The organism is Mycobacterium sp. NGS50, assembly GCF_059812545.1.
This window is the reverse complement of the sequence record NZ_JCALCW010000027.1, coordinates 1-55,969: the sequence shown is the minus strand read 5'-3', so window position 1 is coordinate 55,969 and position 55,969 is coordinate 1. Positions and strand designations below refer to the sequence as shown.

The window sequence follows — 55,969 nt, the reverse complement described above, 5'->3', positions numbered from 1 at the left end:
AAATTCTCGAACAGGGTCCCGACCTGCTACGAAGCTTAACTCGTGCCGGCCCAGGTGGCGGATATTTCCCACGACGCCCTCAGCGATGCTCTGCGCCCGGTTTGAGGTAGGTGACCAGGCTGACGTCGAGCATCTCGTCGCTGAAGTAGTAATGGCAGCCGCGCAGGTACTTCATGTAACGCTGATAGACCTCTTCGGACTGGATCGCCAGTGCCCGTTCCCGATTGGCCTCCAACGCATCACCCCAGATCTGTAGCGTCTTGATGTAGTGCGGTCTCAGCGAAAGCGCTTCGGGCACGGCGAAACCGGCCTTTTCGCCGTGCGCCACCATCATGTCGGTGGATGGCAGCCGGCCGCCGGGGAAGATTTCGGTCAGCATGAACTTGATGAACCGCGCTGTCTCGAAGGTCAGCTTCTTGCCGCGCGCGTTCAGGTCGTAGGGGTGATAGGCGACACTGCTTTGAATGGTCATCCGCCCGTCGCGGGGCAGGATGTGGAAGCATCGGGCGAAGAAGTCGTCGTAGCGGTCGAAGCCGAAATGCTCGAAAGCTTCGATGGACACGATCCTGTCGACGGGTTCGGCGAACTCTTCCCAACCGTGCAGCAGCACCCGATACGACCGGGTGGTGTCGACGCCGGCCAACAAGGCTTCGCTATAGGCGCGCTGATTTTTCGACAGGGTCAGTCCGATGACGTTGACGTCATACTTCTGCAAGGCGCGCTTCATGGTGGCGCCCCACCCGCAGCCGATGTCCAGCACGGTCATACCGGGATGCAGGTCCAGCTTGTCCAGGTTCAGGTCGATTTTGGCGATCTGGGCCTGTTCCAGGGTCAGATCCGGCGGTTCGAAGTACGCGCAACTGTAGGTTCGGCTGGAATCCTGGAACAGCCCGAAGAAATCGTCGGACAGGTCGTAGTGAGCCTGCACCTCTTCGAAATGGGGTCTCATCTGTGCGGTGTCGGGACTTTGCTCAGCCATAGGGGGGTTGCCTTTCGGATCAGCGAAGTGGCGGGGCGGGATGAATGGTCATTTCTGTAAGGTGAACTGGCAGACGTCGGTGTTGCCATTGCGGAACAGTTCGGCGCAGCCGGTCAGGTATCGCATGTAGCGCTCGTAGACCTCTTCGGACTGAATCGCGACGGCCTCGTCTTTGCGGGCCTGCAGCGCGGCCGCCCAGGTTTCCAACGTCCGGGCATAATGCAACCGCAGCGGTTGCACGCGGCTGACGGTGAAGCCGGCTTTTGTTGCGTGCTCCTCCACTTGGGCCACCTTGGGCAGCCGGCCGCCGGGGAAAATTTCGTTCATGATGAACTTGACGAACCGCAGCAGCTGCATGTTCAGTTGCAGTCCGCGTTGGTGGAACTCCTCGTCGCTGACCATCACGATGGTGTGCAGCAGCATCGCCCCGTCGGCGGGCAGCGCGGCGTAGGCGAACTTAAAGAAGTCGTCGTAGCGGTCGTAGCCGAAGTGTTCGAACGCGCCGATCGACACGATCCGGTCGACGGGCTCGTCGAACTGTTCCCAGCCCTCGAGCAGTACCCGCCTGGTGCGAGGGCTGTCCATCGCATCGAAGGTTTTCTGCACATAGGCGGCCTGGTTTCTGCTCAGGGTCAAGCCGACGACGTTGACGTCGTAGCGTTCGACGGCCCGGCGCATGGTGGCGCCCCACCCGCAGCCCACGTCGAGCAGTGTCATGCCGGGTTGCAGCCCCAGCTTGCCCAGCGCCAGGTCGATCTTGGCCAGCTGGGCCTGCTCCAGCGTCATATCGTCACGCTCGAAATATGCGCAGCTGTAGGTCCGGGTCGGATCCAGAAACAGCTGATAGAAGTCGTCGGACAGGTCGTAGTGTGCCTGCACGTCTTCAAAGTGTGGCCTCAGCGCTTCCGCCATGTTGGTGTTTCCCCCTAAATGCTCGAGCGGTACGACGGTAGAGAAGTAGAAATAACCCCCTGTGAGCTACGTCACAGTAGGCCGGGTTGCTGTGCGTTGCCTGTCAACCGCCCAGCGGTGCCGAGCGGTCGGTGGTGGTCGGACATCACGGCAGGTATTCGGAGCTGACACCACCGAGGATGGGTCTGGATACTGCCGTCGAATCCCGCCGTCGTGGGGGCGAGATCACCGCACTACCCGTAGATGAAGGCGAACGCCTGCAAGCCCCGGGTCAGGCGCACCTGGATGCGGTCGCGCTCGACCTTGTCGCCGGCGACGATCTGGTGCCATGTCGGCGGCCCGCTGATCGGCAACGCGTCTGTCCGGCCGTGCTGGACGACGGTGACGGTTCCGGTGCCGCCGACCACCAGATAGACATTTCTGGCGAAATAGTCCAGCTCAATGCTGGAGGCGTCGCTGTCGGCGGTTGCGCACTGGTCGTCCAGTGTCCACGGACCCCGCAGCGCGAACGTATTGGGTGATAGGACCGGCGGCTCGTCGAAGGACGCCGAACCGACGTCGTACACGCCGGTGCCGCCGTAGTTGGCGACCTTGTCCACCCCCAGGTACGTGTCGGGGGCGAGCCCGATCGGCCCGGCGGCGTCGGCGACGGGCGGCGCGTCGAAGTCGACGGTGGCGGCGGGCAAGGTGGTGCCGGGGTGGGCGCTTTCCAGCAACTGCCGGATCAGGCTCTCGGTGGCGGAGTAGCCGCCCTCGCCGAGTTGGATGTGACGGATCGTTCCGGTCGCGTCGATCAGGTATTCGGCGGGCCAGTAGTGGTTGCGGTAGTTGGTCCAGGTGGCGTAGCTGTTGTCCAGCGCCACCGGATAGGGGATGCCCAGGGCCGCCGCGCCGCTGGCGACGTTGGCGCGGACACGCTCGAAGGCGAATTCGGGGGTGTGTACGCCGATGACCGCCAAACCGGAGTCCCGATAGGTCTGGTACCAAGCCACCACGTGCGGGACGGCCCGTTGGCAGTTGATGCAGGAGTAGGCCCAGAAGTCGACCAGGACCACCTTTCCGCGCAGGGATTGCAGGCTGACCGGAGCCCCGCCGGGGGTGTTCAGCCACCCGTCGATGCCGCGGATATCGGGGGCCGGCCCACAGTTCGCTAGTAGTACGGCCCCATTGGCGCAGTTCGCCAGTTGTGCGTCCGGTCCGCTGACGGGATCGCCGCCGAGGTTGAGCCGGTCGGGCCCGAGGCCGTCACCGCCCACCAGATGCTGCAATGTGAAGCTGTGGTGGGGGATCGCGCGTTGCAGCGCCGACGGGACATCGTAGACCAGGGCCAGCGCCAGCAGGATCACCACGACACCGGCCGTGGCCCGGATCTTCCCTTGGTGACGGCGGAACCCGCCCGCCCGTCCCGTGAAGCGGGCGGCCAGGACGCCGGCGATGCCGATCCATGCAAGGCTGGATATGGCCATCCGACTCCCCTGCCGCGGACGGCCCGGACCGGCCGCCTTCCGGTTGGATACGCAGGTATTCGGAATCACCGCGATCACGGATGGGTGGCGGCTGACACCTTCCCCGACGGGACCTGAGTTCGCCGCCGCCCCGCCCAGCTAGGGTGAACCGGTGACCCACTTTGACGTCGTCGTTCTCGGAGCCGGCCCCGGCGGGTACGTCGCGGCCATTCGTGCCGCCCAGCTGGGCCTGCGCACCGCCATCGTCGAGCCCAAGTACTGGGGCGGAGTCTGCCTCAACGTGGGCTGTATCCCGTCCAAGGCGCTGCTGCGCAACGCCGAACTCGCCCACATCTTCAGCAAGGAAGCCAACGTCTTCGGGATCAGCGGGCAGGCCACCTTCGACTACGGGGCGGCGTTCGACCGCAGCCGCAAGGTGGCCGAGGGCCGGGTGGCCGGCGTGCACTTCCTGATGAAGAAGAACAAGATCACCGAGATCCACGGCTACGGCACCTTCACCGACGCCCACACCCTGTCGGTTGCGCTCAACGAGGGCGGTACCGACACGGTGACGTTCGATCACGCCATCATCGCCACCGGCTCCAGCACCCGGCTGGTGCCGGGCACGTCGCTGTCCGACAATGTCGTCACCTACGAAGAGCTGATCTTGAGCCGGGAGCTGCCGTCCTCGATCATCATCGCCGGGGCCGGCGCGATCGGCATGGAGTTCGGCTACGTGCTGGCCAACTACGGCGTCGATGTGACCATCGTGGAGTTCCTGCCGCGGGCGCTGCCCAACGAGGACGCCGAGGTGTCCAAGGAGATCGAGAAGCAGTTCAAGAAGCTCGGCGTCACGATCCGCACCGGCACCAAGGTGGAACGCATCGACGACGATGGGTCGACGGTGTCGGTCACCGTCAGCAAGGACGGCAACGCCGAGACGCTGAAAGCCGACAAAGTGTTGCAGGCCATCGGGTTTGCGCCCAACGTCGAAGGCTACGGCCTGGAGGCGGCCGGGGTGGCGCTGACCGATCGGGGGGCCATCGGCGTCGAGGAGTACCTGCGGACCTCGGTGCCGCACATCTACGCGATCGGCGACGTTACCGGTCTGCTGCAGCTGGCGCATGTCGCCGAGGCGCAGGCGGTGGTGGCCGCCGAAACAATCGCCGGCGCGGAGACCATGCCGCTCGGCGACTACCGGATGATGCCGCGGGCGACGTTCTGCCAGCCGCAGGTGGCCAGCTTCGGGCTCACCGAGCAGCAGGCCCGCGACGAGGGCTACGACGTCAAGGTCGCCAAGTTCCCGTTCACCGCCAACGGCAAGGCGCACGGCGTCGGCGACCCCAGCGGATTCGTCAAGCTGATCGCCGACGCCCGCTACGGCGAACTACTGGGCGGGCACCTGATCGGCCACGACGTCTCCGAGTTGCTGCCCGAGCTGACGCTGGCGCAGAAGTGGGACCTGACCGCAAACGAGTTGGCCCGCAACGTGCACACCCACCCGACCATGTCCGAGGCGCTGCAGGAATGTTTCCACGGCCTGACCGGGCACATGATCAACTTCTGAGGCGCCGACGTCGGTGCGATCGCTGCCGGCCAGCCTCTACTCGAGGCTGATCGCGCGCACGATGCGACTGTGGCTGGCTGAGCGGGTGGCCACGCGGGAACGTGTCCGGCGCCGATGAGCATCACCCCTTGGCGAGGGTGAACTGACCGACGTAGCTGACGTTGCGACCGAAGAAATCAGAACAGCCGCGCAGGTAGCGCATGTAGCGGTCATAAACCTCCTCGGAGGTCACCGCGATCGCCCGGTCGCGAGCGGCTTCCAGCCCGGCGGCCCAGGTGTCGAGGGTCCGGACGTAGTCCGGTGTCAGGTCTTGGCGGCTCGCCACCGTGAATCCTGCGGCCGTGGAGTAGTCGATGACGTCCTCGTCGCACGGCACCGAGCCGCCTGGGAAGATCTCTTTGGCGATGAACCGCATGAACCGCAGGTCGGTCATGGTGATCGGAATGCCCATCTCCGGCCAGCGTTTCAGGGGATGGCCCATGATGGTCTGCAGGACCATCCTGCCGTCGTCGGGCATCAGCCGGTGGCACAGCTCGAAGAAGGCGCCGTATCGTTCCTTGGGAAAGGCTTCGAACGCCTCGATGCTCACGATGCGGTCGACCGGCTCGTCGAACTCCTCCCAGCCGCGCAGCAGAATCCGCCGCGATCGGTCGGTGTCGAGCCCGTCCAGCAGCTGCTGGCCCAGGCTGCGTTGATTTCTGCTCAGCGTCAGCCCCACCACGTTGACGTCATAGGTTTGGATCGCGCGCGACATCGCCGAGCCCCAACCGCAGCCCACGTCGAGCAGCGTCATTCCCGGCGAGAGATTCAGCTTGCCCAGGGCAAGATCGATCTTGGCGATCTGGGCCTCCTGCAGCGACATGTCGTCGCGCGCGAAGTACGCGCAACTGTAGGTGCGCGTCGGATCCTGGAACAATCCGAAGAACTCGTTGGAGATGTCGTAGTGGGCCTGCACATCCTCATACGCCACCGCCATCTTCGGTGAACCGTCGGCGTGGTTCGCCATGCCTCGACCTCCTGTGGTCTGTTAGGAGCGTGCGGCGGGAGCCTTCTCGCAGGTGAACTGTGCGACATCGGTGTAGCCGCCACGGAACAGGTCAGCGCAGCCGGTCAGGTATTTGTGGAACCGCTCATAGACCTGTTCGGAGGTGATCGTGATGGCCTGATCCTTGTTGGCCTCGAGGTTGGCTGCCCAGGTGTCCAGAGTGCGGACGTAGTGCGGTTGCAGGTGCTGCTCTCGGGTCACCGTGTAGCCGGCTCTGGCGGCGTGTTCGGTGATCTGGGCGGCCAGCGGAAGGCGTCCGCCGGGGTAGATCTCGTCGAGGATGAACTTGATGAACCGCACCGTCGACATCTTCAGCGGCAGCTGACGCTCTTTGACCTCTGCGTCGCTGGGGATGATGATGCTGTGTAACAGCATGACGCCGTCCTCGGGCATCCAGCTGAACGTCTTCTTGAAGTAGTCGTCGTACTTGCCGAAGCCGAAGTGTTCGAACGCGCCGATCGACACGATCCGGTCGACGTGTCCGTCGAACTCCTCCCAGGGTTGCAGCCGCACTTCCATTCGGCGTTTGCTCGTCGAGTTGGCGAACAAGTTGTCCTCGATGTGCTGCTTCTGGTTCTCCGAGAGCGTCAGGCCTATGACATTGACGTCGTACCTCGTCACCGCTCGCATGATCGTCGAACCCCACCCGCAGCCGATGTCGAGCAACGTCATTCCGGGTCGCAGACCCAGCTTGCCCAGCGAGAGGTCGACTTTGGCCCGCTGCGCTTGTTCGAGCGTCATGTCGTCGCGCTCGAAGTAGGCGCAACTGTAGGTCTGGGTCGGGTCCTGCCACAGCCTGAAGAAGTCGTTGGAGATGTCGTAGTGGAACTGGACTTCGTCTTTGTCCGATCCACCGATCGTCGCAGCTGACTTCGACAGCCACTTGGATTCGGCCTTGGGCGCTAGCCCTGGTGCATCTGCCACTGCTGGTCCTATCGGTTGGAATGCGCCATTGGAACGACGTGCTGGTGGCTCAACACTGAGTCGACACTACGCTCCTACGCGGGCGGCCGACTGTTGTGACATGAACAAGTTTGAGTTCTGACCAACCCGTCCGCCCGCCCGATGGTTCCGAATGCCTGGGTGTGTCCATCACGGCGCTCACTGACGCCGGACTCAAGGTGCTGGACATAGTCCATGCCGGTTTCCGGGCGCGGCTGCTGTTCTGGGAGAGCACGTTATCGGGTCGGTAGCGAATGAAGCTGGCCCGCCATACCCTACCGCGCCGGGGGCAAGAGCACCGTGTCGATCATGTACACCTGCGCGTTGGCGGTGGGCACGCCGCCGCAGACCAAGCCGGCGTCGTTGAACTTCAGGTCGTTGCCTCGGCCGGTGACGTTCACGGTGGCGCCCTGCAGCGTCTTCTGCGCTCCGACGACCCTCGCTGGGCTCAACTGGCCCGGTACGACGTGATAGGTCAGAATCTTCTTCAACATGTCCGAGTTGGTCTTGAGCTCGTCGATGGTCGACGCCGGAAGTTTGTTGAAGGCGGCGTCGGTCGGCGCGAATACGGTGTACTGACCGTTGTTGAGGGTGTCGACGAGGTTCACTCCCGGGTTGAGTTGGCCGGATACGGCTGCGGTCAGCGTGGTGAGTTCCGGGTTGTTCGACGCGGCCGTCGCCACCGGATCCTGCGACATTCCCTGCACCGATGACGGACCGTCGGGATGTAGCGCCGCATAGTCCGCGCAGCCGGGGCCGACCAGATCGGCCGCTGCCGCGGCGGGGGCGGTGAACACCCCGAGGCCTATCACGGCCGCCGCCGTGAAACCGGTTGCGGCAACGTTCTTGCTGGATAGCTTCATGACCTTCGGCTCCTTCGTTCGGTTCGGTACGGGTTATTCGGAGCCGACGCCGGCCCGGATTGAGTCAGCCGTAGGTGAACGAGTAGACGGTCAGGGTCGGGCTGAGCCGCACCTGGAGTGTTTCGCGCGCCAGTTCATCGCCGGCGACGATCTGGTGCGAGGTCGGTGGACCGCTGACGGCCAGCATGGTGGTCTTTCCGCCGCGTGTCACGGACAGGCTCCCGGTGCCGCCGACCACGATGTAGACGCTTTTGGCGTGGTAGTTCAACTCGATGCAGGACGACGAGTCGTCCGCCGTCGCGCCCTGGTAATCCAGGGTCCACCGGCCCCGCAGCGCAAAAGTGTCGTGCGGTAGCGATGGCGGGAAGCTGAAGCTGGCCGAACCCTCGTCGTAGACGCCGTTTCCGGCGTAGTTGACCATCTTGCCGACCCCGAGATACGTCTCGGGAGTGGCGTCGAGCCGCGGCGTGGTGTCGGGCGTGTCCGCCGGCCGCGGAAGCTTGACCCCGGGTTGGGCGTTGGTGAGCAGTTGCCGGATCAAGCCCTCCGTCGTGTTGTAGTCGCCCTCACCGAACTTGATGTGCCGTACGGTGCCGTCGGCGTCGATCAAGTATTCCGCGGGCCAGTACCGGTTGCGGTAGTTCGTCCACGTGGCGTAGCCGTTGTCCAGCGCGATCGGATAGGTGATGCCCAGGTCGGCCGCGCCCTTCTTGACGTTGGCGGTGACCTTCTCGAATGCGTACTCGGGTGTGTGTACGCCGATGACCTCGAAACCACTGTCGTGGTAGGCCTTATACCAGCCCTCGACGTGGCCGATGGCGCGTTGACAGTTGATGCAGGAATAGGCCCAGAAGTCGACCAGCACCACCTTGCCGTGCAATGCGGAAAGGTCGATGGGCCCGTCATCCGGTGTGTTCAGCCACCCGGTGATGCCCTTGAGATCAGGTGCGGGGCCGCAATCCTGCAAACGAGAAGCACCGTTGGTGCAGTTGGACAACTGCCTGTTCTGGTCGTTGACGAGGCCACCGAGGTGGAGCTGATGCTGGATCTCCTCGTCGCCGCCCAACTTGTTTTGCAGCGATCCGGTGTAGTCCGGGATGGCCCGCTGCAGCGTCGCAGGAAGGTTGAACATCAGCGCCACAGCCAACAGAATCGTCACCAGACCTGCCGTTACTCTGATTTCGCGCTGGCGGCGCCGAAAAGCGCTCACCCGCTCGCTGACTCGGCGGCCGGCCAGCGCGAAGAACAACAGCGGCACCGCCGTGCCGACCGCGAAGGCGATGGTGAGCACAAGGACGGGCAGACCGATGTCCGCGGTGGCTCCGGCTACCACGATCGCGGCGAGCACGGGTCCCGCGCAGGGCACGTAGAGCACGCCCAATGCGAGGCCGAAGCCGAAACCGTCGCGCTGGGACGCCGGGTGCCTTTGCGGGATGCGGGAGAACGGACGCTCCAGCAGTTGCTCGAGACGCGGAAAGATCAGGCCCGCACCGATTGTCACCAGCGCAGCCAGCGCTACCCACCGGATGGCGTCCTGCGGGAGGTGCAGCAGCGACAGTACGGCCGAGCCCGCCAGCGTGACGGCTGTGAAGCTGCACACCAGGCCACCGATCACCCGGTAGGGGCGCAGTCTTTCCTGACCTGGCCTCGCCTCGACGGCGGCCGCACCGGTGGTGTGTGCGCCAGAGAGGAAGATGACCGGCAGCACCGGAATTATGCACGGCGATATTCCGGTGATGAGTCCTCCAACGAGGCCAATCAGCATGAGGGAAAACATATTTAGTATTCGATGCTGCGTCCGCCGTGGATTGCGATCAGTCCCTGTGATCAGATGTGACAAGGCAGCCCGTGGCGGCCGGGCTGCCTCGTCTGGTCACGGGGTACCTGCCGTCACTGTCCAGGCGGTGTCAGCACAGTGTCGATCATGTACACCGTCGCGTTCGCGGTGTGCACCCCTCCGCACACCAGGCCCGCGTCGTTGACGGTGAGGCCGTTTCCATGCCCGGTCACGTTCAGCTCGGCGCCCTGCAGAGTCTTGTGGGTGCCGTCGACCTTGTTCGGGCTTTCCTGGCCTTGAACCACGTGGTAGGTCAGGATGCTCGTCAACATCTCAGCGTTGGTCTTGAGCTCGTTGATGGTGGCGGCGGGCAGCTTGTCGAACGCCGCGTCTGTCGGCGCGAACACCGTGTACTGGCCGTTGTTGAGGGTGTCGACCAGGTTCACGTTCGGGTTCAGTGCGCCCGACAGCGCCGAGGTCAGTGTGCTCAGCAGCGGGTTGTTCGACGCGGCCGTGGCCACCGGGTCCTGTGCCATCCCGGCCACCGAGGCCGGACCGCTGGGGTGCATTGCTGCGTAGTCAGCGCATCCGACGCCGATCAGGTCCGACTTGGGGTCGGCCATCGCCGAGGTTGGCGCGGGTGCTGCCATGCTGGTCGCCGGGTTGGCTCCGGTCGACTTCTCGGACTCGGACTTGTCGCTCGAACACGCCGAAAATCCCGCCACTGCAATGGCCGCCAGGCCCACCGCCAGTGCCTTGCTGTGAACATCCTTCATTGCGCTGTCGCTCCCTAATCGATGCGGCAATTGCGGCCGCCTACGGCTCTAACAGTTGCTATTCGGAATGACCGCCTTCGTGGATGGCTCACCGGTGGAATGTCGCAACCGGGCCGCTTCGTCCATCCGCGGCGCCGCACTCTCCGAATAGCCAATGTGTACGAACCCTCAGGACGTTCGGTCGTTGTAATCGGCAGCGGAATCGCGGGCCTGACCGCCGCGTACGCCTTGTCCGCTCGGTACCGGGTCAGTTTGTATGAAGCCGACACCAGGCTGGGCGGTCATGCCCACACCCACGTCGTCGATCGCGGCGACGGCACCACCGTCGGAGTGGACTCGGCTTTCCTAGTGCACAACGATCGGACCTACCCGACGCTGTGTCGGTTGTTTGCCGAGTTGGGAGTGGCCACCCAGGAGTCGGAGATGTCGATGTCGGTGCGCGCCGACGACACCGGACTCGAATACGCCGGAGCCCTCGGCCTGGGTGGGCTGTTCGCGTGCAGGCAATCCCTGCGACCACGCTATTTGTTCATGCTCGCAGAGATCGTCCGCTTTCACCGCGTCGCCACCCGGCTACTGGCCGCTGACTCCGCTGACGCCCAGACGCTGGGCGACTTCCTGCGCGGGTATGGCTTTTCGGAGTTCTTCGTCGAACACTTCATCGTGCCGTTGGTGGCGGCGGTCTGGTCATGCGATGGCGACGACGCGCTGCGTCACCCGGCCCGGCATCTGTTTGTGTTTCTGGGCCACCACGGCATGCTCTCGGTTTTTGGGTCACCGACGTGGCGCACGGTTGCCGGTGGTTCGGCGGTCTATGTGCGGGCCATCGCGGCGCGGCTTCCTGATGTCCGCACCGGCATGCGCGTGCGCTGGTTGCGACGGGTGCCCCACGGGGTGCTGGTTCAGGCCGGCGCCGCGGCGCCGAGGTTCTTCGACGCCGCGGTCGTCGCCGTCCACCCAGACCAGGCGCTGCATCTACTTGACGACGCGTCGGCGCATGAACGGGCCGTCCTCGGATCGATACCGTACTCGACCAACCGCGCCCAGCTGCACACCGACGAGTCGCTGTTGCCCCGGCACCGGCGTGCCCGCGCATCGTGGAACTACCTCATCACACCCGATGGCGAGGATGTTGTGGTCACCTACGACGTCAGCAGGTTGATGCGGATCGACGCTGACCGCCGGTTTTTGGTCACGCTCGGCGGCCACGACCGCGTCGATCCGCGAACGGTCATCGCCGAGATGACCTACGCCCATCCGCGCTACACACTGGAATCCGTCGCTGCCCAGAGGTTGTTGCCAACGCTCAATGATGACCGGGTGGTCTTCGCCGGCGCCTATCACGGCTGGGGATTCCACGAGGACGGCGCCGTGTCGGGGTTGCGGGCGGCCCGAGGGCTGGGCGCCGATTGGCCGGCCCAGATCCCCGCCGGCGAGGTGATTTCGTGTTGACTCCGGCGATCTATCGCACGACGATCACGCACACCCGCCGTGCTCCGGTGCGGCACTCCTTCGGATACCGGAGCTACAGCTGGTATGTCGACATCGACGAGTTGCCGGCGTTGCCCCGGTGGCTGCGGGCGTTCGCGCGGTTCGACGCCGGTGACCACTTCGACGGGCGGCCCGGTGAGTCGCTGCGCGACCGGGTGGACGCCTTCCTCGCCGAGCACGACGCGACCGTCCCGGGCGGCCGGGTGACCGCCCTGCTGCAGGCACGCGTCCTCGGGTATGTGTTCAACCCGATCAGCATCTTCTGGTGTCACGACCGCGACGGCACGCTGCGGTACGTGATCGCCGAGGTCCACAACACCTACGGGCAGCGGCACGCCTACCTGCTGCCGCCGGCGGATACACCGGTGCCGGCCGCCAAGAAGTTCTACGTCTCGCCGTTCAACCCCGTGGACGGCCACTACCTGGTGCTGGCACCGCGACCCGGACGCGACGTCGCTGTCACGGTGTCGCTGCACCGCGACAACCAGGCGGTTTTCGTCGCGACATTGCGGGGCACCCGGCGCTCGGCGACGGTGCGCCACGTCGCGGGCATGCAGCTACGCGCGCCGCTGGCGCCGCTGATGGTGGCAGTGCGCATCCGCATCCAGGGCGTCACGCTGTGGCTGCGCCGGCTCCCGGTGGTGCCACGATGAGCACCGAAATCGGTGAAACCCGTTCACCGGCAATCGACTTGCGCCGTTGGCCCGCGGTCGCTTACGTGCCGTCGGGCCCGCTGGCCGCGGTGCCAGCGCTGATCGCCGACCGGTTGCTGCGCCGGGCGGCGGCACGACTGCCGCTGCGACTGGTCTATCCCGACGGCACGGTGATCGGCGGCGGCGACCCCGCAGCTCCGGTGCTGGTGATCAAGGCGCCGGACCGGTTGGCCCGCCGGATCGGACGCCACGGCCTGATCGGGTTCGGTGAGTCCTACATGGCCGGCGAATGGGCGTCGGACCGTCTCACCGAGGTGCTGACAGTCTTGGCGACCGAGATCGCCGACCTCGTACCCCGCGCACTGCAGTGGTTGCGGCCGATCACGGTGCCCTCCCAGCCGGGATCAATGCACCGCAGCCGGGCGCAGGCCCGGCGTGACGTCGCCGCGCATTACGACCTGCCTCAGGAGCTGTTCGCCGCGTTCCTCGACGAGACGATGACCTACTCGAGTGCGTTGTTCCCGCGGTTCCCGGCCTCATGGTCGGACCTTGCCGATGCCCAACGGCGCAAGATCGATCGGCTGCTCGATGCGGCTCGAGTCGGGCCGGGCAGCCGCGTACTGGAGATCGGAACCGGGTGGGGCGAGCTGTGCATCCGGGCGGCCGCACGCGGAGCGCAGGTCCGCTCGGTCACGCTGTCTGTCCAACAACAACGACTGGCGCAGCAACGGGTCGACGCGGCCGGCCTGTCCTCGCAGGTTCAGGTGAACCTGCGCGACTACCGTGACCTCGGCGGAAACTATGACGCCGTGCTGTCGGTCGAGATGATCGAGGCGATCGGATTCCAGGCCTGGCCGGACTACTTCCAGACCCTCGAGCGGCTGCTGATGCCCGACGGGCGAATAGCAATCCAGGCGATCACCATGCCGCATGCCCGGATGCTGGCCACCCGCAAGACGCACACCTGGATCCAGAAGTACATCTTCCCCGGCGGGCTCATTCCCTCCGCCGAGGCCATTGCGGGCATCACCGCGCAGCACACGGGCCTGCGCACGGTCGACAGGTTTTCGCTGCGCCGCCATTACGCCGAGACGCTGCGGCTGTGGCGTGAACGATTCCTACAACGGCGAATCACCCTGCCGCACCTGGGCATCGACGCGGCATTCGTCCGGATGTGGGAACTCTACCTGGCCTACGCCGAGGCCGGATTCCGGTCGGGATACCTCAACGTGTATCAGTGGACGCTTGCACCCAAGGACGCGCCGTGAACTTTTGCGCCGTTTCCGCAACGTCCGCTTTGGTCGTCGGCCTGGTGCAAACGATCACCTTCGTTGCCGGCCGACGTATCGGCCGCTACAACGTCGTCGATGTGGCCTGGGGGCTCGGGTTCATCGCGGTCGCCGTCGTCACCGCTGTCCTCGGGAACGGTGACGCACTGCGCCGCTGGCTGCTGCTGGCGCTGATCGCGATCTGGGGGCTGCGGCTGAGCTGGCACATGGCCCGCAAGTCGGCAGGTAAGGGCGAGGACCCGCGCTACGCCGACCTTCTGCGGGGCGCCTCCGTCGGTCAGGTGGTGCGCAAGGTGTTCGCCCTGCAGGCTTTTGGGATCTGGTTCGTTTCGCTGCCGGTGCAACTCTCGGCAGTCACCGGCCCGACAGCGCGGCCATTGCCGGCAATCGCCGCGGCCGGCGTTCTGCTGTGGGCGGTCGGTTTCGTCTTCGAAGCCGTCGGAGATCACCAGCTGCGGGTGTTCAAAGCCGACCCGGCGCATCGCGGGATGGTGATGGACCGAGGTCCGTGGTCGTGGACGCGTCATCCCAACTACTTCGGTGACGCCTGCGTGTGGTGGGGATTGTGGCTGATCACAATCACCGGCTGGCGGGCGCTGGCTACCGTGTTCTCCCCGCTTCTCATGACGTATTTCCTGGTGTATGCCACCGGTGCGCGGTTGACCGAGAAACACATGGATGGCCGTCCCGGATTCGACGAATACAAGTATCGGACATCGTTTTTCGTTCCGCGTCGACCCCGCTCCGCGCGCAGATGACAACCGTCGCGATAAACGTCAACGGCTCCGCGCCGCCTTTGGCCGATCAGTGGTCGGCTGGCCCCGCGCCGAGCGCGGTGCTTTTGACGGCGAGAATCTGGTCCACACCCATCCGGCCCGATTCAAAAGCCAGCCGCCCACCCACCAGATACAGCCGCCATACCCGGGCGGCTTCGTCGCCCAGGAGCGCGACGAAGTCGTCGTAGTGGTCCTCGAAGGTCTGGATCCACGCATCGACTGTTTTCACATAGTGTTCGCGCAGCGCCTCGACGCTACTGATTTCGAACCCGGCGTGCTCCAGATACTGCAGCGTCCGGGATAGCGGCCGCATGTGCATATCGGGCGCAATGTAGGACTCGATGAATGGTCCGCCACCCGGGGCGGCGTCGACCCGACGGGACATCTGTTGCAGTAGCAACCGGCCGGTGGGTTTGAGGGCGCGGTGCAGGATCGCCGTGTATACCGGGTAGTGCTTCTCGCCGACGTGTTCACCCATCTCGATCGAGGCGGCGGCGTCGAACGCTGCCCGGGACTGCGGGAGCGCCCCGAATTCGCGGTAGTCCAGCTGGCGCACGACGACGCGGTCGGTTAAGGCGCGATCGGACACCCATTTGGCGACGAGGTCATGCTGATGGGCCGACAGGGTGATCCCGGTTGCGGTCACGCCGTAATGCTGTGCGGCATAGATCATCAGCGACCCCCAGCCGCAGCCGACGTCGAGCAGGCTCATCCCCGGCTTGAGGTCAAGCTTGCGACAGATGAGGTCCAGCTTGGCGGTTTGAGCATCGTGCAGAGATTGGTCGGCATGGGTGAAATACGCCGATGAGTAGGCCATATGGTCGTCGAGCAGTAGTTGGTAGACGTCATTGGGCAGGTCGTAGTGATGCGCTATCGCGGCGCGGTCGCGGCGCCGCGTGTGCTGCCGGCCGCTCAACCGGGCCTCCGTTGCGGGCGGTTGAGGTGGCCAGCCGATCACCCCCAACCGGGCAGCCAGGAGCACCGCGGGTGCCATGTGGCGCGCCGTCAGCGGGCGATGGCCGCTGGCCTGCGCCCGAGCCCGCCGGAAACCGTCGACGAGATTACCGTCGACCTGCAGATCGCCGCACACATAGGCCCGTGCCAGGCCGAGTTCGCCTGGAGCCCAGAGCAATCGTCGCAACGCCCGCCGGGACGTGAACGTGACCACCGGCCCGTCGGGCGGACCGGCCTCGCTGCCGTCCCAGGCGCGGATGCGGACGGGTAGTTCGCTCCCCACGATGACACCGAACAGCGACGCCAGCCGTTCGGCGACCGTCGCCACCCCAGGCCGGTCCTTGGCCCGCTCACGAAAGCCCATCAATCCCGTCCAGCTGCCTTATCCCTGCCTGCATCGGGCCGTCGTAGCAAATGACTGCCACCGGTGATTCGGAGGGCGCCGGATCGCGGATGGGTGACCGATTCAGGGCGGAATACGGTCGTCCCATTCGGAACGCCAACGGTGCTGGTCGCAGGGTGGTGATCGCGCGGTAAGACCAGCCCGACGTCAGCATTGCGTGTGTACAATCGGCGTACGAGGTGATCGATATGGCCAGCACGGAACGGCTCCATTTCCGAGTTCGCGCTGACAGGCAGGCGCGGCTGCGGGCTGCAGCGGATTTGGAACACCAGTCACTGACCGAGTTCGTGCTGTCAGCCGCGGAGGAGCGAGCGGAAGCTGTGTTATCCCGGCAGACGGCGGTGTCTGCCGAGTTCTTCGACGCAATGTTCGATGCGTTGTCCGAGCCGCCCCGTCCCAATGAGGCGATGCGACGGGTTGCGCTCTCGCCGCGGGTTTCTCGGCACGGCTGAGCCGGGCCGGTGTTCGTCTGCGCGACATACGGCGAACAGCATGCGGTTGGGGGCTTCGACTGCGGACAGGCAACGCTGGATGAGTGGCTGACACGGCACGCGAAATCGGCACAGGCTAAGCGCACGGCCCAGGTATTCGTGTGGACGCAAGAAGGCAACGACGAGGTGCTCGCGTACTTCACGTTGTCGGCGCATGAGATTGTGGCTGCCGATCTACCGCGTCGTCTCGCGCGGGGCATGCCGGAGCGGATTCCGGCGGTGCTGCTCGGCAAGCTCGCACTGGACAGAACCCTTCACGGCCGGGGTCTTGGCGGACAGTTGCTCTTCGACGCCTACCAGCGCGTGCTGTCTGCGACACAGACCGTAGCCGCCCGCGACCTGGTGGTCGACGCCGCTGACGATGCGGCCGTCGGCTTCTACGAGCACTATGGCTTCACCCGTGCAACGGTCGACGTGTCGATGCGTCTGGTTCGCCGGATCAAAGACATCCAAGCTGACGTCGACACCCGGTGACAGAACAACCTATTCCGCGAAGTCCAGCGGCACCCGCAACGCACTCAGCGTCGCCGCCAGCGCGTCGTATTGGCCGGCCAGCGTGACGAATTCGATCAGCTGCTGCCGGTTGAGGTGACCCGAGAGCGCGGCCCAGGTGGCGTCGGAGAGGGTCCGGGTCTCCAGCAACTCATCGGTCCCGGTCAGCAGCACCCGCTGCCGGTCGGTCAGCCCCTCGGCGTGCGGGCCCTCGAAGATCATGTCCTGGGTGGCCTCGTCGACGCCGGAGGCTTTGGCGATGCGACGGTGGTGGGTCAGTTCGTACTGGCTCTGCCGCAGATGCCCGACCCGCAGGATCACCAGCTCGGTGTCCTGCTTGGGCAGCTTGCCGCCGCCCAGCAGCAGGCCCGCCCACGGCAGCCAGGACCACATCAGCTTCTTGTGCTGGCCCAGCGTGGTGAACAGGTGCGCCTGCGGGACGTGCTGGCGCCGGGCGGCCAGCTTGCAGAACACCCAGTTGAAGAGGCCGAGGTCACGCACGCCTGGGGTGGACGGGATGCGGTCTACGTCGCTGCTCATCGGGTCCTCTCTGAAGAATCCATCCTCGACCGTGAAACGTGCGACGCACAACCGGCGTGTCGCGTCGTGAAATTCCGACTCGGTGAGGACGGCGCGTTCACCCATTCTGCTGTACCAGGTACGGCGACACGGTACTGCGGTGTTCGTCGAGATCGAGGCTGCGGCCCAGCGCCGGGAACGCGCGCTGCGGGCAGTTGTCCCGCTCGCAGACCCGGCAGCCCACCCCGATCGGGGCGGCGTTGTCCCCGGACAGATCCAGGCCTTCCGAATACACCAGCCGGTGCGCGTGGCGCAGTTCGCAGCCCAGCCCGATCGCGAACGTCTTGCCGGGCTGGCCGTAGCGCGACGCCCGGCGCTCGACGGTGCGCGCCACCCACATGTAGTTGCGCCCGTCGGGCAGCTGGGCGATCTGCACCAGGATCTTGCCCGGGTTGCCGAATGTCTCGTAGACATTCCACAGCGGACAGGTGCCGCCGGAGGAGGAGAAATGAAACCCGGTGGCGGACTGGCGTTTCGACATGTTTCCGGCCCGGTCCACCCGGACGAACGAGAACGGCACCCCGCGCATCGACGGCCGCTGCAAGGTCGAGAGCCGGTGCCCGATCGTCTCGTAGCTGACCCGGTAGAACGCCGACAGCCGCTCGATGTCGTAGCGGAAGTTCTCCGCGCTGTCGTGAAACTGCCGATACGGCAACACGGTGGCGGCGGCGAAGTAGTTGGCCAGCCCGAGCCGGGCCAGTTTGCGCGACTCCTCGGACGTGAACTTGCCCTCGGTCACCATCGCGTCGATCAGCTCGCTGAATTCCAGATACGCCAGTTCGGCGGCCATTTTGAACACCCGCTGGCCCCAGGACAGGTGATGGCCCATGTCCAGCGTCCTGGTCTGCGGGTCATAGCGGTGCAGCACCGTCTCGCCCAGGTCGATGCGCCGGTTGATGTGAACGCCGTGCTCCTCGGTGAGCCGGTTGGCCAGCTCGGCGGCCAGCTCACCGCGGTGCATCCGCATCCGTACGGTGAGATCCTCTGCGGCGGTGTCGAGTTCGTGCAGGTAGTTCTGCCGCTGGTAGAAGTAGTCGCGGACCTCCTCGTGCGGCATGGTGATGGATCCGGACCCGCTGCCGTCGGAGAAGCGCTCCTCGGTGGCGGCGGCCAGCTGCGCGGTGGTGATCCGGTAGCGGCGATGCAGGTTGACCATGGCCCGGGCCACCTTGGGATGGGCACTGACCAACTCGGCGACCTCGGACAACTCCACGTCGACGTCCAGATCGCGGTCCATCGTCACCTCCCGCAGTTCGGCGACCAGCCGGGTGTCGTCCTGGGAGGCGAAGAAGGTGGCGTCCACCCCGAACACCTCGGTGATCCGCAGCAGCACCGCGACCGTCAGCGGCCGGACGTCGTGCTCGATCTGGTTGAGGTAGCTGGGCGAAATCTCGAGCATCTGCGCCAGCGCGGCCTGGCTGAAGCCGCGCTCACTGCGCAGTTGACGAACCCGGGAGCCCACGAACGTCTTGGACATCTGGGCCAGCCTACCCGGCTGTGAAGGTGCTCTTCGCACTATTGGCAAGGGTGCTGCGGCGGGTTTGCGCCAGGTGGCGGCACTGTTTCCGGTTTGGCATGATCACCGCTGGGCAGGAAATTAGGGGAGTGCACCTGATGGCGAGCAACGACACCACACCACCCGGTCTGGGCAAGGCTTTGATGCCGGTCCTGGACCCGCACCCTGACGTATTCGACCGGGAATGGCCGCTTCGGGTCGCCGACATCGACCGCGAGGGACGGCTGCGGTTCGACGCCGCCGCCCGCCACATTCAGGACATCAGCCAGGACCAGCTGCGGGAGATGGGCTACGAGGAGGTGCATCCGCTCTGGATCGTGCGACGCACCCTGATCGACTTCATCCGCCCGATCAACTTCCAGGACATGCTGCGGGTGCGGCGCTGGTGTTCGGGCACCTCGAACCGCTGGTGTGAGATGCGGGTGCGCATCGACGGTAAGCGCGGCGGCGGGCTGATGGAGGCCGAGTCGTTCTGGATCAACATCAACCGGGAAACCCAGACCCCGGCCCGGATGGTCGAGGACTTTGTCGCCGGCCTCAAACGCACCACCACCGTCGACCGGCTGCGCTGGAAGGCCTACCTGAAGGCCGGCGCGCGCGATGACGCCGCCGAGATCCACGAGTACCCGGTCCGTTTCACCGACATCGACCTGTTCGACCACATGAACAACTCGGTGTACTGGACCGTGGTGGAGGACTATCTGTCCAGCTACCCGGAGTTGCTCAAGGCGCCGCTGCGGGTCAGCATCGAGCACGACGCCCCGGTGGCGCTGGGGGACAAGCTGGAGATCATCTCGCACGTGCACCCCGCCGGCTCCACCGAACGTTTCGGCGCTGACCTGGCCGATCGCACTGTTAGAACGCTCACATATGCGGTCGGCGAGGAGACCAAAGCAGTGGCGGCGATCTTCCCTCTGTAACACGTTTCAGTTCGGCATCGGGAGGCGACGCCGCAGCGCGCTGACCTGTGCAAATTTGTTACCGACCGGTAACTAACGCGTCGCGTTTTCCGTTCGCCGCCGACGGTCATTCTTAACAAGATTAGCAAAACCTGGTCAACCCGTTGCTGAAATTGGCAAAGTAAACGGGTGGACCTGGGCAGATGCGCTGTGCAATCGTCGCCTTAGCAGTCAAGCGAAGCTGTCGCGGTGTTAACAAGCCGGACAACTCGATCACCCGAAGGAGCACCGATGTCTACCGTTGGCACGCCGAAGAGCCCGGAGCAGATCCAGCACGACTGGGACCACAACCCGCGGTGGAAGGGCGTCACCCGCACCTACACCCCGGCCGACGTGGTGGCGCTGCAGGGACACGTCGTCGAGGAGAGCACGCTGGCTCGCCGCGGCGCCGAGGTGCTCTGGGAGCAGCTGCACGACCTGGACTACATCAACGCGCTGGGCGCGTTGACCGGCAACATGGCCGTGCAGCAGGTCCGGGCCGGCCTCAAGGCCATCTACCTGTCCGGCTGGCAGGTCGCCGGTGACGCCAACCTGTCCGGGCACACCTACCCCGACCAGAGCCTGTACCCGGCCAACTCGGTGCCGCAGGTGGTCCGCCGGATCAACAACGCGCTGCTGCGCGCCGACGAGATCGCCAAGGTGGAGGGCGACACCTCGGTGGAGAACTGGCTGGCCCCGATCGTCGCCGACGGTGAGGCCGGCTTCGGTGGCGCGCTCAACGTCTACGAGCTGCAGAAGGCGATGATCGCCGCCGGTGTCGCGGGGTCGCACTGGGAGGACCAGCTGGCGTCGGAGAAGAAGTGCGGCCACCTGGGCGGCAAGGTGCTGATCCCGACCCAGCAGCACATCCGCACCCTGACCTCGGCCCGTCTGGCTGCTGACGTCGCCGACGTCCCGACCGTGGTGATCGCCCGTACCGACGCCGAGGCCGCCACCCTGATCACCTCCGACGTCGACGAGCGCGACCAGCCGTTCATCACCGGTGAGCGCACCAGCGAGGGCTTCTACCGGGTCAAGAACGGCCTGGAGCCGTGCATCGCCCGGGCCAAGGCCTACGCGCCGTTCGCCGACCTGATCTGGATGGAGACCGGCACGCCGGACCTGGAGCTGGCCAAGAAGTTCGCCGAGGGCGTCAAGGCCGAGTTCCCCGACCAGATGCTGGCCTACAACTGCTCGCCGTCGTTCAACTGGAAGCAGCACCTCGATGACGCCACGATCGCGAAGTTCCAGAACGAGCTGGGCGCGATGGGCTTCAAGTTCCAGTTCATCACGCTGGCCGGCTTCCACGCGCTGAACTACTCGATGTTCGACCTGGCGCACGGCTACGCCCGCAACCAGATGAGCGCCTACGTCGAGCTGCAGGAGCGCGAGTTCGCGGCCGAGGAGCGCGGCTACACCGCCACCAAGCACCAGCGCGAGGTGGGTGCGGGGTACTTCGACCGGATCGCCACCACGGTGGACCCGACGTCGTCGACGACCGCGCTGGCCGGCTCCACCGAAGAGGGCCAGTTCCACTGATCTAACCTCCGCCGAGCAGACGTAGAATCGCACATTTGCGGCCTCAGCCGTGCGATTCTGCGTCTGCTCGCGCGTTTGAGGGTGCCATCGAACCGAAAGGAATGAAGGTGTCGATCGAACGAGTAGGGGTCGTCGGGGCCGGCCAGATGGGCGCCGGAATCGCCGAGGTCTGCGCCCGCGCTGGTGTCGACGTCAAGGTCTTCGAGACCACCGAGGAGCTGACCACGGCGGGACGTAACCGCATGGTGAAGTCCCTGGAGCGTGGCGTCAGCGCCGGCAAGATCACCGAGCGGGAACGCGACGCGGCCGTCGAGCGCCTGTCGTTCACCACCGACCTGGCCGATCTGGCCGACCGCCAGCTGGTGATCGAGGCCGTCATCGAGGACGTCGACGTCAAGGGCAAGATCTTCGCCGAACTGGACCGGGTCATCACCGACCCCGACGCCGTGCTGGCGTCCAACACCTCGTCCATCCCGATCATGAAGATCGCGTCGGCCACCAAGAACCCGCAGCGGGTGCTGGGTCTGCACTTCTTCAACCCGGTGCCGGTGTTGCCGCTGGTGGAGCTGGTCAACACCCTGGTCACCGGCGACGCCGCGGTGGCGCGTACCGAGGAGTTCGCCAGCACGGTGCTGGGCAAGCAGGTGGTGCGCTGCTCGGACCGGTCCGGTTTCGTCGTCAACGCCCTGCTGGTGCCCTACCTGCTGTCGGCGGTCCGGATGCTCGAAGCCGGGTTCGCCACCGTCGAGGACATCGACAAGGCCGTGGTCGCCGGGTTGTCGCACCCGATGGGCCCGCTGCGGCTGTCGGACCTGGTCGGCCTTGACACGCTGAAGCTGATCGCGGACAAGATGTACGACGAATTCAAGGAGCCGCTCTACGCAGCCCCGCCGCTCTTGCTGCGGATGGTCGAGGCGGGCCAGCTCGGCAAGAAGTCCGGGCAGGGCTTCTACAGCTACTGACGCGCGGCTGCTACGGCAGCTGCGGCGGGATCGGCGACGGGTGTGGCTGGGCGTTGAACTTCTCCAGCGACCCGCCCACCTCGACGATCCCGCACAGCGCGTTCCAGCTCAGCATCGTCAGGTAGTCGATCAGGTCGTCGGTGCTCATCCGCGGGTGGGACATCCATGAGTGGGTGGCCAGCTGGACGCCGCCGACGATCAGGAACGCCCAGGGCTCGACGCCGTGGGTGTCCATCCCGGCTTCGGCCATCCGACGGCGCAGCATCACCGCCAGCATCCGGGCGATGATTTGCTCGCTGTCGGCGATGACCTTGTTTTTGCCGGCCGAGTTGTTGGCCATCACGAACTGGTACGGCTCGGGCTCGGCGGCCACGGTTTCGACGTAGACCCGGATGATCTCGCGGGTCAGTGCGAAGCCGTCGAGGTGTGACGACAGCGCGGCGGCCATATTGGGGATCAGGGTGGTCTGCGCGAAGCGCATCATCACCGCGGTGGTCAGGTCGTTCTTGTCGACGAAGTAGCGGTACAGCACGGTCTTGGATACGCCGATCTCGGCGGCGATTTCATCCATGCTGACGCTGCTGCCGCGACGCCGGATCGCCTCCAGGGTGCCCTCGACCAGCTCGGTGCGGCGCTCCATCTTGTGCTGGCGCCAACGTCTCTTGCGGCCATCGACCTTCACGACCGCGCCCCGTGTCTGCTCTGCCACTGTTGCGGATTCCCAATCACTCGACCGTGTCGATACTACGGCCTCGCCGGATCGCGCCTCCCTGTCCCGGGGAGGTGCCGGTCACAGTAACTGTGGCGCACCCGCCGCGATAGCGGATGATGGTGCAGTGGCCACAAAACCCAACGCGGGGGGTGCGGGTCGGCACCGGATCGACGCAGGATCGCGGCTGCGTCCGCTGACCGCGACGTTCGCCGAGTCGTTCGCCGGGGCTGACCCGGAGGCGGACGCCGAGCGTCGGCGGGCGCTGCGCCGGATGAAGGTGGTGGCGCTGTCCTTCCTGCTGGGTGCCACGGTGGTGTTTCTCGGTTGCCGGTGGGCGCAAGCCGACGGAGCCGCCGCCGCCTGGGTGGGCTACGTCGGTGCGGCGGCCGAGGCCGGCATGGTGGGCGCGCTGGCGGACTGGTTCGCGGTGACGGCGCTGTTCAAACATCCGTTGGGCATCCCGATCCCGCACACCGCGATCATCAAGCGCAAGAAGGATCAGCTCGGCGAAGGGCTGGGCACCTTCGTGCGGGAGAACTTCCTGTCGCCCGAGGTCGTCGAGACCAAACTGCGCGACGCCCAGGTGCCCAGCCGGCTCGGCAAGTGGCTCGCGGAGCGGTCGCACGCCGAGCGGGTCGCCGCCGAGGCCGCCACCGTGCTGCGGGTGCTGGTGGAGTTGCTGCGTGACGACGACGTCCAGCAGGTGATCGACCGGATGATCGTCAAACGCCTCGCCGAACCCAAATGGGGCCCGCCGGTCGGCCGGGTGCTGGCGAGCCTGCTGGCCGAGCACCGGCAGGAAGCGCTGCTGCAGTTGCTGGCCGATCGCGCGTTCCATTGGTCGCTGAACGCGGGGGAGATCATTCAGCGGGTGGTGGAGAACGACTCGCCGACCTGGTCACCGCGGTTCATCGATCACCTGGTCGGCGACCGCATCCACCGCGAGCTGATGGACTTCACCGACAAGGTGCGCCGCAACCCCGACCACGACCTGCGGCGCAGCGCCACCCGGTTCCTCTTCGAGTTCGCCGACGATCTGCAGCACGACGAGGCGACCATGGCCCGCGCCGAGGCGATCAAGGACCAGCTGATGGGCCGCGACGAGGTCACCAACGCCGCCGGGGCGGCCTGGAAGACCCTTAAGCAGCTGGTGCTCGACGGCGTCGACGACCCGTCGAGCACGCTGCGGGTCCGCATCGCCGACACCGTGGTCCGCATCGGCGAATCGCTGCGTGACGACGCCGACCTGCGTGACAAGGTGGCTGATTGGATGGTGCGGGCGGCCCAGCATCTGGTGTCGCAATACGGCGTCGAGATCACCGCGGTCATCACCGAGACCATCGAGCGCTGGGACGGCGAGGAGGCCAGCCGGCGCATCGAGTTGCATGTCGGTCGAGACCTGCAATTCATCCGCATCAATGGCACCGTGGTGGGTGCGCTAGCCGGCCTGGTTATCTACACCATCGCCCAGCTAGCGTTCTGACCTGCGCTAACAAGTGCTTGCAATAGTTAGCGCAACGTTATAGGGTGGCGCTTGTCAGCACCGGCAACCCGACGTGAGGAGGCCAGCCAATGTCGCAGGACGAAAAGCTTGCCGCAGTGGTATCGACCGCCGCGTCGGATATCGGCAGCTTCATCAGGGCGCAGCGTGAAGCGGCTCAAGTGTCGGTGCGACAGCTGGCTGACAAGGCCGGTGTGAGCAATCCGTATCTCAGCCAGATCGAGCGCGGGTTGCGTAAGCCGTCTGCCGACGTGCTCAACCAGATCGCCAAGGCGCTGCGGGTTTCCGCCGAAGTGCTCTACGTCCGGGCCGGGATTCTCGAGCCCTCGGAGAAGAGCGAGGTGCGAGACGTCATCATCGCCGACACCGCGATCACCGAGCGTCAGAAGCAGGTTCTGCTGGACATCTACACCTCGTTTCTGCAACAGAACGACGCTGCCCGTGAGGAGTCGACGCCCGCTGAACCTGACTGATCGAGACCAGACAACCGCTGAAGAAAATTCGTGAAAGGAAACACCATGGCCGAGAACCCGAACCTCGACGACCTGAAGGCCCCGCTGCTTGCCGCGCTGGGCGCTGCTGACCTGGCCCTGGCCACCGTCAACGACCTGATCTCCGAGCTGCGCGACCGCGCCGAGGAGACCCGCACCGACACCCGCAGCCGGGTCGAGGAGAGCCGCGCTCGCCTGACCAAGCTGCAGGAGGACCTGCCCGAGCAGCTGCGTGAGCTGCGGGAGCGCTTCACCGCCGACGAGCTGCGCACCGCCGCCGAGGGCTACGTGGAGGCCGCGACCAACCGCTACAACGACCTTGTTGAGCGCGGCGAAGCCGCTCTGGAGCGGTTGCGCGGTCAGTCCTCGATCGAGGACGTCTCGGCGCGTGCCGAGGGCTACGTCGAGCAGGCCGTCGAGCTGACCCAGGAGGCGCTGGGCACCGTGGCGTCGCAGACCCGCGCCGTCGGTGAGCGTGCCGCCAAGCTGGTCGGCATCGAGTTGCCGGCCAAAAAGGACGCTCCGGTCGCCAAGAAGGCCCCGGCCAAGAAGGCCCCGGCCAAGAAGGCTGCCGCCAAGAAGGCCCCGGCCAAGAAGGCTCCGGCCAAGAAGGTCACCCAGAAGTAATTTCGCCGACACACGGGGTGTCAGGCTGCTCGTGGGGGCAGCCTGACACCCCGTTGTCTATGTCCGTGCCGCGCGACCGCGGATATGCGTACATTTGCGCACGCTCGCCGTCGGTGAGCGGCGTTTGGTCGGTACCCTTACAGGGTGACGTTGGAAGCCGTGCCGAATCTGATCCTGTACGTCCTGCAGATCGCGGTCATCGTGATGGCGGTGTACTCGTTCGTGCACGCGGCGCTGCAGCGCCCCGACGCGTTCACCGCCGCCGGCAAGCTGACCAAGCCGGCCTGGTTGGGCATCTTGGGTGGCAGCGTGTTGCTGGCCTCCATTCTGGAGTTCTTGTTCCCGTTGCTCGGCCCCGTCGTCGCGGCCTGCGCGGCCGGGGTATACCTCGCTGATGTGCGGCCCAAGCTCCTGGAGATCCAGGGGAAGTCGCGCTAGGCGGATGCGCGGCTGGGCCTGCGCCCCGAGCCTGGCGCTCCTGGCGGTGTGCCCCGCGGCCCCGGTCGCCGCTGATCCGGGCACCGCGTCGTACTCTCCGCCGTTCGTGGATCACAGCGAATGGGTGCAGTGGGCGGGACGACCGAGCCTGCGAATCTTTCCGACACCGTCGGGGCGGGCCGCCGCCGGCGACGCCGGAACCGGCGGCGAGCGCGATCAGGCCTGGGCCGAGGTGCTGCGGCTGACCCCGGACGCCGACACCCCGGGCATGCGCGAGCAGTTCCGCTGTCATTGGCAATGGGCCGAATTCGCCCGGCCCGGCAAGACCAGCTGGAACCTGGAACCGTGGCGGCCGGTCGTCGACGACGTCACGATGGCCGAAGCCGGATGTAATCCGGGCGACCCCGAGGAACCGTTCTGATGCACTACACCCGCCAACAACTGGCCGCTCTGGTCGACCACACGCTGCTCAAACCCGAAGCCACGGCCGCCGATGTGGCGGCGGTGGTGCGGGAGGGCGCAGAACTCGGGGTCTGCGCGGTGTGTGTGTCGCCGTCGATGGTGCCGGTCGCCGTCGCCTCCGACCCCGCCGGCATGGCGATCGCGGCGGTGGCCGGTTTCCCCTCCGGCAAGCACGCGTCGGCCATCAAGGCGCAGGAGGCGGCGCAGGCCGTGGCGGCCGGCGCAGCGGAGATCGACATGGTCATCGACGTGGGCGCCGCGGTCGCGAATGACCTGGCCGCGGTGCGCTCCGACATCGCGGCCGTGCGTGCGGCCGTGCCCGGCGTCGTGCTCAAAGTGATCGTCGAGTCGGCGGCGCTGCTGACCCTGGCCGGTGCGCCGCTGCTGATCGAGGTGTGCCGGATCGCCGAGGACGCTGGCGCGGACTTCGTCAAGACGTCGACCGGGTTTCATCCCGCCGGCGGCGCGTCGCTGCGGGCGGTTGCGCTGATGGCCGAAACCGTCGGCGGCCGCCTGGGTGTCAAAGCCAGCGGCGGTATCCGCACCGCCGCCGACGCGGTCGCGTTGCTCGACGCCGGTGCGACCCGCCTGGGGCTGTCCGGCACCCGGGCGGTGCTCGACGGCCTGTCATAACCGCCGATCGCACCCCCGAAAACTGCCGAGCGGCACTTTCACGACGCGACGCGCCGGTGACACGTCGTGAAAGTGCCGCTCGCGGAAGCGTGCAGGATCAGAACAAGGCGGCGGAGGCCAGCTCGGCGGCCGCGGTGGAACCTGCGGCGCCCATCGCGTCCGAGATGTCGTCCCACACGTTGACCGGGAACTGCATGAAGGCGTTGCCGATCTGCTCGAAGCCGTCCTGCATCACCGTCCACACCGACGACCAGTCGTTGGTGCCGAACGCCGCCTCGATGGCTTCCTGAATGTGGTAGCCCGCGACCTGCGGGGCGATCATCAGATCCCGGAAGTCGACGAACAGGTTGGTCGCCAGTCCCGGATCCGCGGCGACGTCCTCGCCGTTCCAGCTGACCAGCGTCCAGCCATCGGTGGGGTTGCCTTCGACGATGACCTGACCGGTGTTCGGCAACAAGCCGGTGGACAGGCTGTCGAACAGCAGCTTGAAGTCCGGGTTCTTGACGTTCATCATCACCCAGGTCACGATCGACATCGCGTGCGCGAACCCCACATCGCTGATCACGCCGTCGCCGTTGGCGTCGCCCGCGCTGTACATCGTGTCGACGGCGTCGCTGAACCGGTCGTTGAACGCCACCCCGTTCACGTCGATGTCGGAGCCCAGCTGCGGCACCCACCACTGGCCGAACATCCACGCCAGCGGCGCCGCCAGGTACATCAGGCCGTTGGCCTGGTCCTGGGTCGTGCCGTCCAGGACGCCGGCGCTGACCTCGTTGAGGCCGGCCAGGTGGGTGACGGACGCGCTGGGGTCGCCGGCGGCGGTGAGCCAGTCCGCCGCGGTCTGCTGGGTCCGCAGGAACTCCGAGGTGTAGATCCCGTCGTAGCTGCCCGGTGCCAGCAGGTGCAGCGGGTTGGTGGGATCGGCCAGGTACGCCGCCTGGGTGCCGCCCTCCTCGGTCAACGCGGCGCCCGGTGGGACGGTGCCGATGATGTGGTTGACGTTGTCTTCCGACAGCCCGTGGCGCACCAGGTCCAGGATCATGTTCTCGTCGGCGGTGAGCTGGATCGCGGCCACCGTGACGGTGGGCAGCGGGGCCGTCACCGGTACGGCGGCGATGACGCTGGCGCCCGCCAGTGCGACGCCCGCGGTGATCCAGGGACGGGTAGAAAGTGCCGACATGCTCATCTCCTACTTAGGTTCCACTCAGGTGATGAATTACGTTAGGGGTTAGAACGTAATAAAACAAGGCCTTTGCGGTACTTTTCGAGGATGAAATCCGGGTCGCCCTCCGCGGGCCGCCCCCGTGACCCGCAGAAGGACGAAGATGCCCTGGCCGCGGCGCGGGAGTTGCTTGCCGAAGTCGGGTATCAGCGGACCACCATCGCTGCCATCGCTCGGCGCTCCGGTGTCGGGGCGCCGACGATCTATCGGCGCTGGCCCAACCGCGAGGCGCTGATCGAGGACGCCGTGTTCGGTCACGCACGACCGGCGCCGCTGCCCCCGGAGACCGACGACCTGCGCGCCGACCTGCGGGCCTGGGTGGAGCTCTTCTTGGCCGTATTGGCCGATCCGGTCACTCGCGCCGCGGTTCCCGGGCTGATGCTGGCCTGGCAGCGCGACGAAGGGCTCTACAAGCGGTTCCTGCTGCGCAACGAGCGCGACGTGCGGGCGTTGTTCACCGACCGGCTGGCCGCGGCTGGGGTGGACCGGCACGTCGAAGCGGCGTTCGATTTCCTGGTCAACACCACCATGGTTCGCGCCGCGGCGATGGGCACCGAAGGTGCTGCCGAGTATTGCGACCGCACGGCGGACGCCCTTGCCGCCCTGCTGTATTCGACCTGGCCCGACCGGCCGGAGTGATTAAAGCTTTGCCAGGCAAGGGTCTTGGTTGTCGCCGGCCGGAATGGTGGCGTTGCTGCTGGAAAAGTGCGCCGTCACACCGGAATCCGTGACCTCGACGCTGTCGCCGTGGATGCCCAGCGGGTAGTTCTTGGTCGCCTTCGAGGTCAGTTTGTCCAGCGCGCTCTGCGCCTCGTCCTGCGACATCGCATGTCCCAGCAGGCTCAGCTTGACGATCTTCAACGACAGCCCACCGTCGACGATCTCCGGCTTGAGGGTCAGCCCGTCCAGCATGCCCTTGAGCTCCACCGTGCCGGCGCCGGCGTCGGTGGTGACGTCGTGGGCCAACAGGCTGCCCAGGCCCGGCAGCGCCTCCTGGATCGACTCCTTGATGCCGTCCGACGACCAGGTGACCGTTCCGTTCATGGAGCCGATGGTGCCCTTGGAATCGGCGGTGCTCTTCAGCCGGATGTCCTGCACGTCCAGGTCGACGAGCATCCCCTTGACGTCGCGCACCTGATTGCCGGCGGTCTGCACCGAGATCCGGGTGTAGTGACCGCTGAGGTACTGCAGCAACACCGGCGGCGTCGAGCTGAAGGACACGTCGGCGCTGTCCTGGATCTCGCACTGCACCGCGTCGGCCACCACGCCGGCCGCGTGATGACGGGCGTAGAGCTCGGTGCCCAGCAGCCCGGCGATGACCAGCGCCAGCGCAATGATCACGATCAGAACGATGGAACGCCGCTTGGCGTTAGTCGGTGCCGTCATCTGCGAGATTCTGCCTGATCTGTCTGAACGAGGGGCGAAGACGCTCCGTCTGGTCTCGCGTCACAGGTCCGCGAAGCACGGGTTGTCGCTGTGCGCCGGGATGGAGGCGTTGCGGGTGGAGAACTTGGCCACCACACCGGTGTCGGTGATCTCCAGGCTGTCCGCGTGAATCCCCATCGGGTACTTGCTGGTCAACTCCTGGCTGAACTTGTCCAGCTCGGGCTGGATGCTTTCCTTGGCCAAGCCGCCGAAGAAACTGGCCAGCCCGGTGATCTTGACCAGTTCCAGTGTCAGCGCATTGTTTTGCACCGAGGGTTTGACGATCACGCCGGCCAGTCCACCGCTCAGCTCGACGGTGCCGTCGTCGGGGTGGGTGGTGACCTCATCCACGGTCTTGCCCAGCAGCGGAACCATGTCGCGGATGGTTTCCTTGATGCCGTCCGACGGCCAGGTCAAGGTGGCGTCCAGGGCGCCGATGCTGCCGCTGGAGTCGGCGGTGGACTGCAACCGGACATCGGCGATGTTCAGATCGGCCGTCATCTGCTTGGCGTCTTTGATCCGGTTGCCGGCGGTGTGGATCGAGATGTTGGTGTAGTGCCCGGTGATGTGTTGCCACAGGAACGGCGGCGAGATCCCGAACGACACCGTGGCGCTGTCCTCCGCCTCGCATTCGGTGGCTTTGGCCACCTTGTTGTCGGCGACGTGGCGGGCGTAGAGCTCGGTGCCGATCAGACCGGCGACCACCAACGCCAGCGTGCTGACGAAGATCAAAAACAGCGACAGCGGGTCGCGCAGGAAGCCCAGCCGACCGCCCTTGGACTCGGCAGGCGGGGGCGCGGCCGGCGGGCCGGGGGCGGAAGGCGGTGGCGGTTGGCCGGGCGCGCCGCGCGGCGGTTCCGGCGGGAAGTCCTGCGCGCCGGGCGGCGGGCCAGGTATCCGGTTGGTGGGCGGTTCCTGGGCGTTCGGCGGCATCTTCATCTGCCGGGTCGGTGACTCAGAGGGCACCCGGGGCGGGGGAGGCTTCTGCCCCGACGAGGGGGCCCACGGCGACGGATCGCCCTGCGGAGGTCCTGGCGGAGTGGTCACTACTCCGATTCTGCCTCATCGATGCGAGCGAACGCGGCGCGGTTTTGTAGCACCGCGATGGTTCGGCGGGCGGCAGCGACCTCCTCGACGTCGATGTCGGCGGTCACCAGCTGGGGATTCGCCTGCGCGGACGCCACCACCTCGCCCATCGGCGAGGCGATCAGGCTGCCGCCGACCCCGGTCGGGGCGCCGCTGCTCAGGGTGTCGCCCGGGTCCGCCTGTCCGGCCGCGGCGACGAATCCGGTGGTGTCCAGCGCCCTAGCGCGGGCCAGCAGCCGCCACTGCTCGAGCTTGCCCGGTCCCGAGCCCCAGGAGGCGCTGACCGTGATCAGCTGTGCGCCGCGCCGGGCCAGCTCGCTGTACAGCGCGGGAAATCGGATGTCGTAGCAGGTGGTCAGCCCGACCCCGACATCGTCGACGCTGATCACAACCGGCTCCAAACCCGCTGCAACCGTGCGCGATTCGGTGAAGCCGAAGGCGTCGTAGAGATGGATTTTGTGGTAGTGGGCGTCGGTGGTGGGCCCGGTCGCGAGCAGCGTGTTGAACACCCGGCCGTCATCGGCCGGGGTGAACATCCCGGCGATGACGGTGACGCCGGCGTCCGAGGCGATGGCGCGCACTCCGTCGGCCCAGGGGCCGTCCAGGCGTTCGGCGACCGGGCCCAGCGGCACACCGAACCGGCACATGGTTGCTTCGGGAAACACCACCAGCGCCGCCCCGGCATCCGCGGCCCGCGCGGTGTAGTCGCGCACCAGCTCAAGGTTGGCCGCCGGGTCGGTGCCGCTGAGGATCTGTGCCACCGCGATCCGCATGTGTTGCTCCTAGGTGGTTTGCTGCACTCGCCGAGCGTGTACTGAGACCGAAAAATCTGCTGACATCTCGGTCTGAATGCACGCTCGGCGAATCGGGGCATCGCTCACGCCGACTGGGCCACCCACATCGAGGTGAAGCGCTGTTCGGCGGTCATCAGCTCCGCCAACCGGGCCCCGATGATGCTCTCGATCTTGCCGCCCACCAGCGGGATGTCGACGTGCACGGTGGCCGTGCAATTCAGCCGGCAGCCCGTCTCGGTGGGTGCCAGCACCGCCTCGCCGGACAGCGACGCCGGCGCGGCCAGCACCTTGCCGCGGACCCGGGCCACGGCCTTGCCGTCACGCAGCGGGCTCCACCGCTCGTTGCGCACCATCTCCAGGTCACCGCGGTGGAACTGGGTGACCAACGCCGGAAGCCGCTCCCGGTACAGCGCCTGGGTGGTGGACACGTCGACGGTGCCGCCGGGGTCAACGCTCATCGAATCCAGCGTCGCGGTGTCCGCCCCGGAATCGGCCAGTCGGGCCAGCCAGTAGCGCTGATCGCAGAACGCCGCATGCACGTCTTCGACGCTGGCCGGGTATTCGGCCGTCAAGTCGAATGAACGTGACATGGCAAATCACGCTACCGTTACCGCCCGTGGTGAGAAGACAGTTCGCTGGTGCGCGCGTCGCGCAGGCGGTGCCGCTGGCTCCGCTCACCACACTGCGCGTCGGCCCGGTCGCCCGGCGGGTGATCACCTGCACCACCACCGAACAAGTGGTCGCGACCCTGGGTGAGCTGGACAGCGCTGACACCGGTCCGGTGCTGGTGTTGGCCGGTGGTTCCAACGTGCTGATCGCCGACGACCTGACCGAGCTCACCGTGGTGCGGCTGGCCACCGAGCAGCTCAGCATCGACGGCGCGGTGCTGCGCGTCGACGCCGGCGCGGTGTGGGACGACGTGGTGGCCACCACCGTGGCCGCCGGACTGGGCGGTCTGGAGTGCCTGTCCGGCATCCCCGGATCCGCCGGCGCCACCCCGGTGCAGAACGTCGGGGCCTACGGCGTCGAGGTCGCCGACCTCATCACCCGGGTGCGGCTCCTGGATCGGCGCAGCGGCGAGGTCCGCTGGGTGTCGGCCGCCGAGTTGGGGTTCGGCTACCGGACCAGCGTGCTCAAGCATTCCGCCGAGGCCGTCGTGCTCGAGGTCGAGTTCGCGTTGGACCCCTCGGGGGCCAGTGCCCCGCTGCGCTACGACGAGCTGACCGCCGCGCTGGGTGCGAGCAGCGGGGATCGGGCCGAGCCGACCGCGGTGCGCACGGCCGTGCTGACGTTGCGGGGCCGCAAAGGCATGGTGCTCGACGACACCGACCACGACACCTGGAGTGCGGGTTCGTTCTTCACCAACCCGGTGGTGGCGCCGGAGACCTATGAACGGCTCGCCGTTAACCGGCCGGTTCCGCACTATCCGGCGCCGGGCGGGGTGAAGCTGGCCGCCGGTTGGCTGGTCGAGCAGGCCGGATTCGGCAAGGGCTATCCGGGCAGCGACGGTGCGCCGGTGCGGTTGTCCACCAAGCATGCGCTGGCATTGACCAACCGGGGCCATGCCAGCACCGCCGACGTGCTGGCATTGGCGCGAACGGTGCGCGACGGGGTCGCCGAGGCGTTCGGCGTGACCCTGACCCCGGAACCCGTGCTGGTCGGCTGCGCCCTGTAGCCGGCGGATTTCCGGGCCGGGTGCTACTGACCGGTATCTTGATGCTCGTGAATACTCCCAGCGTGCCGTCGCCGATCAGCCGGCGTCGCGTGCTGGCCGCACTCGCTGTTGGGGTGGCCGCACCGGCCGCGCTGGCCGCCTGCAGCCGGGAATCCAGCAAACAGCAGGAAGCCGCGAAGCAAGGTCCGCCCGAACTCACCTACCAGCCCGCGGACGCCGCCGCCGACGTGGCGCCCAACGCGCCGGTCAGCGTCGAGGTCCGCGACGGCTGGTTTCAGCGGGTCGCGCTGACCAATGCCTCCGGCAAGGCGGTCGCCGGGGTGCTCAACCGGGACCGCACCCTGTTCAGCACCACCGAGTCGCTGGGATACGACGGCACCTACACCTGGTCGGGATCGGTGGTCGGGCACGACGGCAAGGCCGTGCCGGTGGCCGGGAAGTTCACCACGCTGTCGCCCTCCAAGGTCATCGACGGCGGGTTCCAGCTGGCTGACGGGCAGACCGTCGGGGTGGCTGCGCCGGTCATCATCCAGTTCGATGCGCCGATCGCCGACAAGGCCGCCGTCGAGCGGGCGCTCAATGTCACCACCGAGCCGCCGGTCGAGGGCAGCTGGGCGTGGCTGCCGGACGAGGCGCAGGGGTCGCGGGTGCACTGGCGTCCGCGCGAGTACTACCCGGCCGGAACCAAGGTCAACGTCGACGCCAGGCTCTACGGGCTGGCGTTCGGCGACGACGCCTACGGCGCCCAGGACATGACGCTGAGCTTCGCGATCGGGCGGCGCCAGGTGGTCAAGGCCGAGGTGTCCTCGCATCGCATCCAGGTGGTCACCGACGCCGGGGTGATCATGGACTTCCCGTGCAGCTACGGCGAGGGCGACCTGGCCCGCAACGTCACCCGCAACGGGATCCACGTGGTCACCGAGAAGTACGCCGACTTCTACATGTCCAACCCCGCCGCCGGCTACAGCAACATCCACGAGCGCTGGGCGGTGCGGATCTCCAACAACGGCGAGTTCATCCACGCCAATCCGGCCAGCTCCGGCGCGCAGGGCAACAGCAACGTCACCAACGGTTGCGTCAACCTGTCCACCGCGGACGCCGAGCAGTACTTCGGCAGCGCCATCTACGGCGACCCGGTGGAGGTCACCGGCAGCACCATCCAGCTGTCCTACTCCGACGGCGACATCTGGGACTGGGCGGTGGACTGGGACACCTGGGTCTCCATGTCGGCCCTGCCGCCGCCGGGCGCCGGACCGCCACCGGCCTCGATCCCCAGTACCGCGCCGGCCACCCCGACCGACGCGCCCACCCTGTCGGGGACGCCGACCACCACGACGACGTCTCCTTCGCGTGGCCCCGGCGGGTAGCGCCGGCCTGAGGAACTCCACAGCGATAAGGGCTGCTTTCGCTAACAAATTGTCCTGCTCGACGATCGGGCGGATAGCATAGGCCTCTTTGCTGTGCGTTGCGGGTTGGGAGTGCTGTCGTGGTTAAGCCGCTGCATGTTGTCTTGCCGGCGCTGCGCGGGTCGGCGCACGATTTGTCCGGAGTGGCCGACGCGTTGCGCGCGGGTCTGGGTGCGCTGGATGAGCAGATCACCGGCCTGGTCGGGACGTCCTGGTCGGGAGATGCCTCGGCCGAGTACAGCAAGGTGTGGCAGCAGTGGCATGAGGGCGCCGGCTCGGTGATCTCCGGGTGGCAGACCTTTTCGGAGTTGCTGGCGAGGACCGAGAAGGCCTACCGGGAGACATCCGGTGGCGGCTCAGGGGGCGCGGAGTGACCAAATTCAAGGTGGACCCGCCGAAGTTGGCCGAGGCGGTCAAGCAGCTCACGGACTTCCACACCGCAGTGCGCTCCAAGGTCAGCGAGGCGGAGACGGTGATGGCCCGGCTGGCGGGTTCATGGGACAGCGAGGCAGCGGACGCAGCCCAGGAAGCGCATCGGCGGCTGGTGTCGGGCGCCGAAGAAATGCGCCAGGCATTGGCAGGGTTGAAAGGGTTTCTGGACAACGCCCACGGCGCCTACACAGGTGCGATCAAGGGGAATTCGCAGATGTGGGGCGTGGATCAGGCGCCGTGATTGCTGGACAAGGTGTGAGGGCGCCGGGGTCGGCTGATGGCGCCGATTGATGTCGACCCGGTGGTGCTGGCTGCCGCCGGGGTAGCGCTGGGTGCCGACGGCGGTGAACTTGCGACCGCCTTGACGACGTTTTCGGGGTCACTGAAGGCGTTCAATGCCGGACAAGACAGCGCGGGGAAGGTGTTCGCGGCGTCGTATCTGCAGAATGCACCCGCGATCGTCAAGGCGGCGCTCTCGGCGGTCTCGGCATGTCGGAAGGCCGGTTTCGGCATCCAGATGTCGGCGGCGAACTATGCCGCCGCCGAGGCGGCAGCCACCGTCGGTGGCCCGTCGGCGTCGGTGGCACCGCCGGTGGCGGCTACGCCGGCGTCGCTGTCGGTGCACATTCCTAGCCCGTTCGGCAACGGAATCGCTGCACCACTGCTGTGGTCGATGGTCGAGTTCTTTGTCGGCGATCTGTGGCCCAACGGTGATCCCGGTGCGATGCGCGACGCGGCGTCATCGTGGAAGACCTTGGGGCAGACGCTGACCCGCATCGGCACCCAGATTCCGACGGTGAAGCCGTCGATCACCGCGCAGGACATTCCGGAGCAGCAGAAGATGACCGGCGCCGTCGACGACATCGCCAACTCGGTGACCGCGCTGGCCGGGATGGCGTCGTCGCTGGCAGCTCAGTTGGAGTCGTTTGCGGGCGAGGTCGAGAAGGCGCAGAACGCGATCCGTGACTTGTTCAAGCGGTTGTCGCCGTCGGGGTTGTTGGACACGATCGGGGATTGGTTCCACGGCAAGAGCCCGCTGGATGACATCAAGGCGATCGCCAATGACATCAAGGAGCTGCTGCGGACGCTGGGCCGTGAGGCCGAGTCCAAGGTCGAGGCTATCCAGATGGCGGTAGCCGCGCTGGACAGCCTGGCTAATACGGTCGAGGCCTGGATCAGCAAGGAATTCCCGGCGATCGCGCCGGTGGTCAACGCGATGATCGACTTCGATGTGGGGGCCTGGAAGAACATCATCGGGATTGTCGGGTCGGTGGCCGCGCTGAACCCGGAGCGATTCCTTTACAACCCGCAGGGTGCGTTGCAGGCATGGAAGGGCACCGCCGAGGGGTTGGCGATGCTCACCAACCCGGCGATGCTGGCCGCCAAGATCGCGACCGACCCGCACGGCGCCCTGGAGATGGGTAAGTCCCTGATCGACTGGGAGGACGTCAAGAACGGTCACTTGATGCGCGCGGTGGGCTATAACGCGGCGACGGTGGCGTCGTTGTTCATCCCCGGAGCTGAGGCCGCCAAACCGGCGAGTGCGGCCGCTGAGGCGGGGACGCGGGCCGCCGAAACCGCCGCCACGGTCGAAGCGAGGGCCGGGTCGGCGCTGGGTCGTGACGCCGCAGCCGCCGCGGCCCGCGTGCCGGGCGCCGATCTGGCCACCCAAACCGCGAAGATCAGCGAGAAACTCGACAGCCTGCCCCAGATCCGGCCGTCGGAGCCGCCGAGGCCCGGTGCGGTCGAACCAGCCCGGCCGGGCGCTTCGATCACCGAGCAGCCCCGCCCTGCTGACCCCGGGCTGCCGGCTGCCGGACCCCGATCCGAGCCGGTGGCGCCGCCTGCCGCGGACCATCCGCCCGGTGCGCCGGTCGGGGAGCCCCGGCCCGGCCCGGCCGACTCCCCGAACGGTCACGTGCCGGTGACTCCGCCGGAAACACCGCACGGGCAGACACCGGCGCCGCTAGGGGACCCTGCTGGTCAGCCGCCTGCCGCCCAAGCGGGTAACCCGGCCGGCGATGTGCCTCACGCACCGACTGGCGATGCGCCACCGGTGCACGCCGATACTCCGACTCCCGCGGAAAGCCCAAGCGGGCAGCCGACACCGCAGCCGATGGCCACTGCGCCCGTAGAAGGCCACGACTACGGCTTCACTCCACAAAACGCATTCGAGCACGTGCAGAACCCCGCCGACGAAATCGCGCGGCTGCACGAGGGCGGGGTTCCCCCGAAAGTCACCGACGGTTACGACCCACTCGCCGGGCGCACTATCGAAGGATTTGAACGCGAGTTCACCGTTCCCGGCAAAGACGGCAACCCCCGATGGGACTGGCAAACCCAAGCCCCCAACGACGGATTTGCCGGTCCCCCTACGGTTACGGACCGGATTCCCACGGATCACCAACTGGACCGCTTGGGCTCCAACGAGGGAGGGTTCATGGCGGACGAAGGCGCTCCTCTTTCCACTCGCGGCATGCCCCCTGGAGTCGCGAACGATTACCACCGTTTTACGGGAACCGGCCAACCAGTACCCGATGGGCTACCGTGGGAAGTCCGCTATGGACCCGCCAAAGAAGCCTTCGGGCAACCCGGTGGGGCAAACCAGTGGGTTGTAATTGACACCACCACAGGGAAACCTGTGCCGGTTGAAATCCTTAAGCAGAATGGAATGGTTGAAGAGATCAAGCTTCCGCCAAGGTAGTTAGATTTTGAGGGGATTCGATGAGTGTGGCACCGCCCGGTGGCGACCCGGGAATCGCAGAGTTTGTCAGTAGATATGAGAAGTGGCGTCGGATCTATTCCTACGCGGGAAAGCCGGTCAGAGACGAGCCGACGTGGGAGGGGGAGCGGCTGAACCTCTGCTACGGTTACCCCCACCCGGGCTGGACGGCCTACATCATCAATTCCTGCGAAAACGGATACAACGTCCTGACTGCGACTACAGAGCGGCGGAATGAGCCGACTGAAGGAGTGGTCGCGTACTTCACGCATATTGAAGATGCCGGTAAATACATTCTTTGGTATGTAGGAGAGAGCCTACGGATGCATTGTGAGCTGCGTCCGTTGACTCCGTCTTGGCGCGCCGCCGGACTTGATCCGCGAGTCAAACAGATCCCGATCGAGAAGTATGTGTCAAAGTACGAACTGTTAGAGGATCCCGGCAGGTACTTTGTCCTTCAGGCCGGCGGTGTCCAGCCCGAGAACCGACTATTGCCGTTGACCTACGACGAGCTAGATGCTGCGCTCCTTGAAGGGGTGCCGGAGTCCATAACGTCGCGGCTGTAGAGCGTTTTCGACGGGACTTCTGAAATCCGCAGACTGCCGTATATGACGGGAGCTGCCGCCGGTAAACGCCGTCGATTGTTAGGACGCAAACCAAGTGAATTTCTAAAATGCGGATGGTCAGCATTGGCGGGCCTAGCCACTGTCGTGAGCCGTTAGCCCGACCACCGGTAGATCGAGGTCGGTCGCCCGGCCTTCCTGTCGCCTGCCGCTATCCGTTCGGTGGGCTGGTACAGCGGGCTACGCCCCCATCGCGCGCGTGCTCCGGATTCGGTTACCGGCCCGCACGCTCGTAGCAGGGCCAGCACGCGGGGGAAGGTTGTTTCGTCACCGACTAAGGTGCGGGTCAACTCGGGATCAGTCAGAAGTCGTCCGTTGATCGTTGTCAACGCGTCGCGGACCATGCGGGTGTGCTCGAAGGGCATGTCGTCGGGGATGTCAGCAGCGAGCACTGCACCCGAAACTTCGGACTTGACTCGGGCGGCCACAACCACGGACACCGTGTGGCCGCGCTCATCGCGGCCGGGATCACTGACGACACCGACTGGGACTACGCCGCCGATAATTTCGGTTCCCGCTTTTTCGGCGACGATGCGTCGAGCAGCCTGCTCGACGGTCTCGCCGTGCCAGGCGGCCAGCAATCCGCCAGGCAGCGTGGTAGCTCCCCGGTGCGGTTCGCGTTGCCGGCGAATCAGCACCACCCGCGCTTCATCGGCATCCTCGGTGAATGCCACCACGTCGACGGACAGCCAGGTGCCGTGAACAGGGTGCTCGCCTTCGTGATAGACCAGGTTGGTCTCCGCCATCGATGTCATGGTGCTCTCCGTTCAGGTTCGCGGCGGCGTGCAATCTCGGTGTCAACGCTGAAATCGGTTACTTCACCCCACGCCTCATAGATACCGGTGGAATACGCCAGCTCGGTGCGCACCCGGTCGAATGTGCAGCGTCGAAGAACTGCACCGTCGCGGTAGACCTCCTCTAACATCACGTCCGCTTCCTGCCACGGCTGCGCTTGCTCCACCAGGTACGGCTGCCCATTCATCATGCGGCGCACCGCCAAGCGTCCTGTCGCTGATTTCTTCATACCGTCACCGGTGATCGGATCCTTGACCAGATCGCGGCCCTGGCCATCAACCTGAACCCAGGTGGCCTTCATCGCCATGTTGAAGGTGTCGCGAGTCTGGTACTGGTAGGTGAAGCTGCCAAATCCGAGAGTGATGGTGGTGGAGACGAAGCCCATCCGCAGCAGGGCGGCGGTGATGGCTTCGGCGCGCTCGAAGGTGATGGAGTCGCCGTAGACGACACCGATGTGCGGGTCCAGTTCACGAAACCCCTTTTCGTTTACGGTTCCTCCGAAGGTCTCCCACAGGGCGCGCACCACCCCCAGGCGTTCCGGGCTGCCTTCATCGGCGTCGGGGTCCCCGCACAGAATCTTGAGCGGGTCCCCGGTGTCGGGACGGATGACGACCGCCCCGCCGGTACGGGCCATGATCTGGTCCCGGAGTTCGGGCAGATAGGTGTGCAGCACCCGCCACAGGTTCCACGTGTCGGAGACAATGGACACCGAGCCGGTCGGATAGGTGTCGAGCAGGCGCCGAAACGTGGCGTACTCACCGTCAGGGCCGTCGGCCATCATCACGGAGTGCTCACTGGCCGGAATCGACGTGGCGATCGGCGCTTCCGGGTTGTCCACGCCGTAGAACCGTTCGACGAACCGGACGGCTCCCAACGTGTCCGAACCGGTGAAGCTCAGCAGGTGCCCCGCCGATGACGCCGCGGCGGCGGTCAGTCCCGCCATTCCGCGACAGGAGAAGTCGTGGCCCTGGGTGAGCACCGCGGTCGCCGGCGCGCCGCACTGACGGGCGCGAGCGTCCAGTAACCGCCGTGCACGCCAGGCGATGGTGGCGCTGGTGATGGGCTGCCAGAGTCCGGCCGACAGCTCGGTTTCCAGGTAGTTGGTCAACCAGAAGAATCGGGAGTCGGTGTTCTCCACGGTCAGGTAGGGCACCCGCAGCGGAACCAGCGTGCCTTCGCGGACCGCTCGGATGCGCACCGGCAGGTACCCGAGTGCGTGCAGGTCCCGTAGGTGCGACGTGTCGAACAACGCCACGCCCAGCAGGCGGCACACCTCGGCTTCGTAGTCGGCGAGCACCGTGTCGACGTCGCCGGGTTCCAGGCTGAAGAACTCTTCCCACCGGGCCTGCAGGTCGGCCAGCAACGCCTGCAATCCGAAGAACACCGTGACGTCCACGCCGGGGATGCGGGTGCCGCGGGCGGTCAGGTTCGAGTACACAACCTCGGTGCCGGCCGGGTACTGGCGTCGGTGATCGAGCTTGTAGGAGTCGGTGGCCAGCAAGGTGTCGACGACTCGGGCGGTCAGCGGCTGGGTCATGGCAGCTCCGATCAGGCGTCGATGGGGTTTGCGGTGGCGGTGAAGTTCTGGATCGCGGCTTCGACCCAGGGGCGCAGCGGATGAACGCTGACCGCAACCTCCGGCGGGGCAGACTGTTTCGCAGTCGCCAGGGAGTCGGTGGTGTCGACGGCGGTGTATCGGCTCAGCGCGTCGCGGGTGCGCTGGCCGCCGGTGAAACCCCCGTGGGTGATCCACAGTTGCAGTGTCGCCGCGGCTGGTGCTGCGGCCGCCAGCAGGCCGAATGTCCCGCCGCCGTCGCAGATATCGTCGACGACAAGATAGCGGCCGGCAGGATCGGGCAGTTCCGAGAGCGCGTAGCCGGACAGTTTTCCGGTCTGCGGATCGCGACGCTTGACCGCGGTAAACACCGGAACATCGAACTCCGCCGCCACAATGGATGCCCGGTCACGGGCGCCGCGGTCCGGAGCGATGACACCGGCGAGATCGTCGCCTCGGCCTAGCGCGTCGTGGACGACGCGCCCAAGCGGGAGCCGGTGCGCCCGCACCGCGGCGCCGATCTCGTCGGATGCATCGTGCATCGCCTGCAGCCATCCCTCGCTGTGCGGGTCGATAGTGACCAGGTCGGTGATGCCGCTGCGGCCGGCCATCATGCCATTGATCTGCGCCGGTCCGGGAATGTCTTTGTCGCCGCGCGCCGACGGCAGGTAGGGCATGACGAGGATTCGGCGCTGGTCGGGGTGGTCGTGGGCGGCAACCTGTGCCCACGCGGTGACGATCGTCCAGTCGACTGCGGCTGCGGTGACCCAAAGCACCTGGGGTGCGGGGCCAGGGTCGGGTTGCTCGGGCGACCGGCGAACGGTGCGATCGCCCATCGGGTAGCAGAACACCTCGTAGGGCGCAGGTGTCAGCTCACCGTTGCCGGGGGACTGCCGGAAGAACCGGTACTGGGTTGGCTCCATGGCAGCATCCTTACATGTTTCTTTATTATGTGCAAATAATCAAACAAAATCCGATGCCTCGGTAACAGACCGATGAAGGCACCCGGATGTGGTCGGCTCCCTGCGCGGATCACAGATGCCTGACTCTTGCTCAAGCGGTGAGCTGGCGGAGCTCGTTCGCGAGATTGGCCCGGGCCCGAGCTTCCCACCGTTGAGAGGCAACCGGCGTGCGATAAATCGCGGGTCCATCCAGCAGACCACGCAATATGCGGGTACGCCCGGTTCGGAACTGGTCATCCGGTACATGGGCGTATTCGGTGCGGACCGCGGCGACGTACTGCTCGTAGCGATCGGCAGGCGCCGCGAGGATACCCAGGTCGGCGTCCGACAGGGTCATTCCGTTGCCGTCGTCGGGGAGGGGATCATGGGTGGCCGTCAGCCGCACCAGCCGACCGACTTCCGTGATGAGCAGTTCGGGCATGCCCAGCGCGGTCAGATCAGTTTGGGCTCGTACCGCACTGTTCTCCTCGTCGTCAGGCCGGCCGCGGTACACCACATCGTGATACCAGGCGGCCAGTCGCACCGCGTCGAGATCAGTTGCGTTCGAGGCTAGCTCGTCGACACGGAGCAGCACCTCACGAAGGTGGGCGATGTTGTGGTAGCGCCGGTGCGGTTCGCCCCAAGCAGCCAGCAATGCCTGTCCGGCCTCGTCGACTCGCGAGCCGGTGGTGTATGTCGTTGTGAGGGAGCGCCATGCGCCGCTCAGATCGTGTGTTTCTGCGCCGGCCTTTGCAGGCGACCCGGCGCTGCGCTGACTGTCAGTTGCGTCAGGGCCGTTGCCAAGGACGCTTTCCATGGATGATCAGGCTACGCCGACATCAAAATCAACCGGTCGGCGCAGGCAGCGGATTGACGTTGCCTGACATCGACGCCTTCGGCCGTCTACGCACGCCGGCCGCCGCTTCTCGATAGTGTTCCAGCCGAACGCTCTTACCCCTTCGAGTTTTACAAGGATAACCAAGTGCGGCGTGGAGTCGTCACCGCTTTCACCAGTGCGGCCGTGGTCGCGCTCGGCGCCGTCGGCTGCTCGAGCGGCAAGAGCGCACCGACGGACGGTAATGGCACGACGACTTACGACGGCGGGGCCATTACGCAACACGCCACCGCCACGGCGATCATCGATGGCCAGCCGCACAAGGTGGAAGGCCCGATGGCGTGCACAGCCTTCGACGACGACTTCGTCATCAGCATTGGCACTGAGCCCCACGCGGTCAAAGCCACGCTCACCAACGGCGATTCGCCTACCGTGGTCTCGGTGCATCTGGGCGACCTCGCCGGGTACGTTTTGATCGTCAGCGGGCACTCGAACGGAGGCGAGGCCACGGTCACTAAAGACGGCAAGAAGTACACCATCACCGGCAACGCCTTCGGGATGGACACAGACAACGCCTTGGTGACTAAACCGTTCGAAGTCGAACTCACCTGCCCGTAGAAAGTCGGATGGAGCGGCGATGGGTTTCGAAGAGCTAGGCGACGACGAGCTTCTCGGCTGGCTCGGCGGCTGGGTCGCGAATGTCTCCGGTACGGCCCACGTTTCGGAGGAAGACGCTGCGGACATCGGCAAGCTAACCGTCTCGGTCCAAGGCGAGCTGATGCGCTTGGAGTTGACCGATGCCGCCGCCGGTGTGCACCCGGAGCGATTGAGTCGGGCGATCGAGCGAGGCTACGTGGACGCCTTCCGGGAGGCACTGCGCCAGGTCGGTTTGGTGTTCGACCGCGTCGAGGGGGACGTCGCCGAGAATCCCGCCGTCCTCGCCCGGCTCCGGCGGCTACGCGAGGAGTACGGCGGCCGCAGCGGACTACGCCGGATGCTCAAGCGCCTGCAAGTGGCTGAGCAGGAATCGTCGTGGGACCCGGTCGCTGACCCCCTGGGACGCCGCAGCCCGTAATCCGGCAATGCCGGAGCCGGCGATGGGCTGGCCCGCAGGCGCTCCGAACGGTGTCGGCGCAGCAGGTGGCGACGGCCCCGACGTCGCGGCCTGTGTGGTGGCAACGCCGTCGCGCTGCGAGCCAGGTCCACCGCAAAAGTTAGCGAATCCGTCGAAATTCCTGAGATTTGGCTGAATATCCACTAATGTGGCCATCGGTCCACCAGCGCAACGTCGATGAGGGAAATCGTGACAACACTCAAGCAGGTCCTGTGTGGTACGGCCGTCGCCGGTTTGGTTGCCGGAACGGGGGCGGCGGCCATTACGCCGATCGCCGAGGCGGGTCGGTCCGTGCGGGACATCGCCGACTGGATGCTTGCCGCGGAACACGTGCTGCTGATCGGCACCGACGGCACCAACCTCGACAAGATCCTGCAGTACGCCTACGACGACGACAGCGGGTTCAAGACGGCGATGGACGAGGGCATCACCGGGGCCGCCAACGAGGTCGGCCACACCACCATCTCCGGCCCGTCCTGGTCGACGATCCTCACCGGAGTGTGGGACGACAAGCACGGGGTGATCAACAACCTGTTCACCCCCGACCCGTACAACCAGTGGCCGACCGTGTTCAACCTGCTCGAGCACTACAACCCGGACATCAACACGTCGGTGATCGCCGACTGGGACTACATCAACGGCATCGGGTCGGCGGGCGCCGACGGGGCCGACACCAACATCTACATCCCCTTCGCGAACAGCTGGGCCGACACCGACTCAGAGGTCACCACGCAGACCATCGCCCAGATCATGGCGACCATCGACCACCCGGACGTCTCGAACTTCCTGTTCTCCTACCAGGTGCAGGTCGACGAGGCCGGACACGGGTTCGGCGGCGGGTCACCCGAATACGCCCAAGCAGTCATGAATGTCGGAGCCAACATCCAGCAGATCCTGGCCGCGGTGGCCTACGTCAAGGAGCAGACCGGCGACGACTGGTCGGTCATCATCACCACCGACCACGGCCACCAGCAGTCGCTGGGCTTCGGCCACGGCTTCCAGTCGCCCAACGAGACATCGCAGTTCGTCATCTTCGATCAGGCCGGTGATCACGCAAACGACGGCAGTCAGAACCTGAACTACTCCATCGCCGACATCACGCCCACGATCCTGTCGCTGTTCGGAGCCCCGATGCGGTCGGACTTCGACGGTGTCTCGATGGCCGACGACCCGAGCATCCTGAACAGCATCGTGCACCCGGTCGACCTCGAACAGGCGCTCAAAGACGCGATCTCGCTGGTCGGCTATCCGAACATCGGCGACGACATCACACTCGCCATCCGTACGGTCTTCACCTCCATCCCGTACTTCCTCAACGAATTCGTCACCCAGATCAACCAGTACCTGCAGGGGATCGTCGACCAGGACATCTTCCTGGTCAGCGGGCTGGCCCAGGCCGCGCAGCAGGTCGTCCAGTTCACCGGTGGTCTGGCGGTCAACGCGACCGAGTCGCTGGCCCAGGTGGTTGCGCACCTGACCGGGGCGGGCGTCATCGCGCCGACCGACCCGCCGTTGGCGCCGGCCACGGAGTTCTCCGACCTGGCGGCAATGCTCGCCGCGGACAACAACTTCTTCTCGCCCGACCAGTTCCTAGGGAGCTTCGAACTGCCGTGGCTCGACGCCACCGCATAGCCGTGCGATGGCCAGCGCGCGGGTCCAGGAGCGCCTACTCCGCGCGGACCCGGCGGGTGGCGCTGGCCTGATCGCGGGGCCGGATCACGATCTGATCCAGGTTGACGTGCGGCGGCCGGGAGGCCACGAAGCCGATCACCTCCGCGACGTCGGCGGCCACCAGCGGCGTCATGCCCGCATAGACGGCGTCGGCGCGCTGCTGGTCACCGCCGAAACGGACCAGCGAGAACTCCGTCTCGACCGCGCCCGGGGCGATCTCGGTCAGCCGCACCGGCTTACCCAGCAGCTCACCGCGCAGCGTGCGGTGCAGGGCGCCCTGCGCGTGCTTGGCCGCGGTGTAACCGGCGCCGCCGTCGTAGACCTCGAAGGCCGCAATCGAGGTGACCGTGACGATCAGGCCGTCCCCGCAGGCCACCAGCTTGGGCAGCAGCGCCCGGGTCATCCGCAGCGTGCCCAGCACGTTGGTCTCCCACATCCAGCGCCAGTGCTCCAGGTCGGCGTCCGCCACCGACTCCAGCCCCTTGGCGCCGCCGGCGTTGTTGACCAGCACATCGACCCGGCCCAGCCGGTCGGCCAGCGCCGCCACCGCGTCGTCGTCGGTGACGTCGGCCACAATCGCGGTTCCGCCGATCTCCTCGGCCAACGCGGTGATCCGGTCAGCGCGCCGGGCCACCGCCACCACATGAAAACCCTGCCCGGCCAGCGTGCGTGCGGTGGCTTCGCCGATCCCCGCGCTGGCGCCGGTGACCACGGCGACTCGTTCATGCGTGTGAGCTGCTGTCATATAGCCAACCTTAGTGATCGTGCTAGATTCCTCCTGTGTACTGGAGTGCCCGGTTCCCCCTGACGACCGCCGTCGCTGACGGCGCGTGTTGTCGCTGCGCCCTTCGCCGCGCCTGAGTCCAGTCGGTCCCCGCTGAGTTCCCAGGAGTGGCCAGAGCCCACGACCGAAACTCAGGATGAAGGACAACCCATGCGCACCACCGCACTCGCCACCCAATCGCACAGCCACACCGGTCGGCGATCCCGTTCCCACCCGCACGTCGTCGCGCCGTCGCTGCATCTGGCCGACGGCGCCGCGGCCTCGGTGTTCTGGGCGGCGCGGGTGCGCGGCGCGATCGCCCGCGACACCATCGCCCAAATCACGTCGCTGTCCATCGCCACGGTCAACCGCCAGGTCACCGCGCTGCTGGAGGCCGGGCTGCTGCGGGAACGCGCCGATCTGGCGGTATCCGGCGCGATCGGGCGCCCCCGGGTGCCCGTCGAGGTCAACCACGAACCGTTCCTGACGCTGGGCATCCACATCGGGGCCAAGACCACCAGCATCGTGGCCACCGACCTGCTGGGCCGCACGCTGGACGTCGTCGAGACCGCGACGCCCGGCGGAGCGCAGGGACCCGCGTTGGCGGCGCTGGCAGCCAACGCCCGCCGCTATCTGAGCCGCTGGAACCGCCGCCAGCCGTTGTGGGTCGGGGTCGCGATCGGTGGGGCGGTCGACGGCGCCACCGGCCAGGTCGACCACACGAGGCTGGGCTGGACGCAGGCCCCGGTCGGGACGGTGCTGGCCGAGGCGCTGAGCCTGCCGGTGTCGGTGGCATCGCACGTCGACGCGATGGCCGGGGCCGAACTGCTGCTGGGGATGCGGCGGCTCACCCCCAGCCCGTCGACCAGCCTGTACGTCTACGCCCGCGAAACCGTCGGATACGCGCTGGTGATCGGCGGGCGGGTGCACACCCCGGCCAGCGGTCCGGGCACCATCGCCGGCCTGCCCGCCTCCTCGGAGCTGCTCGGCGGGACGGGGCAGCTGGAGTCCACCGTCAGCGATGAGGCGGTGCTGGCCGCTGCCCGCCGGCTGCGCATCCTGCCCACCAGCACCCGCCCGGACGGATCGGGGGCGGCGATCGCCGGGCTGCTCAAGGCGGCGCGGTCCGGCAACGGTCAGGCCGCGCAGCTGCTGGCCGAGCGGGCCCGGGTGCTCGGCGAGGCGGTGGCGCTGCTGCGCGACGTGCTCAACCCCGACGACCTGGTGGTCGGCGGTCAGGCGTTCACCGAATATCCGGAGGGCATGGCGCAGGTGGAGGCCGCATTCGCCGAGCGTGCGGTGCTGCCGGCGCGGGGCATCCGGGTCAGCGCGTTCGGCAACCGGGTGCAAGAAGCCGGGGCCGGCATCGTCTCGCTGAGCGGGCTCTACGCCGACCCGGTCGGCGCGATGCGCCGCGCCCGGGCGCGCCGGCCCAGCCTGCTCGGCGACCTTCCCGAGGCCAGTGCCTGACGGGCGCTGTGACGTGCACCGTCGGGCATTGCCCGGCGGTGCTGTAAAGATGACCGTGTGGGGTACGGCGAGGTTTCCCGGTTGAGCGGCCTGCGGCGGGTGGCCGTGCTGTCCGTGCACACCTCCCCGCTGGCCCAGCCCGGCGTCGGCGATGCCGGAGGCATGAACGTCTACGTGCTGCAGAGCGCGCTGCACCTGGCGCGCCGCGGGGTGGACGTGGAGATCTTCACCCGGGCCACCTCGTCGGCGGACCCGCCGACGGTGCGGGTGGCGCCGGGCGTGCTGGTGCGCAACGTGGTGGCCGGACCGTTCGAGGGGCTGGACAAATACGACCTGCCCACCCAGCTGTGCGCGTTCGCGGCCGGGGTGTTGCGGGCGGAAGCCGCCCACGAGCCCGGCTACTACGACATCGTGCACTCGCACTACTGGCTGTCCGGCCAGGTCGGCTGGCTGGCCCGCGACCGCTGGGCGGTGCCGTTGGTGCACACCGCGCACACGCTGGCCGCGGTGAAGAACGCCGCGCTGGCCGACGGGGACGCACCCGAACCGCCGCTGCGGGCCGTCGGTGAGCAACAGGTGGTCGACGAGGCCGACCGGCTGATCGTCAACACCGAAGACGAAGCACATCAACTGATTTCGCTGCACGACGCGGACCGGAGCCGCATTGATGTCGCTCACCCGGGCGTCGATCTGGATGTATTTTGCCCCGGCGACCGCGACAAGGCCCGCGCCGCATTGGGGTTGCCGGCCGGCGAGCAGGTGGTGGCCTTCGTCGGCCGCATCCAGCCGCTGAAAGCCCCCGACATCCTGCTGCGTGCGGCCGCCAAGCTGCCGGGGGTGCGGATCGTGGTGGCCGGCGGACCATCCGGTAGTGGTCTGAACGCCCCCGACGGACTGGTTGGGTTGGCCGATGAACTGGGTATCACCGACCGGGTGACCTTCCTGCCGCCGCAGTCCCGTTCCGAGCTGGCCCGGCTGTTCCAGGCCGCCGACCTGGTGGCGGTGCCGAGCTATTCAGAGTCGTTCGGCCTGGTCGCCCTCGAGGCGCAGGCCTGCGGGACGCCGGTGGTGGCCGCCGCCGTCGGCGGGCTGCCGGTCGCGGTGCGTGACGGCGCCAGCGGAACCCTGGTGACCAGCCACGACGTCGACCACTGGGCCGCCGCCATCGGCGATCTGCTGCAGGCCGTGGCCGGGCCGCGCGGCTGGGCGATGAGTCGCGCGGCCATCAGCCACGCCGCGAACTTCTCCTGGGAACACACCGTCGACGCGCAGCTGGACTGCTACCAGCAGGCGATCAGCGACTTCACCGCCGGGCAGCGCCGCGCGGTGCGGGACCTGGGGGCCGCACGTCGCTCCCGGCGTTGGGGCGCGCGCCGCGGGGTGCGCGCATGATTCCCGCTGAGCAGACACAAAAGTGCCCAAAAGCGGGTGTTTTAGGGCACTTTTGCGTCTGCTCGCGCAGGAAACGGTGCCCATGAGCGGCGTGCAGCAGCTGATCGAGGAGACCCTGGAGGCCAACGATCTGGCCTACACCCAACACCCCGGCGCACACGGGGGGCTGCCGGGGCTGATCGTGGCGCTGCCCGGGGAACGCAAACTGACCACCAACACGCTGCTGAGCATCGGCGAGCACTCGGTGCGCGTCGAAGCGTTCGTCTGCCGCAAACCCGACGAGAACCACGAGGGCGTGTACCGGTTCCTGCTCAAGCGCAACCGCCGGCTCTACGGGGTCGCCTACACGCTGGACAACACCGGCGACATCTACCTGGTCGGCCGGATGGCGCTGGCGTCGGTGACCGCCGACGAGCTCGACCGGGTGCTCGGACAGGTCCTGGAAGCGGTCGACACCGACTTCAATACGTTGCTGGAGTTGGGTTTTCGGTCCTCCATCCAGAAGGAGTGGGAGTGGCGGGTGTCGCGCGGCGAGTCGCTGAAGAACCTGCGCGCGTTCGAGCATCTCATCGAGCAGGACGACGAGGACGACGCATAGTCGGCTCCGTGAGAGACTGTCGCGCATGACAGATTCCACGTTGGTGCTGCTGCGCCACGGCGAGAGCCAATGGAACGCCAGCAACCAGTTCACCGGCTGGGTGGACGTCGACTTGACCGAGAAGGGCCGGGCCGAAGCGGTCCGCGGCGGGCAGTTGCTGATCGAGCACGGCCTGCTGCCCGATGTGCTCTACACGTCGCTGCTGCGCCGCGCCATCACCACCGCCAACATCGCGTTGGACACCGCCGACCGGCACTGGATCCCGGTGCACCGCAGCTGGCGACTCAACGAGCGCCACTACGGCGCGCTGCAGGGCCTGGACAAGGCGCAGACCAGGGACCGCTACGGCGACGACCAGTTCATGCAGTGGCGGCGCAGCTACGACACCCCGCCGCCGCCCATCGAGAAGGGCAGCGAGCACAGCCAGGACGCCGATCCGCGCTACGCCGACATCGGCGGCGGGCCGCTGAACGAATGCCTGGCCGACGTCGTCGACCGCTTCCTGCCGTACTTCACCGACGTCATCGTGCCGGACCTGCGGGTGGGCAAGTCCGTGCTGATCGTCGCGCACGGCAACTCGCTGCGGGCCCTGGTCAAGCATCTGGACCAGATGTCGGACGCGGACGTGGTCGGGCTCAACATCCCCACCGGCATCCCGCTGCGCTACGACCTGGACGCTGACCTGCGGCCGAAGGTGCCCGGCGGCACCTACCTGGACCCCGAGGCGGCCGCAGCGGGCGCCGCGGCCGTCGCCAGCCAGGGCGCCAAGTAGACAGGCGTCCCTTCCCGCCGCGGCCCACTCGCCCCTCCCTCGCCGAGTGTGAACACACGGCGAGGTTTCGCGCCGAAAACCGCCCTACGTTCACACTCGGCGGGTTGTCGGTGCTCCGCGGCACACTTCGGACATGGGGGAGCCGTTCATCGGTAGCGAGGCGCTCGCTTCCGCAAGCCTGAACCGGCATGCGCTGCGCCGTCGATACACCGCGATCTGCCCCGACGTCTACCTGCCGGTCGACGGTCCGATCACCGCCGTCACCAGGGCGCGCGCCGCCTGGCTCTGGTCACGCCGACGCGGGGTGGTCGCAGGCCAGTCCGCCGCGGCGTTACACGGCGCCAAATGGGTCGAAGCCAACCGCCCCGCCGAGATCTGCCACGACAACCGCCACCCGCCGGCGGGCATCCGCGTCTGGACCGATCGGCTCGCCGATGACGAGGTGCAGACGGTCCGCGGCATCCGCGTCACGGCGCCGGTTCGCACCGCATTCGACATCGCCTGTCGCTACCCGCTGGACCGGGCCGTCGCCGCGATCGACGCCCTGGCCCGGGCCACTCACCTCAAGGCGGCCGACATCGAGCTGTTCGCCCAGCGCTACCCGGGTCACCGCGGCATTCGGGCTGCTCGTGCCGCGATCGACCTGGTTGATCCGGGGGCCGAGTCGCCGCGTGAGACCTGGCTGCGGTTGTTGCTGATCCGCGCCGGGTTTCCCCGGCCGACGACGCAGATCCCGGTCTACGACGACTACGGCCAGCTGGTGGCCGTCGTGGACATGGGGTGGGAGGAGCTCAAGGTGGCTGCCGACTACGACGGCGACCAGCACCGCACCGATCCGCGGCGCTTCAACCAGGACATTCGGCGCCAGGAGGCGCTGACCGAGCTCGGTTGGATCGACGTGCGCGTGACCAAGGAGGACACGGTCGGCGGCATCATCGGGCGGGTCGGTGCCGCGCGGGCGCGCCGAGTGTGAACACACGGCGGCGATTCGCGCCGAAAACCGCCCTGGTTTCACACTCGGCGCCGGTAACCAGCGTCTGTCTTGGGCAAACGCAGCGTAAACGGCGGTCGAATACCTGCGTCCCGAGGTGTGACATGTCCGGTTTTGGCCGCTTGCTGCTGAGCTGACGTTCATCGAATGCGTACGATTCTGTCGTGTCTGTGATGTCAGCCTTGGGGCTGGCCGGAGTTTCGGCACTGGTGGCTTTGGCCCTCGGTGTCGCGGCGGGGGCAAAGCTGATTCCGCGGCTCGCCGAACGTCGGCGACGCGAGGACGCCGAACGCGCGGGCATCACCGTCGGGGAGATGCTGCAGCGGATCGTGGCGCTGGCACCGGTCGGCACCGTGGTCGTCGACACCCACCGCGACGTGGTCTACCGCAACGACCGGGCCGGGGAACTGGGCCTGGTGCGCGACCGGCTGGTCGATGATCGGGCCTGGGTCGCGGCGCAACGAACCCTGGCCAGCGGACAAGACGTCGAATTCGACCTGCAGTCCCGCAAGCGCGACGGCGCCGGCCGGTCCGGGCTGGCGGTGCGCGGGCACGCCCGGCTGCTGTCGGAGGATGACCGCCGATTCGCCGTGGTCTTCGTCGACGACCAGTCCGAATACGCGCGGATGGAGGCGTCGCGGCGCGATTTCGTGGCCAACGTCAGCCACGAGCTCAAAACCCCGGTCGGGGCGATGGCGCTGCTGGCCGAGGCGCTGCTGGCCTCACCGGATGACCCCGAAACGGTGCGCCGGTTCAGCGAAAAGGTGCTGGTCGAAGCCAACCGGCTGGCCGACATGATCGGCGAACTGATCGAGCTGTCCCGTCTGCAGGGCGCCGACCCGTTGCCGGATCTGGCCGATGTGGATGTCGACACCGTTGTATCCGAAGCGATTTCGCGTCACAAGGTGGCGGCCGACAACGCCCAGATCACGATCAGCACCGACGCGCCGAGCGGTTTTCAGGTGCGTGGCGATGAGACGCTGCTGATCACGGCGCTGGCCAACCTGGTGTCCAACGCGATCGCGTATTCCGCACCCGGGTCGCCGGTCTCGATCAGCCGGACCCGGCGCGGGGACAACGTCGAGATCGCGGTGACCGACCGCGGGATCGGGATCGCACGCAAGGACCAGGAGCGGGTCTTCGAGCGATTCTTCCGCAGCGACAAGGCGCGTTCGCGAGCGACCGGCGGCAGCGGGCTGGGTCTGGCCATCGTCAAACACGTCGCCGCCAACCACAACGGCAGCATCAGGCTGTGGAGCCAGCCGGGCACCGGGTCGACGTTCACGTTGTCGATCCCGGCGAACCGGGACAATGGAGTTCAAACGGATGAAGAGTTCGTTCAACGAGAGGAAGAAATAGGGCGATGACCAGCGTGCTGATCGTGGAGGACGAGGAGTCGCTCGCCGATCCCCTGGCATTCCTGCTCCGCAAGGAGGGGTTCGAAGCCACTGTGGTGACCGACGGGACCGCTGCGTTGGCCGAGTTCGATCGGGCCGGCGCCGACATTGTGCTGCTGGACCTGATGCTGCCGGGGATGTCCGGCACCGAGGTATGCAAGCAGCTGCGCGCCCGCTCCGGCGTGCCCGTCATCATGGTGACCGCTCGAGACAGCGAGATCGACAAGGTCGTCGGCCTGGAGCTGGGCGCCGACGACTACGTGACCAAACCGTACTCGGCACGGGAACTGATCGCCCGAATCCGGGCGGTGCTGCGCCGCGGCGGCGAAGACGACGCCGGTGTCGGTGACGGCGTACTGGAGTCCGGTCCGGTACGCATGGATGTCGAGCGACACGTCGTCTCGGTCAACGGTGAACAGATCACCTTGCCGCTCAAGGAGTTCGACCTGCTCGAGTATCTGATGCGCAACACCGGCCGGGTGCTCACCCGCGGCCAGTTGATCGACCGGGTGTGGGGTGCGGACTACGTCGGCGACACCAAGACGCTCGATGTGCACGTCAAGCGGCTGCGGTCCAAGATCGAGGTCGACCCGGCCAATCCGGTGCATCTGGTGACCGTGCGCGGCCTGGGCTACAAGCTGGAGGCCTGACCGACGGCGCCAGCCGCCCCTCGATTAGCTGCCCGTCGGGTGTCTGGCGGTCTGCTTTTCGGTGTGGTCGACTGCCTGGATGGTGACGGCGGCGGCCAGCAGCCGCGAGCCATGGGGGTCGCTGGGGTCGATGCCGGTGATTTCATGGATGCGCCGCAGCCGGTAGGTCAGTGTGTTGGGGTGGATGAACAGTTCGGCTGCAGCGGCTTTTCGGTCGGCTCCATGGCGAAGGTGAGTCTCAAGAGCGCTCAGCAAGCTGGGATGCTGCCGTAGTGGGGCGATGCGCTCGGCTAGAAGGTCCCGGGCGGGCCCGGGCCTGGTGGCCTGATACTCGAAGAGCAGGTCGTCAAGCTGGTGTAGGCCCGGGTCCCCACCGAGCTGGCGGGCAAGGCGGGCGATCTCAGTGGTTTCGGTAACGGCGTCGGGAATGCCCAGGAGTTCCGTTTCGCGACACTCGGCGGCATAAATGTCCACGCCGAACCGTGCGCTGAACGCGGCCACCAGCGCATCGTGGGCTTCCGAGCAGACCAGGTGAGTCGGTAACAGAACCGTGCCGGTGTAGCCGTCGAACGTGTTGAGAATCTCGGCAGACCCGAACTGGTAGAGGACGTGTTGCACATGTCGCATCCGGCGTTGGGCGGTCAGCACCTCGTGAGCGGTCGGCGCTGTCGGCACCGCGCCGACCTCGATCGCGAGAACGTCGTAGCGGTCGCAGAGTTCGATGCTGGCGTCCTGCGCCAGCACCGCCGCGGTCGAGTCGCCGGCGATCAAGGCCTTACACAGCGCGCGCAGCCGATCGCGCTTATTGGCCCGCAGTACGAAGTCTGAGTCTTGGTAGATCTCGAGTATGACGATGCTCCAGGCCTTGGCTAGCTCTGCCAGGTGTGCACCGACCGCTGCCAGCGTGGCGGCGTCGACGTCGGGCGCGAGTTCGACCGCCATATCCCAAAACCGCCTGAGACCTCCGTGCATCGCGGCGAACAGTGCCGGCAGCGGAATGCCGTCCTCAGCGTGGCGTTCCACGATGGGTAACGCGAACGATGACATCTCAGCGGTGCTGAGCTGGCGTCCGTCCACCATGCCGGCAAGAATGATGGGAATGGCGGCGGCAATCAGCGGCGCGACTTCGGCCTGGAAAGGCTCGCGGGGCATGGAGGCCGGCCATCGAATCGCCTTGACGGCAGCGTCGAGGACCTCGACGGTGATATCAGGTGCCCGCGATTCAATCGCCAACAGGAGCGGTGAGTCTGCGGGGATGCGCGGCAAAGCGGGTGTCACGAACCCGATTGTCACCGATAACAGACAAGTTGAGGGCGGAATTTTCCCGCACCGGACCGATCGGCTCGGCGCGGTCACACCGATCGCCCGGACGGGGCTCGATCTCAGCCCCCCTGTTTTACGTTGACGACGTGGTAAATCGCCGGTGGTTCGGCGTCCTCGCCGGGATGTTGATGCCTGGGTGGACCGCCAGGGTCGCCCTCGACCCAGCTCCGTCGCGCAGCGCGGGAAGGCCCGGCTGGGCCCCCCGATGACCCGGAACTTGTGACCGACGCCAACAAAACCGACAAAACTTCTCCGATCTGTGCAGTGCATCTTGGCTCCCGACGTGGACATACTTAGCGCCATTGTCAATCCGCACGGCTGCTAGATGTCACGGGTCGCAGGCTCTTGAGTTGGGGGTAATAGTGCCGGTCAGTGCCGCCAACGGGGTCGGCAACGTCGGTGGCAGTGACCTGGCGTGGCTGCTGGCGGACGAGATCGCCGGCAGCTTGCCCGATTCAGAGAAGGCGGTTGTCTTCACCGACTTGGGCTCGGGTGACTTCTGGTCGGCGATCGCGCACCTTTTGAGTGTCGCGGAGCGTGATCGGAGGCCGGTGTCGGCGGTTCTGCTCGCCGAGTTGGCGGTCTGGCTGGATGGCTACAGCGGAAGTATCGAGGAGTTGCTGATGCGTGAACTGCTTGCGCGGGTACCCGGACGGGCTTGGTAGCAGGGGAGATTCATATTTGGCTGGGGCGAGGTGCCGTTCGCGCGGCGAGCGGTATCGGTGAGGAACTGGTTATGGGGGACGACGAACGCATCAAGGTCGGGGCTCGGGTTCGGACATCGGATTCGCCACCCAGGGAGGGCGTTGTGGTCGAGGACTTCGGAGAGCTGGCGGGACAACCGGTGGTCATCGATGCCGACCACATCGCCCAGGCTCGTCGGTGGGCGATCGCGCTCGACGACGGATGCCTGGGTTTCTATGATGCGCACTCGCTGACCGTGGCGGGCTAGACGAGGGAATGGCGATGGCGGGTGGCTTAAATCTATCTGAGCGGGCGATCGGCCCGGTGGTGAGTGAACACATGGATTTCGCTAAATTGCTCACCGCCCCGGCATCGGCCTA

At 66.7% G+C, this 55,969-nt stretch carries 57 protein-coding genes and 1 pseudogene; 35 read left to right on the top strand and 23 right to left on the bottom strand.

What is annotated here, in order from left to right:
* Positions 1–79: 79 nt before the first annotated feature.
* The 3 genes and pseudogenes from AC5Y36_RS18395 to AC5Y36_RS18385 all read right to left on the bottom strand — a co-directional run.
* Complete coding sequence (locus tag AC5Y36_RS18395) at positions 80–979, bottom strand: cyclopropane mycolic acid synthase family methyltransferase (protein ID WP_500042375.1); 900 nt, start codon at positions 977–979, stop codon at positions 80–82.
* 48 nt (positions 980–1,027) lie between these two features.
* On the bottom strand, positions 1,028–1,891 hold the full coding sequence (locus AC5Y36_RS18390; protein WP_500042374.1) for a cyclopropane mycolic acid synthase family methyltransferase: 864 nt from the start codon (positions 1,889–1,891) through the stop codon (positions 1,028–1,030).
* 233 nt (positions 1,892–2,124) lie between these two features.
* A pseudogene (locus AC5Y36_RS18385) lies at positions 2,125–3,315 on the bottom strand (thioredoxin family protein); the annotation flags it as partial.
* A 193-nt stretch (positions 3,316–3,508) separates the two neighbouring features.
* Between AC5Y36_RS18385 and lpdA the strand changes: the two are divergent.
* The gene (gene lpdA, locus AC5Y36_RS18380) at positions 3,509–4,903 is read left to right on the top strand and encodes a dihydrolipoyl dehydrogenase (protein WP_500042373.1); all 1,395 of its coding nucleotides are present in this window, start codon (positions 3,509–3,511) and stop codon (positions 4,901–4,903) included.
* 121 nt (positions 4,904–5,024) lie between these two features.
* On the opposite strand, the gene AC5Y36_RS18375 is transcribed toward lpdA, so the two are convergent.
* The 5 genes from AC5Y36_RS18375 to AC5Y36_RS18355 all read right to left on the bottom strand — a co-directional run bounded on the left by AC5Y36_RS18375 (position 5,025) and on the right by AC5Y36_RS18355 (position 10,306).
* Positions 5,025–5,909 (bottom strand): cyclopropane mycolic acid synthase family methyltransferase, encoded by an 885-nt coding sequence (locus AC5Y36_RS18375; RefSeq protein ID WP_500042372.1) that lies wholly within the window; start codon positions 5,907–5,909, stop codon positions 5,025–5,027.
* Between the two features lie 21 nt (positions 5,910–5,930).
* Entirely contained in the window at positions 5,931–6,872 is a 942-nt protein-coding gene (locus AC5Y36_RS18370) for a cyclopropane mycolic acid synthase family methyltransferase (protein ID WP_500042371.1), read from the bottom strand.
* A gap of 293 nt (positions 6,873–7,165) precedes the next feature.
* The gene (locus tag AC5Y36_RS18365; RefSeq protein ID WP_500042370.1) at positions 7,166–7,753 is read right to left on the bottom strand and encodes a fasciclin domain-containing protein; all 588 of its coding nucleotides are present in this window, start codon (positions 7,751–7,753) and stop codon (positions 7,166–7,168) included.
* 64 nt (positions 7,754–7,817) lie between these two features.
* Positions 7,818–9,530, bottom strand: a complete 1,713-nt coding sequence (locus AC5Y36_RS18360) for a cytochrome c biogenesis protein DipZ (RefSeq protein ID WP_500042369.1) — start codon at positions 9,528–9,530, stop codon at positions 7,818–7,820.
* Positions 9,531–9,643: 113 nt separating this feature from the next.
* A complete protein-coding gene (locus AC5Y36_RS18355; protein ID WP_500042368.1) occupies positions 9,644–10,306 on the bottom strand; it encodes a fasciclin domain-containing protein in 663 nt (220 codons plus the stop codon).
* 156 nt (positions 10,307–10,462) lie between these two features.
* Between AC5Y36_RS18355 and AC5Y36_RS18350 the strand changes: the two genes are divergently transcribed.
* The 4 genes from AC5Y36_RS18350 to AC5Y36_RS18335 are packed head-to-tail and all read left to right on the top strand — an operon-like array spanning position 10,463 to position 14,497.
* Positions 10,463–11,758 (top strand): NAD(P)/FAD-dependent oxidoreductase, encoded by a 1,296-nt coding sequence (locus tag AC5Y36_RS18350; protein WP_500042367.1) that lies wholly within the window; start codon positions 10,463–10,465, stop codon positions 11,756–11,758.
* Positions 11,752–12,450 carry a DUF1365 domain-containing protein gene (locus AC5Y36_RS18345; RefSeq protein WP_500042366.1) on the top strand — a complete coding sequence of 233 codons (699 nt, stop codon included), beginning with the start codon at positions 11,752–11,754 and terminating at the stop codon, positions 12,448–12,450. The genes AC5Y36_RS18350 and AC5Y36_RS18345 overlap by 7 nt, the downstream gene beginning before the upstream one ends.
* Positions 12,447–13,718 (top strand): class I SAM-dependent methyltransferase, encoded by a 1,272-nt coding sequence (locus AC5Y36_RS18340; protein WP_500042365.1) that lies wholly within the window; start codon positions 12,447–12,449, stop codon positions 13,716–13,718. The genes AC5Y36_RS18345 and AC5Y36_RS18340 overlap by 4 nt, the downstream gene beginning before the upstream one ends.
* On the top strand, positions 13,715–14,497 hold the full coding sequence (locus AC5Y36_RS18335; protein WP_500042364.1) for a DUF1295 domain-containing protein: 783 nt from the start codon (positions 13,715–13,717) through the stop codon (positions 14,495–14,497). The genes AC5Y36_RS18340 and AC5Y36_RS18335 overlap by 4 nt, the downstream gene beginning before the upstream one ends.
* A 46-nt stretch (positions 14,498–14,543) precedes the next feature.
* On the opposite strand, the gene AC5Y36_RS18330 is transcribed toward AC5Y36_RS18335, so the two are convergent.
* Positions 14,544–15,833 carry a class I SAM-dependent methyltransferase gene (locus AC5Y36_RS18330; protein ID WP_500042363.1) on the bottom strand — a complete coding sequence of 430 codons (1,290 nt, stop codon included), beginning with the start codon at positions 15,831–15,833 and terminating at the stop codon, positions 14,544–14,546.
* A gap of 227 nt (positions 15,834–16,060) precedes the next feature.
* Between AC5Y36_RS18330 and AC5Y36_RS18325 the strand changes: the two genes are divergently transcribed.
* A complete protein-coding gene (locus AC5Y36_RS18325) occupies positions 16,061–16,324 on the top strand; it encodes a type II toxin-antitoxin system TacA family antitoxin (protein WP_500042362.1) in 264 nt (87 codons plus the stop codon).
* A 237-nt stretch (positions 16,325–16,561) separates the two neighbouring features.
* Entirely contained in the window at positions 16,562–16,837 is a 276-nt protein-coding gene (locus AC5Y36_RS18320) for a GNAT family N-acetyltransferase (RefSeq protein WP_500042395.1), read from the top strand.
* 9 nt (positions 16,838–16,846) lie between these two features.
* Here AC5Y36_RS18320 and AC5Y36_RS18315 read toward each other — a convergent pair whose 3' ends face one another.
* Both AC5Y36_RS18315 and ramB read right to left on the bottom strand, forming a co-directional pair.
* Positions 16,847–17,395 (bottom strand): carboxymuconolactone decarboxylase family protein, encoded by a 549-nt coding sequence (locus tag AC5Y36_RS18315; protein WP_500042361.1) that lies wholly within the window; start codon positions 17,393–17,395, stop codon positions 16,847–16,849.
* A gap of 97 nt (positions 17,396–17,492) precedes the next feature.
* Positions 17,493–18,911, bottom strand: coding sequence for an acetate metabolism transcriptional regulator RamB (gene ramB, locus AC5Y36_RS18310; protein WP_500042360.1), 1,419 nt, complete (start codon positions 18,909–18,911; stop codon positions 17,493–17,495).
* 137 nt (positions 18,912–19,048) lie between these two features.
* Between ramB and AC5Y36_RS18305 the strand changes: the two genes are divergently transcribed.
* The 3 genes from AC5Y36_RS18305 to AC5Y36_RS18295 all read left to right on the top strand — a co-directional run bounded on the left by AC5Y36_RS18305 (position 19,049) and on the right by AC5Y36_RS18295 (position 22,389).
* The gene (locus AC5Y36_RS18305; protein WP_500042359.1) at positions 19,049–19,870 is read left to right on the top strand and encodes an acyl-ACP thioesterase domain-containing protein; all 822 of its coding nucleotides are present in this window, start codon (positions 19,049–19,051) and stop codon (positions 19,868–19,870) included.
* A gap of 270 nt (positions 19,871–20,140) precedes the next feature.
* Entirely contained in the window at positions 20,141–21,427 is a 1,287-nt protein-coding gene (aceA, locus tag AC5Y36_RS18300) for an isocitrate lyase (protein ID WP_500042358.1), read from the top strand.
* A gap of 101 nt (positions 21,428–21,528) precedes the next feature.
* Positions 21,529–22,389 carry a 3-hydroxybutyryl-CoA dehydrogenase gene (locus AC5Y36_RS18295; protein ID WP_500042357.1) on the top strand — a complete coding sequence of 287 codons (861 nt, stop codon included), beginning with the start codon at positions 21,529–21,531 and terminating at the stop codon, positions 22,387–22,389.
* Positions 22,390–22,399: 10 nt separating this feature from the next.
* On the opposite strand, the gene AC5Y36_RS18290 is transcribed toward AC5Y36_RS18295, so the two are convergent.
* Entirely contained in the window at positions 22,400–23,098 is a 699-nt protein-coding gene (locus AC5Y36_RS18290; protein ID WP_500042356.1) for a TetR/AcrR family transcriptional regulator, read from the bottom strand.
* Between the two features lie 169 nt (positions 23,099–23,267).
* On the opposite strand from AC5Y36_RS18290, the gene AC5Y36_RS18285 reads away from it, so the two are divergent.
* From AC5Y36_RS18285 to deoC, 6 genes are all read left to right on the top strand, one after another.
* Positions 23,268–24,584, top strand: coding sequence for a DUF445 domain-containing protein (locus tag AC5Y36_RS18285; protein WP_500042394.1), 1,317 nt, complete (start codon positions 23,268–23,270; stop codon positions 24,582–24,584).
* An 89-nt stretch (positions 24,585–24,673) separates the two neighbouring features.
* Entirely contained in the window at positions 24,674–25,075 is a 402-nt protein-coding gene (locus AC5Y36_RS18280) for a helix-turn-helix domain-containing protein (RefSeq protein WP_500042355.1), read from the top strand.
* Positions 25,076–25,120: 45 nt separating this feature from the next.
* Positions 25,121–25,720 (top strand): heparin-binding hemagglutinin HbhA, encoded by a 600-nt coding sequence (hbhA, locus tag AC5Y36_RS18275; RefSeq protein ID WP_500042354.1) that lies wholly within the window; start codon positions 25,121–25,123, stop codon positions 25,718–25,720.
* A gap of 150 nt (positions 25,721–25,870) precedes the next feature.
* Entirely contained in the window at positions 25,871–26,158 is a 288-nt protein-coding gene (locus AC5Y36_RS18270; protein ID WP_500042393.1) for a DUF2516 family protein, read from the top strand.
* Positions 26,159–26,162: 4 nt separating this feature from the next.
* Positions 26,163–26,579, top strand: coding sequence for a DUF2599 domain-containing protein (locus AC5Y36_RS18265; RefSeq protein ID WP_500042353.1), 417 nt, complete (start codon positions 26,163–26,165; stop codon positions 26,577–26,579).
* A complete protein-coding gene (gene deoC, locus AC5Y36_RS18260; RefSeq protein ID WP_500042352.1) occupies positions 26,579–27,253 on the top strand; it encodes a deoxyribose-phosphate aldolase in 675 nt (224 codons plus the stop codon). The genes AC5Y36_RS18265 and deoC overlap by 1 nt, the downstream gene beginning before the upstream one ends.
* 97 nt (positions 27,254–27,350) lie before the next feature.
* Here deoC and AC5Y36_RS18255 read toward each other — a convergent pair whose 3' ends face one another.
* The gene (locus AC5Y36_RS18255) at positions 27,351–28,433 is read right to left on the bottom strand and encodes a histidine phosphatase family protein (RefSeq protein WP_500042351.1); all 1,083 of its coding nucleotides are present in this window, start codon (positions 28,431–28,433) and stop codon (positions 27,351–27,353) included.
* A gap of 90 nt (positions 28,434–28,523) precedes the next feature.
* Between AC5Y36_RS18255 and AC5Y36_RS18250 the strand changes: the two genes are divergently transcribed.
* Positions 28,524–29,114 (top strand): TetR/AcrR family transcriptional regulator, encoded by a 591-nt coding sequence (locus AC5Y36_RS18250; protein WP_500042350.1) that lies wholly within the window; start codon positions 28,524–28,526, stop codon positions 29,112–29,114.
* Here AC5Y36_RS18250 and AC5Y36_RS18245 read toward each other — a convergent pair whose 3' ends face one another.
* From AC5Y36_RS18245 to AC5Y36_RS18230, 4 genes are all read right to left on the bottom strand, one after another.
* Positions 29,115–29,861 carry an LmeA family phospholipid-binding protein gene (locus tag AC5Y36_RS18245; RefSeq protein WP_500042349.1) on the bottom strand — a complete coding sequence of 249 codons (747 nt, stop codon included), beginning with the start codon at positions 29,859–29,861 and terminating at the stop codon, positions 29,115–29,117. It abuts the gene before it with no gap.
* Positions 29,862–29,921: 60 nt separating this feature from the next.
* Positions 29,922–30,839 carry an LmeA family phospholipid-binding protein gene (locus AC5Y36_RS18240; protein WP_500042348.1) on the bottom strand — a complete coding sequence of 306 codons (918 nt, stop codon included), beginning with the start codon at positions 30,837–30,839 and terminating at the stop codon, positions 29,922–29,924.
* Between the two features lie 107 nt (positions 30,840–30,946).
* Entirely contained in the window at positions 30,947–31,759 is an 813-nt protein-coding gene (locus AC5Y36_RS18235; RefSeq protein ID WP_500042347.1) for a carbon-nitrogen hydrolase family protein, read from the bottom strand.
* A 104-nt stretch (positions 31,760–31,863) separates the two neighbouring features.
* Entirely contained in the window at positions 31,864–32,370 is a 507-nt protein-coding gene (locus tag AC5Y36_RS18230; protein ID WP_500042346.1) for a DUF2505 domain-containing protein, read from the bottom strand.
* A gap of 26 nt (positions 32,371–32,396) precedes the next feature.
* Here AC5Y36_RS18230 and AC5Y36_RS18225 point away from each other — a divergent pair, with 26 nt between their 5' ends.
* From AC5Y36_RS18225 to AC5Y36_RS18200, 6 genes are all read left to right on the top strand, one after another.
* Positions 32,397–33,455, top strand: a complete 1,059-nt coding sequence (locus tag AC5Y36_RS18225; protein ID WP_500042345.1) for a UDP-N-acetylmuramate dehydrogenase — start codon at positions 32,397–32,399, stop codon at positions 33,453–33,455.
* A gap of 41 nt (positions 33,456–33,496) precedes the next feature.
* Entirely contained in the window at positions 33,497–34,822 is a 1,326-nt protein-coding gene (locus AC5Y36_RS18220) for a L,D-transpeptidase (RefSeq protein ID WP_500042344.1), read from the top strand.
* Between the two features lie 119 nt (positions 34,823–34,941).
* Complete coding sequence (locus AC5Y36_RS18215; protein ID WP_500042343.1) at positions 34,942–35,235, top strand: WXG100 family type VII secretion target; 294 nt, start codon at positions 34,942–34,944, stop codon at positions 35,233–35,235.
* The gene (locus tag AC5Y36_RS18210; RefSeq protein ID WP_500042342.1) at positions 35,232–35,534 is read left to right on the top strand and encodes a WXG100 family type VII secretion target; all 303 of its coding nucleotides are present in this window, start codon (positions 35,232–35,234) and stop codon (positions 35,532–35,534) included. Before AC5Y36_RS18215 ends, AC5Y36_RS18210 begins: the two co-directional genes overlap by 4 nt.
* Positions 35,535–35,570: 36 nt before the next feature.
* Positions 35,571–37,997 (top strand): glycohydrolase toxin TNT-related protein, encoded by a 2,427-nt coding sequence (locus tag AC5Y36_RS18205; RefSeq protein WP_500042341.1) that lies wholly within the window; start codon positions 35,571–35,573, stop codon positions 37,995–37,997.
* Positions 37,998–38,017: 20 nt separating this feature from the next.
* Positions 38,018–38,581 (top strand): hypothetical protein, encoded by a 564-nt coding sequence (locus tag AC5Y36_RS18200; RefSeq protein ID WP_500042340.1) that lies wholly within the window; start codon positions 38,018–38,020, stop codon positions 38,579–38,581.
* 152 nt (positions 38,582–38,733) lie between these two features.
* Here AC5Y36_RS18200 and AC5Y36_RS18195 read toward each other — a convergent pair whose 3' ends face one another.
* The 4 genes from AC5Y36_RS18195 to AC5Y36_RS18180 form a co-directional block, all read right to left on the bottom strand.
* Entirely contained in the window at positions 38,734–39,393 is a 660-nt protein-coding gene (locus tag AC5Y36_RS18195; protein WP_500042339.1) for an NUDIX domain-containing protein, read from the bottom strand.
* Positions 39,390–40,970 (bottom strand): nicotinate phosphoribosyltransferase, encoded by a 1,581-nt coding sequence (locus tag AC5Y36_RS18190; RefSeq protein WP_500042338.1) that lies wholly within the window; start codon positions 40,968–40,970, stop codon positions 39,390–39,392. Before AC5Y36_RS18190 ends, AC5Y36_RS18195 begins: the two co-directional genes overlap by 4 nt.
* An 11-nt stretch (positions 40,971–40,981) precedes the next feature.
* A complete protein-coding gene (locus tag AC5Y36_RS18185; protein ID WP_500042337.1) occupies positions 40,982–41,911 on the bottom strand; it encodes a phosphoribosyltransferase family protein in 930 nt (309 codons plus the stop codon).
* A gap of 130 nt (positions 41,912–42,041) precedes the next feature.
* Positions 42,042–42,746, bottom strand: coding sequence for an HD domain-containing protein (locus AC5Y36_RS18180; RefSeq protein ID WP_500042336.1), 705 nt, complete (start codon positions 42,744–42,746; stop codon positions 42,042–42,044).
* Between the two features lie 165 nt (positions 42,747–42,911).
* Between AC5Y36_RS18180 and AC5Y36_RS18175 the strand changes: the two genes are divergently transcribed.
* The 3 genes from AC5Y36_RS18175 (at position 42,912) to AC5Y36_RS18165 (ending at position 45,510) form a co-directional block, all read left to right on the top strand.
* The gene (locus AC5Y36_RS18175; protein WP_500042335.1) at positions 42,912–43,382 is read left to right on the top strand and encodes a lipoprotein LpqH; all 471 of its coding nucleotides are present in this window, start codon (positions 42,912–42,914) and stop codon (positions 43,380–43,382) included.
* A gap of 19 nt (positions 43,383–43,401) precedes the next feature.
* The gene (locus AC5Y36_RS18170; protein WP_500042334.1) at positions 43,402–43,839 is read left to right on the top strand and encodes a hypothetical protein; all 438 of its coding nucleotides are present in this window, start codon (positions 43,402–43,404) and stop codon (positions 43,837–43,839) included.
* A 228-nt stretch (positions 43,840–44,067) separates the two neighbouring features.
* A complete protein-coding gene (locus tag AC5Y36_RS18165) occupies positions 44,068–45,510 on the top strand; it encodes an alkaline phosphatase family protein (protein WP_500042333.1) in 1,443 nt (480 codons plus the stop codon).
* Between the two features lie 34 nt (positions 45,511–45,544).
* On the opposite strand, the gene AC5Y36_RS18160 is transcribed toward AC5Y36_RS18165, so the two are convergent.
* Positions 45,545–46,294: an SDR family NAD(P)-dependent oxidoreductase gene (locus AC5Y36_RS18160; RefSeq protein WP_500042332.1), complete on the bottom strand. Its 750-nt coding sequence runs from the start codon at positions 46,292–46,294 to the stop codon at positions 45,545–45,547.
* A 189-nt stretch (positions 46,295–46,483) separates the two neighbouring features.
* On the opposite strand from AC5Y36_RS18160, the gene AC5Y36_RS18155 reads away from it, so the two are divergent.
* The 7 genes from AC5Y36_RS18155 (at position 46,484) to regX (ending at position 53,582) form a co-directional block, all read left to right on the top strand.
* Positions 46,484–47,782, top strand: a complete 1,299-nt coding sequence (locus AC5Y36_RS18155; RefSeq protein ID WP_500042331.1) for an ROK family protein — start codon at positions 46,484–46,486, stop codon at positions 47,780–47,782.
* Between the two features lie 57 nt (positions 47,783–47,839).
* Complete coding sequence (mshA, locus tag AC5Y36_RS18150; RefSeq protein WP_500042330.1) at positions 47,840–49,174, top strand: D-inositol-3-phosphate glycosyltransferase; 1,335 nt, start codon at positions 47,840–47,842, stop codon at positions 49,172–49,174.
* A gap of 82 nt (positions 49,175–49,256) precedes the next feature.
* Positions 49,257–49,772 carry a type III secretion system chaperone family protein gene (locus AC5Y36_RS18145; protein WP_500042329.1) on the top strand — a complete coding sequence of 172 codons (516 nt, stop codon included), beginning with the start codon at positions 49,257–49,259 and terminating at the stop codon, positions 49,770–49,772.
* Between the two features lie 25 nt (positions 49,773–49,797).
* The gene (locus tag AC5Y36_RS18140; protein ID WP_500042328.1) at positions 49,798–50,544 is read left to right on the top strand and encodes a phosphoglyceromutase; all 747 of its coding nucleotides are present in this window, start codon (positions 49,798–49,800) and stop codon (positions 50,542–50,544) included.
* 133 nt (positions 50,545–50,677) lie between these two features.
* Positions 50,678–51,517 carry a type IV toxin-antitoxin system AbiEi family antitoxin gene (locus AC5Y36_RS18135; protein WP_500042327.1) on the top strand — a complete coding sequence of 280 codons (840 nt, stop codon included), beginning with the start codon at positions 50,678–50,680 and terminating at the stop codon, positions 51,515–51,517.
* Positions 51,518–51,699: 182 nt separating this feature from the next.
* Entirely contained in the window at positions 51,700–52,902 is a 1,203-nt protein-coding gene (locus AC5Y36_RS18130; protein WP_500042326.1) for a sensor histidine kinase, read from the top strand.
* Positions 52,899–53,582: a two-component sensory transduction protein RegX gene (regX, locus tag AC5Y36_RS18125; RefSeq protein ID WP_500042325.1), complete on the top strand. Its 684-nt coding sequence runs from the start codon at positions 52,899–52,901 to the stop codon at positions 53,580–53,582. The genes AC5Y36_RS18130 and regX overlap by 4 nt, the downstream gene beginning before the upstream one ends.
* A gap of 24 nt (positions 53,583–53,606) precedes the next feature.
* Here the strand turns inward: regX and AC5Y36_RS18120 are convergent, their stop codons facing one another.
* Positions 53,607–54,938, bottom strand: a complete 1,332-nt coding sequence (locus tag AC5Y36_RS18120; protein WP_500042324.1) for a PucR family transcriptional regulator — start codon at positions 54,936–54,938, stop codon at positions 53,607–53,609.
* 329 nt (positions 54,939–55,267) lie between these two features.
* Here AC5Y36_RS18120 and AC5Y36_RS18115 point away from each other — a divergent pair, with 329 nt between their 5' ends.
* Together AC5Y36_RS18115 and AC5Y36_RS18110 are read left to right on the top strand one after the other, a co-directional pair.
* Positions 55,268–55,570 carry a hypothetical protein gene (locus tag AC5Y36_RS18115; protein ID WP_500042323.1) on the top strand — a complete coding sequence of 101 codons (303 nt, stop codon included), beginning with the start codon at positions 55,268–55,270 and terminating at the stop codon, positions 55,568–55,570.
* 71 nt (positions 55,571–55,641) lie between these two features.
* Positions 55,642–55,857 (top strand): hypothetical protein, encoded by a 216-nt coding sequence (locus tag AC5Y36_RS18110; protein ID WP_500042322.1) that lies wholly within the window; start codon positions 55,642–55,644, stop codon positions 55,855–55,857.
* Positions 55,858–55,969: the final 112 nt, after the last annotated feature.

Bases quoted from the DNA above. Each gene is read 5' to 3' on its own strand.
- AC5Y36_RS18340 (WP_500042365.1), top strand. From the start codon at position 12,447: ATGAGCACCGAAATCGGTGAAACCCGTTCACCGGCAATCGACTTGCGC.
- AC5Y36_RS18305 (WP_500042359.1), top strand. From the start codon at position 19,049: ATGGCGAGCAACGACACCACACCACCCGGTCTGGGCAAGGCTTTGATG.
- AC5Y36_RS18200 (WP_500042340.1), top strand. From the start codon at position 38,018: ATGAGTGTGGCACCGCCCGGTGGCGACCCGGGAATCGCAGAGTTTGTC.
- AC5Y36_RS18205 (WP_500042341.1), top strand. From the start codon at position 35,571: ATGGCGCCGATTGATGTCGACCCGGTGGTGCTGGCTGCCGCCGGGGTA.
- AC5Y36_RS18355 (WP_500042368.1), bottom strand. From the start codon at position 10,306: ATGAAGGATGTTCACAGCAAGGCACTGGCGGTGGGCCTGGCGGCCATT.
- AC5Y36_RS18180 (WP_500042336.1), bottom strand. From the start codon at position 42,746: ATGGAAAGCGTCCTTGGCAACGGCCCTGACGCAACTGACAGTCAGCGC.
- deoC (WP_500042352.1), top strand. From the start codon at position 26,579: ATGCACTACACCCGCCAACAACTGGCCGCTCTGGTCGACCACACGCTG.
- AC5Y36_RS18360 (WP_500042369.1), bottom strand. From the start codon at position 9,530: ATGTTTTCCCTCATGCTGATTGGCCTCGTTGGAGGACTCATCACCGGA.
- AC5Y36_RS18110 (WP_500042322.1), top strand. From the start codon at position 55,642: ATGGGGGACGACGAACGCATCAAGGTCGGGGCTCGGGTTCGGACATCG.
- AC5Y36_RS18375 (WP_500042372.1), bottom strand. From the start codon at position 5,909: ATGGCGAACCACGCCGACGGTTCACCGAAGATGGCGGTGGCGTATGAG.
- AC5Y36_RS18240 (WP_500042348.1), bottom strand. From the start codon at position 30,839: ATGAAGATGCCGCCGAACGCCCAGGAACCGCCCACCAACCGGATACCT.
- AC5Y36_RS18365 (WP_500042370.1), bottom strand. From the start codon at position 7,753: ATGAAGCTATCCAGCAAGAACGTTGCCGCAACCGGTTTCACGGCGGCG.
- AC5Y36_RS18235 (WP_500042347.1), bottom strand. From the start codon at position 31,759: ATGCGGATCGCGGTGGCACAGATCCTCAGCGGCACCGACCCGGCGGCC.
- AC5Y36_RS18315 (WP_500042361.1), bottom strand. From the start codon at position 17,395: ATGAGCAGCGACGTAGACCGCATCCCGTCCACCCCAGGCGTGCGTGAC.
- regX (WP_500042325.1), top strand. From the start codon at position 52,899: ATGACCAGCGTGCTGATCGTGGAGGACGAGGAGTCGCTCGCCGATCCC.
- AC5Y36_RS18320 (WP_500042395.1), top strand. From the start codon at position 16,562: ATGCCGGAGCGGATTCCGGCGGTGCTGCTCGGCAAGCTCGCACTGGAC.
- hbhA (WP_500042354.1), top strand. From the start codon at position 25,121: ATGGCCGAGAACCCGAACCTCGACGACCTGAAGGCCCCGCTGCTTGCC.
- AC5Y36_RS18250 (WP_500042350.1), top strand. From the start codon at position 28,524: ATGAAATCCGGGTCGCCCTCCGCGGGCCGCCCCCGTGACCCGCAGAAG.
- AC5Y36_RS18170 (WP_500042334.1), top strand. From the start codon at position 43,402: ATGGGTTTCGAAGAGCTAGGCGACGACGAGCTTCTCGGCTGGCTCGGC.
- AC5Y36_RS18155 (WP_500042331.1), top strand. From the start codon at position 46,484: ATGCGCACCACCGCACTCGCCACCCAATCGCACAGCCACACCGGTCGG.
- AC5Y36_RS18280 (WP_500042355.1), top strand. From the start codon at position 24,674: ATGTCGCAGGACGAAAAGCTTGCCGCAGTGGTATCGACCGCCGCGTCG.
- ramB (WP_500042360.1), bottom strand. From the start codon at position 18,911: ATGTCCAAGACGTTCGTGGGCTCCCGGGTTCGTCAACTGCGCAGTGAG.
- AC5Y36_RS18265 (WP_500042353.1), top strand. From the start codon at position 26,163: ATGCGCGGCTGGGCCTGCGCCCCGAGCCTGGCGCTCCTGGCGGTGTGC.
- AC5Y36_RS18190 (WP_500042338.1), bottom strand. From the start codon at position 40,970: ATGACCCAGCCGCTGACCGCCCGAGTCGTCGACACCTTGCTGGCCACC.
- AC5Y36_RS18230 (WP_500042346.1), bottom strand. From the start codon at position 32,370: ATGTCACGTTCATTCGACTTGACGGCCGAATACCCGGCCAGCGTCGAA.
- AC5Y36_RS18160 (WP_500042332.1), bottom strand. From the start codon at position 46,294: ATGACAGCAGCTCACACGCATGAACGAGTCGCCGTGGTCACCGGCGCC.
- aceA (WP_500042358.1), top strand. From the start codon at position 20,141: ATGTCTACCGTTGGCACGCCGAAGAGCCCGGAGCAGATCCAGCACGAC.
- AC5Y36_RS18185 (WP_500042337.1), bottom strand. From the start codon at position 41,911: ATGGAGCCAACCCAGTACCGGTTCTTCCGGCAGTCCCCCGGCAACGGT.
- AC5Y36_RS18140 (WP_500042328.1), top strand. From the start codon at position 49,798: ATGACAGATTCCACGTTGGTGCTGCTGCGCCACGGCGAGAGCCAATGG.
- AC5Y36_RS18255 (WP_500042351.1), bottom strand. From the start codon at position 28,433: ATGTCGGCACTTTCTACCCGTCCCTGGATCACCGCGGGCGTCGCACTG.
- AC5Y36_RS18220 (WP_500042344.1), top strand. From the start codon at position 33,497: ATGCTCGTGAATACTCCCAGCGTGCCGTCGCCGATCAGCCGGCGTCGC.
- AC5Y36_RS18325 (WP_500042362.1), top strand. From the start codon at position 16,061: ATGGCCAGCACGGAACGGCTCCATTTCCGAGTTCGCGCTGACAGGCAG.
- AC5Y36_RS18330 (WP_500042363.1), bottom strand. From the start codon at position 15,833: ATGGGCTTTCGTGAGCGGGCCAAGGACCGGCCTGGGGTGGCGACGGTC.
- AC5Y36_RS18245 (WP_500042349.1), bottom strand. From the start codon at position 29,861: ATGACGGCACCGACTAACGCCAAGCGGCGTTCCATCGTTCTGATCGTG.
- AC5Y36_RS18195 (WP_500042339.1), bottom strand. From the start codon at position 39,393: ATGACATCGATGGCGGAGACCAACCTGGTCTATCACGAAGGCGAGCAC.
- AC5Y36_RS18145 (WP_500042329.1), top strand. From the start codon at position 49,257: ATGAGCGGCGTGCAGCAGCTGATCGAGGAGACCCTGGAGGCCAACGAT.
- AC5Y36_RS18295 (WP_500042357.1), top strand. From the start codon at position 21,529: ATGAAGGTGTCGATCGAACGAGTAGGGGTCGTCGGGGCCGGCCAGATG.
- AC5Y36_RS18135 (WP_500042327.1), top strand. From the start codon at position 50,678: ATGGGGGAGCCGTTCATCGGTAGCGAGGCGCTCGCTTCCGCAAGCCTG.
- AC5Y36_RS18390 (WP_500042374.1), bottom strand. From the start codon at position 1,891: ATGGCGGAAGCGCTGAGGCCACACTTTGAAGACGTGCAGGCACACTAC.
- AC5Y36_RS18395 (WP_500042375.1), bottom strand. From the start codon at position 979: ATGGCTGAGCAAAGTCCCGACACCGCACAGATGAGACCCCATTTCGAA.